The sequence below is a fragment of the Mesorhizobium sp. CO1-1-11 genome (genome assembly GCF_020164995.1).
GTDB lineage: Bacteria > Pseudomonadota > Alphaproteobacteria > Rhizobiales > Rhizobiaceae > Mesorhizobium > Mesorhizobium australicum.
The window spans coordinates 113,988-170,320 of record NZ_JAIUHE010000004.1 but is presented as its reverse complement, the minus strand read 5'-3'; the positions used below and the strand labels follow the sequence as shown (position 1 = coordinate 170,320).

Annotated in this window: 54 protein-coding genes (2 of these 54 cut by a window edge); 26 read left to right on the top strand and 28 right to left on the bottom strand. The window is 64.3% G+C overall.

The window, feature by feature from the left end; all coding sequences use genetic code 11:
- A protein-coding gene (locus LB554_RS06060; RefSeq protein ID WP_224583555.1) for an AAA family ATPase crosses the window boundary here: on the top strand, positions 1–449 show its 3' portion. The gene continues 118 nt to the left of window position 1, outside the view; the window shows 449 of its 567 coding nt (coding positions 119–567); the start codon falls outside the window, past its left edge; it ends in the stop codon at positions 447–449.
- Between the two features lie 89 nt (positions 450–538).
- Positions 539–976, top strand: a complete 438-nt coding sequence (locus LB554_RS06055) for a VOC family protein (RefSeq protein WP_224583554.1) — start codon at positions 539–541, stop codon at positions 974–976.
- Between the two features lie 103 nt (positions 977–1,079).
- Here the strand turns inward: LB554_RS06055 and LB554_RS06050 are convergent, their stop codons facing one another.
- Positions 1,080–2,285, bottom strand: a complete 1,206-nt coding sequence (locus tag LB554_RS06050; RefSeq protein ID WP_140660946.1) for a multidrug effflux MFS transporter — start codon at positions 2,283–2,285, stop codon at positions 1,080–1,082.
- 183 nt (positions 2,286–2,468) lie between these two features.
- On the opposite strand from LB554_RS06050, the gene LB554_RS06045 reads away from it, so the two are divergent.
- The 4 genes from LB554_RS06045 to LB554_RS06030 all read left to right on the top strand — a co-directional run bounded on the left by LB554_RS06045 (position 2,469) and on the right by LB554_RS06030 (position 4,271).
- Positions 2,469–3,158: a TetR/AcrR family transcriptional regulator gene (locus LB554_RS06045; protein WP_224583553.1), complete on the top strand. Its 690-nt coding sequence runs from the start codon at positions 2,469–2,471 to the stop codon at positions 3,156–3,158.
- Between the two features lie 146 nt (positions 3,159–3,304).
- Positions 3,305–3,841: an SspB family protein gene (locus tag LB554_RS06040; protein ID WP_140714644.1), complete on the top strand. Its 537-nt coding sequence runs from the start codon at positions 3,305–3,307 to the stop codon at positions 3,839–3,841.
- Between the two features lie 11 nt (positions 3,842–3,852).
- A complete protein-coding gene (locus LB554_RS06035; RefSeq protein WP_140873396.1) occupies positions 3,853–4,050 on the top strand; it encodes a DUF4169 family protein in 198 nt (65 codons plus the stop codon).
- The gene (locus LB554_RS06030) at positions 4,047–4,271 is read left to right on the top strand and encodes a ribbon-helix-helix domain-containing protein (RefSeq protein WP_140726188.1); all 225 of its coding nucleotides are present in this window, start codon (positions 4,047–4,049) and stop codon (positions 4,269–4,271) included. The genes LB554_RS06035 and LB554_RS06030 overlap by 4 nt, the downstream gene beginning before the upstream one ends.
- A gap of 2 nt (positions 4,272–4,273) precedes the next feature.
- On the opposite strand, the gene LB554_RS06025 is transcribed toward LB554_RS06030, so the two are convergent.
- Positions 4,274–6,070, bottom strand: a complete 1,797-nt coding sequence (locus LB554_RS06025) for a chloride channel protein (RefSeq protein WP_224583551.1) — start codon at positions 6,068–6,070, stop codon at positions 4,274–4,276.
- Between the two features lie 165 nt (positions 6,071–6,235).
- On the opposite strand from LB554_RS06025, the gene LB554_RS06020 reads away from it, so the two are divergent.
- From LB554_RS06020 to LB554_RS06010, 3 genes are all read left to right on the top strand, one after another.
- Entirely contained in the window at positions 6,236–6,658 is a 423-nt protein-coding gene (locus LB554_RS06020) for a MarR family winged helix-turn-helix transcriptional regulator (RefSeq protein ID WP_224583549.1), read from the top strand.
- 123 nt (positions 6,659–6,781) lie between these two features.
- Positions 6,782–7,087: a hypothetical protein gene (locus LB554_RS06015; RefSeq protein ID WP_224583547.1), complete on the top strand. Its 306-nt coding sequence runs from the start codon at positions 6,782–6,784 to the stop codon at positions 7,085–7,087.
- A gap of 33 nt (positions 7,088–7,120) precedes the next feature.
- Positions 7,121–8,038, top strand: coding sequence for a sigma-70 family RNA polymerase sigma factor (locus LB554_RS06010; RefSeq protein WP_224583546.1), 918 nt, complete (start codon positions 7,121–7,123; stop codon positions 8,036–8,038).
- Between the two features lie 9 nt (positions 8,039–8,047).
- Here LB554_RS06010 and LB554_RS06005 read toward each other — a convergent pair whose 3' ends face one another.
- On the bottom strand, positions 8,048–12,094 hold the full coding sequence (locus tag LB554_RS06005; protein WP_224583544.1) for an AsmA family protein: 4,047 nt from the start codon (positions 12,092–12,094) through the stop codon (positions 8,048–8,050).
- 132 nt (positions 12,095–12,226) lie between these two features.
- On the opposite strand from LB554_RS06005, the gene LB554_RS06000 reads away from it, so the two are divergent.
- On the top strand, positions 12,227–13,213 hold the full coding sequence (locus LB554_RS06000) for a Dyp-type peroxidase (RefSeq protein ID WP_224583543.1): 987 nt from the start codon (positions 12,227–12,229) through the stop codon (positions 13,211–13,213).
- Between the two features lie 29 nt (positions 13,214–13,242).
- On the opposite strand, the gene LB554_RS05995 is transcribed toward LB554_RS06000, so the two are convergent.
- Complete coding sequence (locus tag LB554_RS05995; RefSeq protein ID WP_224583541.1) at positions 13,243–13,761, bottom strand: hypothetical protein; 519 nt, start codon at positions 13,759–13,761, stop codon at positions 13,243–13,245.
- 101 nt (positions 13,762–13,862) lie between these two features.
- Positions 13,863–15,278 carry an FAD-binding oxidoreductase gene (locus tag LB554_RS05990; RefSeq protein WP_224583539.1) on the bottom strand — a complete coding sequence of 472 codons (1,416 nt, stop codon included), beginning with the start codon at positions 15,276–15,278 and terminating at the stop codon, positions 13,863–13,865.
- A 163-nt stretch (positions 15,279–15,441) separates the two neighbouring features.
- On the opposite strand from LB554_RS05990, the gene LB554_RS05985 reads away from it, so the two are divergent.
- Positions 15,442–15,921: a thioesterase family protein gene (locus LB554_RS05985; protein ID WP_224583537.1), complete on the top strand. Its 480-nt coding sequence runs from the start codon at positions 15,442–15,444 to the stop codon at positions 15,919–15,921.
- A 237-nt stretch (positions 15,922–16,158) separates the two neighbouring features.
- On the top strand, positions 16,159–16,356 hold the full coding sequence (locus tag LB554_RS05980; protein ID WP_015317249.1) for a hypothetical protein: 198 nt from the start codon (positions 16,159–16,161) through the stop codon (positions 16,354–16,356).
- Positions 16,357–16,988: 632 nt separating this feature from the next.
- On the opposite strand, the gene LB554_RS05975 is transcribed toward LB554_RS05980, so the two are convergent.
- Both LB554_RS05975 and LB554_RS05970 read right to left on the bottom strand, forming a co-directional pair.
- Positions 16,989–17,204: a hypothetical protein gene (locus LB554_RS05975; protein ID WP_224583534.1), complete on the bottom strand. Its 216-nt coding sequence runs from the start codon at positions 17,202–17,204 to the stop codon at positions 16,989–16,991.
- Between the two features lie 299 nt (positions 17,205–17,503).
- Positions 17,504–17,977 (bottom strand): Lrp/AsnC family transcriptional regulator, encoded by a 474-nt coding sequence (locus LB554_RS05970; protein WP_224583532.1) that lies wholly within the window; start codon positions 17,975–17,977, stop codon positions 17,504–17,506.
- A gap of 89 nt (positions 17,978–18,066) precedes the next feature.
- Between LB554_RS05970 and LB554_RS05965 the strand changes: the two genes are divergently transcribed.
- The 3 genes from LB554_RS05965 to LB554_RS05955 all read left to right on the top strand — a co-directional run bounded on the left by LB554_RS05965 (position 18,067) and on the right by LB554_RS05955 (position 20,725).
- A complete protein-coding gene (locus LB554_RS05965) occupies positions 18,067–18,990 on the top strand; it encodes an EamA family transporter (protein ID WP_224583530.1) in 924 nt (307 codons plus the stop codon).
- 185 nt (positions 18,991–19,175) lie between these two features.
- On the top strand, positions 19,176–20,282 hold the full coding sequence (locus LB554_RS05960; RefSeq protein WP_167331122.1) for a sensor histidine kinase: 1,107 nt from the start codon (positions 19,176–19,178) through the stop codon (positions 20,280–20,282).
- Positions 20,279–20,725: a response regulator gene (locus LB554_RS05955; protein ID WP_015317245.1), complete on the top strand. Its 447-nt coding sequence runs from the start codon at positions 20,279–20,281 to the stop codon at positions 20,723–20,725. The genes LB554_RS05960 and LB554_RS05955 overlap by 4 nt, the downstream gene beginning before the upstream one ends.
- A gap of 9 nt (positions 20,726–20,734) precedes the next feature.
- Here the strand turns inward: LB554_RS05955 and LB554_RS05950 are convergent, their stop codons facing one another.
- On the bottom strand, positions 20,735–21,622 hold the full coding sequence (locus LB554_RS05950) for a dienelactone hydrolase family protein (RefSeq protein ID WP_224583529.1): 888 nt from the start codon (positions 21,620–21,622) through the stop codon (positions 20,735–20,737).
- A gap of 252 nt (positions 21,623–21,874) precedes the next feature.
- Between LB554_RS05950 and LB554_RS05945 the strand changes: the two genes are divergently transcribed.
- Together LB554_RS05945 and LB554_RS05940 are read left to right on the top strand one after the other, a co-directional pair.
- Positions 21,875–22,030 carry a hypothetical protein gene (locus LB554_RS05945; protein WP_181171173.1) on the top strand — a complete coding sequence of 52 codons (156 nt, stop codon included), beginning with the start codon at positions 21,875–21,877 and terminating at the stop codon, positions 22,028–22,030.
- A 9-nt stretch (positions 22,031–22,039) separates the two neighbouring features.
- On the top strand, positions 22,040–22,474 hold the full coding sequence (locus LB554_RS05940) for a hypothetical protein (RefSeq protein WP_015317242.1): 435 nt from the start codon (positions 22,040–22,042) through the stop codon (positions 22,472–22,474).
- A 34-nt stretch (positions 22,475–22,508) separates the two neighbouring features.
- On the opposite strand, the gene LB554_RS05935 is transcribed toward LB554_RS05940, so the two are convergent.
- On the bottom strand, positions 22,509–24,824 hold the full coding sequence (locus LB554_RS05935; protein ID WP_318013197.1) for a glucose/quinate/shikimate family membrane-bound PQQ-dependent dehydrogenase: 2,316 nt from the start codon (positions 24,822–24,824) through the stop codon (positions 22,509–22,511).
- A 257-nt stretch (positions 24,825–25,081) separates the two neighbouring features.
- On the opposite strand from LB554_RS05935, the gene LB554_RS05930 reads away from it, so the two are divergent.
- A complete protein-coding gene (locus LB554_RS05930) occupies positions 25,082–27,853 on the top strand; it encodes an ATP-dependent helicase (RefSeq protein ID WP_224583527.1) in 2,772 nt (923 codons plus the stop codon).
- A 31-nt stretch (positions 27,854–27,884) separates the two neighbouring features.
- On the opposite strand, the gene LB554_RS05925 is transcribed toward LB554_RS05930, so the two are convergent.
- From LB554_RS05925 to LB554_RS05915, 3 genes are all read right to left on the bottom strand, one after another.
- Positions 27,885–28,199, bottom strand: a complete 315-nt coding sequence (locus LB554_RS05925; RefSeq protein WP_140661187.1) for a hypothetical protein — start codon at positions 28,197–28,199, stop codon at positions 27,885–27,887.
- A gap of 123 nt (positions 28,200–28,322) precedes the next feature.
- Positions 28,323–29,876, bottom strand: a complete 1,554-nt coding sequence (locus tag LB554_RS05920; protein WP_224583526.1) for a trimethylamine methyltransferase family protein — start codon at positions 29,874–29,876, stop codon at positions 28,323–28,325.
- 13 nt (positions 29,877–29,889) lie between these two features.
- Entirely contained in the window at positions 29,890–30,057 is a 168-nt protein-coding gene (locus LB554_RS05915; protein WP_224583525.1) for a hypothetical protein, read from the bottom strand.
- 332 nt (positions 30,058–30,389) lie between these two features.
- Between LB554_RS05915 and LB554_RS05910 the strand changes: the two genes are divergently transcribed.
- Both LB554_RS05910 and LB554_RS05905 read left to right on the top strand, forming a co-directional pair.
- Positions 30,390–31,859 carry an esterase-like activity of phytase family protein gene (locus LB554_RS05910; RefSeq protein WP_224583524.1) on the top strand — a complete coding sequence of 490 codons (1,470 nt, stop codon included), beginning with the start codon at positions 30,390–30,392 and terminating at the stop codon, positions 31,857–31,859.
- A 353-nt stretch (positions 31,860–32,212) separates the two neighbouring features.
- A complete protein-coding gene (locus LB554_RS05905; protein ID WP_411962611.1) occupies positions 32,213–33,685 on the top strand; it encodes an MATE family efflux transporter in 1,473 nt (490 codons plus the stop codon).
- A gap of 46 nt (positions 33,686–33,731) precedes the next feature.
- On the opposite strand, the gene LB554_RS05900 is transcribed toward LB554_RS05905, so the two are convergent.
- Positions 33,732–34,940 carry an MFS transporter gene (locus tag LB554_RS05900; RefSeq protein WP_224583522.1) on the bottom strand — a complete coding sequence of 403 codons (1,209 nt, stop codon included), beginning with the start codon at positions 34,938–34,940 and terminating at the stop codon, positions 33,732–33,734.
- Positions 34,941–35,153: 213 nt separating this feature from the next.
- The gene (locus LB554_RS05895) at positions 35,154–35,561 is read right to left on the bottom strand and encodes an SH3 domain-containing protein (RefSeq protein WP_224583521.1); all 408 of its coding nucleotides are present in this window, start codon (positions 35,559–35,561) and stop codon (positions 35,154–35,156) included.
- A 238-nt stretch (positions 35,562–35,799) separates the two neighbouring features.
- Between LB554_RS05895 and LB554_RS05890 the strand changes: the two genes are divergently transcribed.
- Positions 35,800–36,375: a TMEM175 family protein gene (locus LB554_RS05890; RefSeq protein ID WP_224583520.1), complete on the top strand. Its 576-nt coding sequence runs from the start codon at positions 35,800–35,802 to the stop codon at positions 36,373–36,375.
- A 57-nt stretch (positions 36,376–36,432) separates the two neighbouring features.
- Here LB554_RS05890 and LB554_RS05885 read toward each other — a convergent pair whose 3' ends face one another.
- A complete protein-coding gene (locus LB554_RS05885) occupies positions 36,433–36,714 on the bottom strand; it encodes a hypothetical protein (RefSeq protein ID WP_224583518.1) in 282 nt (93 codons plus the stop codon).
- Positions 36,715–36,848: 134 nt separating this feature from the next.
- On the opposite strand from LB554_RS05885, the gene LB554_RS05880 reads away from it, so the two are divergent.
- The gene (locus tag LB554_RS05880) at positions 36,849–37,715 is read left to right on the top strand and encodes an SDR family NAD(P)-dependent oxidoreductase (RefSeq protein ID WP_140615657.1); all 867 of its coding nucleotides are present in this window, start codon (positions 36,849–36,851) and stop codon (positions 37,713–37,715) included.
- 75 nt (positions 37,716–37,790) lie between these two features.
- On the opposite strand, the gene LB554_RS05875 is transcribed toward LB554_RS05880, so the two are convergent.
- From LB554_RS05875 to LB554_RS05865, 3 genes are all read right to left on the bottom strand, one after another.
- Positions 37,791–38,234 carry a low affinity iron permease family protein gene (locus tag LB554_RS05875; protein WP_181166289.1) on the bottom strand — a complete coding sequence of 148 codons (444 nt, stop codon included), beginning with the start codon at positions 38,232–38,234 and terminating at the stop codon, positions 37,791–37,793.
- A 258-nt stretch (positions 38,235–38,492) separates the two neighbouring features.
- Positions 38,493–39,134 (bottom strand): DapH/DapD/GlmU-related protein, encoded by a 642-nt coding sequence (locus LB554_RS05870; protein WP_224583516.1) that lies wholly within the window; start codon positions 39,132–39,134, stop codon positions 38,493–38,495.
- 83 nt (positions 39,135–39,217) lie between these two features.
- Positions 39,218–39,712, bottom strand: coding sequence for a CreA family protein (locus tag LB554_RS05865; protein WP_224583515.1), 495 nt, complete (start codon positions 39,710–39,712; stop codon positions 39,218–39,220).
- A 255-nt stretch (positions 39,713–39,967) separates the two neighbouring features.
- On the opposite strand from LB554_RS05865, the gene LB554_RS05860 reads away from it, so the two are divergent.
- The 3 genes from LB554_RS05860 (at position 39,968) to LB554_RS05850 (ending at position 43,488) form a co-directional block, all read left to right on the top strand.
- Entirely contained in the window at positions 39,968–40,546 is a 579-nt protein-coding gene (locus LB554_RS05860; protein ID WP_015317227.1) for an SCO family protein, read from the top strand.
- Positions 40,547–40,557: 11 nt separating this feature from the next.
- The gene (locus tag LB554_RS05855; protein ID WP_224583513.1) at positions 40,558–41,430 is read left to right on the top strand and encodes a 50S ribosomal protein L11 methyltransferase; all 873 of its coding nucleotides are present in this window, start codon (positions 40,558–40,560) and stop codon (positions 41,428–41,430) included.
- Between the two features lie 213 nt (positions 41,431–41,643).
- The gene (locus LB554_RS05850) at positions 41,644–43,488 is read left to right on the top strand and encodes an aminopeptidase P family protein (RefSeq protein ID WP_224583511.1); all 1,845 of its coding nucleotides are present in this window, start codon (positions 41,644–41,646) and stop codon (positions 43,486–43,488) included.
- 135 nt (positions 43,489–43,623) lie between these two features.
- Here LB554_RS05850 and LB554_RS05845 read toward each other — a convergent pair whose 3' ends face one another.
- Together LB554_RS05845 and LB554_RS05840 are read right to left on the bottom strand one after the other, a co-directional pair.
- Complete coding sequence (locus LB554_RS05845; protein WP_023769676.1) at positions 43,624–43,920, bottom strand: AzlD family protein; 297 nt, start codon at positions 43,918–43,920, stop codon at positions 43,624–43,626.
- Positions 43,917–44,645: an AzlC family ABC transporter permease gene (locus LB554_RS05840; RefSeq protein WP_140726132.1), complete on the bottom strand. Its 729-nt coding sequence runs from the start codon at positions 44,643–44,645 to the stop codon at positions 43,917–43,919. Before LB554_RS05840 ends, LB554_RS05845 begins: the two co-directional genes overlap by 4 nt.
- A 161-nt stretch (positions 44,646–44,806) precedes the next feature.
- Between LB554_RS05840 and LB554_RS05835 the strand changes: the two genes are divergently transcribed.
- Positions 44,807–45,565, top strand: coding sequence for an SDR family NAD(P)-dependent oxidoreductase (locus LB554_RS05835; RefSeq protein WP_140615645.1), 759 nt, complete (start codon positions 44,807–44,809; stop codon positions 45,563–45,565).
- 26 nt (positions 45,566–45,591) lie between these two features.
- On the opposite strand, the gene LB554_RS05830 is transcribed toward LB554_RS05835, so the two are convergent.
- From LB554_RS05830 to LB554_RS05795, 8 genes are all read right to left on the bottom strand, one after another.
- Positions 45,592–46,284 carry a DUF2461 domain-containing protein gene (locus tag LB554_RS05830; protein WP_224583509.1) on the bottom strand — a complete coding sequence of 231 codons (693 nt, stop codon included), beginning with the start codon at positions 46,282–46,284 and terminating at the stop codon, positions 45,592–45,594.
- Entirely contained in the window at positions 46,281–48,485 is a 2,205-nt protein-coding gene (gene ligA / locus LB554_RS05825; RefSeq protein ID WP_224583507.1) for an NAD-dependent DNA ligase LigA, read from the bottom strand. The genes LB554_RS05830 and ligA overlap by 4 nt, the downstream gene beginning before the upstream one ends.
- Before the next feature lie 152 nt (positions 48,486–48,637).
- On the bottom strand, positions 48,638–50,311 hold the full coding sequence (gene recN / locus LB554_RS05820; RefSeq protein WP_140714589.1) for a DNA repair protein RecN: 1,674 nt from the start codon (positions 50,309–50,311) through the stop codon (positions 48,638–48,640).
- A 184-nt stretch (positions 50,312–50,495) separates the two neighbouring features.
- Entirely contained in the window at positions 50,496–51,365 is an 870-nt protein-coding gene (locus tag LB554_RS05815; RefSeq protein ID WP_015317218.1) for an outer membrane protein assembly factor BamD, read from the bottom strand.
- A 262-nt stretch (positions 51,366–51,627) separates the two neighbouring features.
- Complete coding sequence (lpxC, locus tag LB554_RS05810) at positions 51,628–52,578, bottom strand: UDP-3-O-acyl-N-acetylglucosamine deacetylase (protein ID WP_015317217.1); 951 nt, start codon at positions 52,576–52,578, stop codon at positions 51,628–51,630.
- 279 nt (positions 52,579–52,857) lie between these two features.
- On the bottom strand, positions 52,858–54,543 hold the full coding sequence (ftsZ, locus tag LB554_RS05805) for a cell division protein FtsZ (RefSeq protein WP_224583504.1): 1,686 nt from the start codon (positions 54,541–54,543) through the stop codon (positions 52,858–52,860).
- 66 nt (positions 54,544–54,609) lie between these two features.
- Complete coding sequence (ftsA, locus tag LB554_RS05800; protein ID WP_015317215.1) at positions 54,610–55,917, bottom strand: cell division protein FtsA; 1,308 nt, start codon at positions 55,915–55,917, stop codon at positions 54,610–54,612.
- Positions 55,914–56,333, bottom strand: partial view of a cell division protein FtsQ/DivIB gene (locus LB554_RS05795; RefSeq protein WP_140822250.1) — the end only. It continues 522 nt past the right edge of the window; only the last 420 of its 942 coding nucleotides appear in the window; the start codon falls outside the window, past its right edge; the stop codon is at positions 55,914–55,916. The genes ftsA and LB554_RS05795 overlap by 4 nt, the downstream gene beginning before the upstream one ends.

The window sequence follows — 56,333 nt, the reverse complement described above, 5'->3', positions numbered from 1 at the left end:
GCATCATCGGCGACCAATCCGCCATTGGTGGAACCGCCCTGCCCTGGAGCGATCGCGCATTGTTCGCCGAACTGATGCTGTCGTGGGAAATGCGCTCGTACCGTGCGGTCCGCGAGCTGGCCGGTCCGGTCTTCTTTGATCGCGGCGTGCCGGACACGATCGGCTATCTCAGGCTCTGCGGCCTGCCGGTGCCGGATCACCTCACCAGTGCCGCCACGGAATTCCGCTATGCGCGTCGCGTCTTCGTCGCCCCGCCATGGCCGGAGATCTTCACCCAGGACGAAGAACGCAAGCAAACCCTCGACGAGGCCGAGCGCACTTGCCAGTCCGTGGCCGGCGTCTATGCCGCACTCGGCTACGAACTGGTGAGCTTGCCGCTGGCCCCAGTCGAAGAGCGTGTACGCTTCCTCCTCGACGCTGCTGGATTGCCGCTGACATCGCGGACATAAAGAGGTCGGACGGGTCCGGCCTTTCCTGTGCGTTGGTGGACCAGGCGATACCTTGTAAACTGAAACCACACCCCATGGAGATCGGAAACATGGCGCTCAAGCGGATGGACAATGTAGGAATCGTCGTCGAAGACCTTGGAGTGACGATCGATTTCTTTCGCGAACTCGGCCTCGAGCTCGAAGGGCGAGCCATGGTCGAAGGAGAATGGGCCGGACGCGTCACCGGACTGGGCGACCAGCATGTCGAGATTGCCATGATGCGCACGCCGGACGGCCACAGCCGGCTGGAGCTCTCCCGCTTCCTCGCGCCGCCTGTCGTCGCGGATCACCGGACCGCCCCGGTCAACGCCCTGGGCTACCTCCGCGTCATGTTCACCGTGGACGACATCGACGACACGCTTGAAAGGCTCCGCACGCGCGGCGCGCAACTCGTAGGCGAAGTGGTCGAGTACAAGGACGTGTATCGGCTCTGCTACATCCGTGGGCCTGAAGGGCTTCTCATCGGCCTCGCCCAGGAACTCAGCTGAGCGTCAGCAGCCAGAGCGCGGTCGTCAACCCGGGGCAAACGCCGGCTTCGACACAAAGAGGCCGGGATCGACCCGGCCTCCCCTGGTTTATTGGAAAAGGTGCTTACTCCGCCGGCGCTTCGACCGCTTCGCGCGAACGGCCAAGCGTGACTTTCGCCAGTGCGAACGAGATCACCGCGCAGAGCGTGATGCCGGCGACCATCGGCAGCGGCGTGCCGTCGAAGAACACACCGGCGACGCCCATGGCGAGCGCGCCGATGGCGAAGTGCAGCGTGCCCATCAGCGCCGACGCCGTGCCGGCGATCTCGCCATGCTCTTCCATGGCCAGCACCGATGTGGTCGGGATGACCAAGCCGAGGAAGCCGTAGCCGACGAACAGCAGGGCCGCCATCACGTCAAGCCGATCGACGCCCGTCACCATGATCGCGAACAGCACAACCATCGTCGTCGCGTAGCCGGTCACCGCCACCCACACCACGCGCTTCAGTCCGAACCGTTCGGAAAGCAGGCCCGTCAACTGCGACATGCCGATGAAGGCAACCGCGTTGATCGAGAAGAAGACGCTGTAGACCGAAGGCGACAGCCCGTAATGGTCGATCAGGATGAAGGACGAACTCGACAGATAGACGAAGAAGCTCGCAATGCCGAAGCCGGCGATCGCCACCAGGCCGAGGAAATTACGGTCGCCCATCAGGAAGCGGTAGCCGGCAAGGGCGGTACCGAAGGAGGACCCGACGCGTTCTTCCGCCGGCCGTGTCTCCTTGAGCGAGGTCGCGAGCAGGATGGTGGCAAGCACCGCCGCGCCGGTCACGGTCCAGAACACGGCGCGCCAGCCGAAATTCTCGATGATCTGGCTGCCGGTCAGCGGCGCCAGGATCGGTGACACCGAAAACACCAGCATCAGCAGCGACATCAGCTTGGCGGCCTCATTGCCGGTGTGCAGGTCGCGCACGATGGCGCGCGGAATGGCCATTCCGGCACTGGCGCCAAGCCCCTGCAGGAAGCGGAAGGCGATCAGCCACTCGATGGTCGGCGCCATTGCCGAGCCGATGCCGCCGGCCATGAACAGCGCCAGGCCGCCATAGAGCGGCAGCTTGCGGCCGACCATGTCGGAGATCGGCCCGACGACGATCTGGCCGAAGCCCATCGACAGGAAGAAGATCAAAAGGCTCATCTGCACGGCGGCGGTGCCAGCATGCAGATCGGTGCCGATCGACGGCAAAGCGGGCAGATACATGTCGATGGCGAACGGGCCGATGGCGGACAACAGGCCGAGCACGACCGCGATGCGGAGGAATTTGGGGCTCATGATATTGGCTTCTTTCGAATCTGGTTGCCGCCGCCGGCGACGTCTGACCCTAGGACGTTCCATCCCGTGGGTTTCCTACTCCTGGAGCAAATTTATTCGTCTCCGGAGCGAAATCCCCTTATATCGTGTCCACAAATTTAGACAGTCTTGTCTAAATCGTCAATCACCTCTATATAGATTTTCATGAGACTGGGCGTTTCTCCTGACACTTTCCCGCCACGCGGCCACGAGGCCAAGCGCCTGTCGATCGTCGACGCCGCTGCCGGCGTGTTCTGCCGCGAAGGCTTCTCCGGCGCCAATATAGACTTGATCGCGGTTGAGGCCGGCGTGTCGCGCCAGACGGTTTACAATCACCATGGCGACAAGGAAAAGCTGTTCATCGCGGTCGTGCGCGACCTGACCGAGCGCTGCAACGCCGGCATTTTCGCCACCATCGCCACCTTTCCCGATCAGCCTGGGGATCTCGAGGCCGACCTGATCGGTTTTGCCGTGCGCCTGAATCAGAACTGCATCTGCAACCGCGACGGAAAATTCCTGCGCAAGCTGATCCAGACCGAGGGCGAGCGCTATCCTGAGCTCTTTGCCGAATGGCGCGAACAGGGACCCGGCAGGACATGGCCGGCGATCGCCGCCCGCTTCGCCCGCCTCGCCTATGGCGGCTATCTCGCGATCGACGATCCCGACGTCGCGGCGCGCCAGTTCCTCGGCCTCGTCAATGCCGAATTGCAGACCACCTTCATGCTTGGCGGCACGCCAGGCGAGGACGAGGTGGCGCAATCGGCGACAAACGGTGTGCGCACCTTCCTGCGCGCTTTCGGCAAGCGCCCTTCCCCGACCAGCCTCAAAAGACACGCTGCGCTGGCTAACGCATAACATTTGGCGTTGCCGCCAAGCCGCCTTGCCGATCAAATCGTTTGCAATAGTCCTCGCTTCGGCGCGGCGGCGGTCTATATCAGGTTTACGCCGCGCCCAAGCTTGATTACAGCTATGCGGACGATTCAACGGAACCCGACCACCTCATGGCCGACGACCATATCCGCTACGACATTCTGGCCCAGGAGGCGTTGCGCGGCGTCATGCGCAAGGTTCTGGCAGAGGTCGCGCGCACCGGCCTCCCCGGCAACCATCATTTCTTCATCACCTTCCTGACCGGCGCGCCGGGCGTGCGCGTCTCATCGCGGCTGCGCGAGCGCTATCCCGAGCAGATGACCATCGTCATCCAGTTCCAGTATTGGGACCTGAAGGTGACCGACACCGGTTTCGAGGTCGGTCTCTCCTTCTCCGACGTGCCGGAGAAACTGGAAATCCCGTTCTCGGCCGTGCGCGGCTTCTACGATCCGTCGGTCAATTTCGAGCTCGAATTCGACGTCAAGACCGATGCGCAGCCCGACGAGGAACCGGCAGCACCGGTGCCCGAGCCGCTGACCATCGTCTCCGAGAAGAAGCCGAAGGCCGAGAAGAAGGCCGCCGCCGAAGCGGAGAAGAAGGCAACCGCCGCGGATGCCGGCACCAAGGGCGCCGAAGTGGTCTCGCTCGACGCCTTCCGCAAGAAATAGGCTCGCTGTCCGTGGCCGACATCGTCAATCTCCGCCAGGCTCGCAAGCAGAGGGCGCGGGACGACAAGGCACAAACGGCCAGCCGCAATCGCGCCTTGCACGGTCGCACCAAGGCCGAAAAGGAACGCGACCGCCTGATCGCCGACAAGAGCGAAAGGTTTGTCGCGGGCCATCATCGCGAAAAGCCCGCCCAGCCTGACGATCGATGAGCGCCGTCGAAAAACGCTCGGTGACCATTCGCGGCCATCGCACCAGCTATTCCCTCGAAAAGCCCTTCTATGACGATCTCGTCGCCATCGCGGCGACCAGGAAGCTGACGCTCGCCGCCCTTGTCGCCGAAATCGACGAGATCCGGCCCCGTGACACCAATCTGTCCTCGGCGCTCAGGCTGCATGTCCTGGAGTGGGCGAAGCGCGCGACGAGCGCCTGAACTTACGCACCCTCGACCGGGTCCGCCTTTTTCCCGCGTCCGAAGCCGAGCAAGGTGGAGCGCTCACGCTCCTCGGCCTGCTTGCGCGAGCGCACGCGCATCAGATCCTTCCAGCCGACATAGCCGACCAACCTTCCATCCTCACGCGCCACGACCGGCAGATGCGAGACATTGGCGGTCAGCAGCTTGTCCGACAGGCCTTCCAGATATTCGTCGGGATGGGCCAGTGTCACCTTGCTTCCCGCCAGCAGCTCGCCGAGCGTCGTCGTCCGGTGCTTGCCGGCACGGCGCCAGCGCAGGATCGCCGGCGGATCGATGAGGCCGAGCACCTGCCTGTTTTCATCGACCACGGGAAAACTCGGATGCCGGGTTTCCGGCGCGGTCAGGAAGGCGGCCGCACCATGCAGCGTCATCGTCGCCGGCACGCTCTCGACCTGCGCCGTCATCACCTCGCGCACCCTGGTCAGCGCGAAGGGGTCGACGCGATATTCGCGAACCAGATGGTGCCCTCGCCTGGCGATCTTCTCGGTCAGTATCGAACGCTTCATCAACAGCACGGTGACCGCGTGCGCCGCGGCACAAGCCGCGATCAGCGGCACCAGCACATGCGTGTTGCCGGTCAGCTCGACGGCGAAGAACGTGGCTGTCAGCGGCGCGCGCATCGTGCCACCCATAGTGGCGGCCATGGCCAGCAGTGCCCAGAAGCCCGGGTCCGCCGCCGGCAGGATGCCGGCAAGCACCGCCCCCATCGCGCCACCCATGATCAACAGCGGCGCCAGCACGCCGCCCGAGGTTCCCGAGCCGAGCGCCACCGACCAGATGATGGCCTTGACCACCAGCAGCAGCAGCGCCGCCGTGGCGATCGTGCGGCCGTCCAGCATGTCGGCGATGTTGTCATAGCCGACGCCGAGCGCCCGTGGGTCGATCAAGCCGCCTATGCCGACCACCAGGCCGCCGAGCATCGGCCACCACATCCAGTGGATCGGCAGCTTCTGGAAGCCGTCCTCGCAGGCATAGACCATCTGCGTCAGCAGCCCGGACAACAGGCCGGCGCAGATGCCGACCAGCACCCAGCCGCCAAGGCCGACGAAGGAAACCGCCATGTTGCCCGCGAACGGAAAGATCGGCCCTGGCATGTGCAGCATGGTGCGCTCCACCTCGGCCACGATGGCCGCCACCGCGACGGGGATGAAGCTGCGTGGCGTCCATTCGAACAGCAACAATTCGACCGCCAGCATGATGGCTGCGATCGGCGTGCCGAACACGGTGGTCATGCCGGCCGCCGCTCCCGCCACCAGCAATGTCTTGCGCTCGTTGTCCGAGACCGGCAGCATCTGCGCGATCAACGAGCCGATGGCGCCGCCGGTCATGATGATCGGACCCTCGGCGCCGAACGGCCCGCCCGAGCCGATCGAGATCGCCGACGACAGCGGCTTCAGGATCGCCACCTTGGCGTCGAGCTTGGAGCGCCCAAGCAGGATCGCCTCGATGGCCTCGGGAATGCCGTGGCCGCGGATCTTCTCGCTGCCGTAGCGCGCCATCAGGCCGATGATCAGCGCGCCGATGACCGGAACGATGACGGCGGCAAGCCCGAGCGGCGTATCCTGCAGCTTCAGCTCGGCAAGCGAGAACTGGCCGAAATAGGCGATGTTGGTGGCGAGCCGGATCAGCTTCAGAAGCGCGATGCCGGCAAACAGCCCGGCGGTCGCCACCACCACCGCTATCGCGGCGACGAGCAGCACTCGGGCATCCGTGGTGAAATCCCGGAGATGATCGGGATTGGAGTTATGGGTCTTCATGGTGGCTTTGCTTCCTGCCGGCGGCCGTGTCTGGGTTCTGCGGCACGGTCGAAGTGGCCAGCCGGTTGTCGGCCGGGTATGTATCGTAACACGATATATCTGTTCAAGCGGCTTTCGCTCGAAATTTCGTTTGAGCTTTCACCGGAAAACGAAGACATCTCCGACATGACGCAGCCCAAGACACCACGCCCCGCCATCAGGCAGTCGGACTACCAGCGGCTGTCCGAGTTCCGCTACCTCATCCGCCGCTTCCTCGAATTCAGCCAGGTGCAGGCCGAGGACGCCGGCCTGACACCGCGCCAGCACCAGGCGCTGCTGGCGATCAAGGGATATCCCGGCGGCGGGCCGGTGACGGTCGGCGACCTGGCGGAACGCTTGCGCATCCGCCACCACAGCGCCGTCGAACTGGTCAACCGCCTCGGCGAGGCAGGACTGGTCGCACGCGACCAGGACAAGGATGACCACCGCCGCGTGCTGCTGCGGCTGACCGAACGCGCCGACGATTGCCTGGCCGAACTGTCGGCCGCGCATCTCGACGAGCTCTCGCGCATCGAACCCATGCTGCGGCGCCTGCTCAGCCAGGACTGACGTCCAGCATCCGTGCGGGCCGATACCGAACTATTTTTTTCACCGAACTATTTTTTCCGGAATCCGAATCCTCTGGGCTGGCCGCGGCGTCTTGGACACGCGACAGCCAAGGGAGCCGATGCGATGAAACGCCATTTGATACGCTACAAGACGAAGCCGGACCGGGCCGACGAGAACGAGCGCCTGGTCAAGGCAGTGTTCGAGGAACTGCGCGGCAAATCGCCGGAAGGCGTTCGCTACATGACCTGGCGCTCCGGCAATGGCACTTTCGTCCATCTCGTCGAGACCGAAACCGACGGGCATGCCGACCTCATCACAGGACTTGCCGCCTTCCAGGTTTTTCAGAGTGGCATCAGGGATCGCTGCATCGACCCTCCGCATCGTGACGTGATGACAGTGGTGGGCCATTATCGGATGCTGGACGAATAGCCTGAATAGAACCATGTCGAGAACGGCCGGTGCATGAACAATCCAGGCGAGATCCCAGAGCCTTTCGACCACTTGTTCGGCGAATTGCGCCCCAAACTGCATCGCTACTGCGCCCGGATGACAGGCTCGGTCGTCGATGGCGAGGACGTCGTGCAGGAGGCGCTGGCCAAGGCGTTCGAGGCCTTGGCCGGCACCGCCTCGGTCGCCAATCCCGAAGGCTGGCTGTTTCGCATCGCGCACAATGCGGCGCTCGACTTTTTGCGCCGCCGCGCCCGTGAGAAGACTTTCTCCGAGGAGGAGCCGGACATGATCGCCGACCCAGCAAATTCCATCGCCGACCGGCAGGCCGCGGCAGCCGGATTGCACAGTTTCATGCGCCTTCCCGTCGCGCAGCGAAGCAGCGTCATCATGATGGATGTGCTGGGCTATTCGCTGCGGGAAATCAGCACCATGCTCGACACCAGCATCCCCGCGATCAAGGCAGCGCTGCATCGTGGCCGTGGCCGGCTGCGTGAGCTCGCCGACGAACAGGACGATCGTCCTGTTCCCAGGCTGAGTGCGTCGGAGCGCCTGTTGCTCGACGCCTATGTCGATCGCTTCAACGCCCGCGACTTCGACGCCGTGCGAGACATGCTGGCCGACGAAGTGCGGCTGGAACTGGTGGCCAGGGCAAGGCTCAACGGCCGCAAGGAGGTGGCCACCTATTTCGGCAATTATTCCCGGGTGCGGGACTGGCATTTCCAGTCCGGTTTCGTCGAGGACCGTCCGGCAATCCTCGTGCGCGATCCCAACGACCCGACGGCAGCGCCGGCATACTTCATCCTGCTGGGTTGGCAGGGCGGCAAGCTTGCCGCCATCCGCGATTTCCGCCACGCCAGATACGTCGCCGACGGCGCCGAAACGTTCGTTCTTGAGACGATTGCCCGGCGGGTGACCAACCGGAAAGCCTAGCCCTGCTGCCTACTGCAGTGACTTCAACAGATTGTCGACCGTGAATGGATTGGCTTTCGGCTTGGCTGGAGGCGGATTGTCGTTGGCGGGCACCTGCTCGGCCTTAGGTGCCTGTTGCGCCGCCTTGCGCTCGGCTTCGAGCCTGGCTTTTTCCTGGGAGGCAATGCGCATCGCCTCCTCCGCCTTCTGGCGCTCCTGCTCGGCCTGCGCCTTGGCCGCCTCGTCCGCTGCCTGCTGTTCCGCCGCCGCCTTGGCCTCGGCATCCGCCTTGGCTTTTGCTTCCGCGTCGGCCTTCGCCTTGGCATCCGCTTCGGCCTTGGCCTGAGCGTCGGCCTCCGCTTTCGCCTTGGCGTCGGCCTCGGCTTTCAGGCGCGCCGCTTCCTCTTGTTGGCGCAGCTCCTCGGCGGCCTTGTCGCGGGCATCCTGAAGGGCCGCGTAATAGCGCACTTCGCGTCGCAGCCGCTGTTTCTCCAGCAGCGCGGCCTGCATCGCCTCGACGCGCTGCTGTTCTTTTTCCAGCGCACGCTGGGTCAGGAATTGCGCCAGCGGCTCGCTGTCGAACTGCCGTTTCACGGCGCCGAACCGCCCCTCGGCGGTGAAATTCACGGCCGGCTCGGAGCCGACCAGCGCTTCGTCGCCAGGCCGATAGGTGATCGCGCCCTTGGTGGAAACCGTGCTGGCGTTGAGGTCCGCCGTGATGTCGGCCGACAAGGTCGCCGCCGGGTTTTCAAGACTGATCGGCGGCGCCCTGAGCGTGCCGCCGGCAATCGTGAAGGCGACCTCGGCATTCCCGGCGGCGAAGCTGCCGTCGGCGGCGATGTCAGGCGCGAAGCCAGCCGTCTTGGCGGCGTCGATATCGCGTCCGATCGCATCCGCCTTGGCCAGGAATGCGCCGAACGCGTCAGGATTGACGCCGGCGATCCGCAAGCCCTTCAGCGTCGCCGTGCCGGATCCCGATAGAGCGGCAATCATCGCGTCGACGGATTTGCCGCTGGTCGACAGCGTCGTCGAGAAATCGCCGCTGCCGCCGATGCCCGCATCCGGCAAGACATCAGCCAGATCGGCACCCGCCAATTTCATCTGACCGGTGAAAAGCCCCGTGCCGTCATTGTTCTTCAGCTCGAACAGGCCGGAGAGCGCCCCGCCGAGGAATTTGGCCTTGAGATCGGTGACCCGAATGCCTTCCGGGTCGAGCTTGAGCGAGAGGGCCGCGTCATAGGCGGTGGCGAGCGGGCCGACGGTCAGCGAAGCCGTGGTCAGGTCGAGATCGGCCGTGAACGGCAGGCTGGACTTCTGGCTGAACGGCGCCGACGGCCACGCGCCGGATTTGTCATTCTTGTCGGCCCTATCATTCTTGTCGGCCCTGTCATTCTTGTCGGCCCTGTCATTCTTGTCGGCCCTGTTATTCTTGTCGGCATTGTCACTCTTGTCGGACCCGTTCTTGTCCACGAGAAAAGCGGAATCGCCAAACAGCGCCACCGCCATCGGATCGAGGTCGAGTTCGTCGAGCGCCAGCGCCCCAGCCAGATGCGGCACGCCGTCCTTGCCGTCGACCCCCTGCTTGACATCGAGGTTGATGTCGCCGGACACAGCCGCCTCGTTGATGGCGCCGCTGAGCCCGGAGAGCACCAGCAGGCCATTGCCGTAATCGGCCTGCGCGGCCAGCGATGTCGACATGCCGGCGCCCATGCCGGGCAGGCCGATGCCGGTCGTCATCAGCCACGGCTCGATGTCGGAGGCGTCGAGGTTGATCTTGCCCTTGGCCGTCGGGCCTTGCGGCGTGTCGGCGACCACCCCCTCGAAGCCGGCCTTGAAGTCATTGCCGGCAAGGCTGAAGCTCGTCGCCAGGCCGCCGGAAAGCGTACCCTTGGCCTGGATGTCGGTGCTTGCTTCACCCAGCATGCCGAGCGGCAGCGCCGGCAGGCCGTAGAGCGCGAGCAAGGCGGTTGCGTCCGGGTTCCTCGCGTTGAAAGTCAGTGTCACTGGCGCGTCGGCAAGCCTGTCCACCGCGCCCTTTCCCGACAGCGACGCCGAAAAGGACGAGCCGCCGGCCTTGCCTTGCCCGCTCACCGCCAGGCCCGTGGTGCCGTCGCCATTGTCGGCGGCACTGGCCACGAGGTCGACGCGCGCGTCCTGGAACAAGTCGGGATAGGCCGCGGCGCGGTCTGCGAGCCCCTTCAGCACGGCATTGTCCGGATAGTGCCGTGCTGCGACATCGATCAGCGGTTTGAGGTCGACTGCCACCACCGAGGCGTCGAGCTTGCCGGTCGGGCTCGCAGGAAAATCCTTGATGCGGCCGGTGGCGCTGATCGAAGAACCGGCCAGTCCGCCGACAGACAGCCGGTCGATTTCGAGCAGCCCGTCGCGCAGCCTGAGCGCGGTATCGACCGTGTCGGCGGTCAAGCCGCCGGCGCTGACAGGGCCGGCCTTGATCTGGAAATCGAGGTCGCTGTCGGCAAAACGGTTGGCACCCTTGTCACTGACGAAGATCGAGGCGAAGGCCGCCAGCCCATCGACATCGAGATCGCCGCCCTCGAGCCGCATCAGCACCGATGGCTTTGCGTCTTCGGGCTGGCTGGAATCGATGCGGCCGGAAAACTTCGCCTTGCCGAGGATCAGTTCGAGATCGCTGAAGGATTGATGATTTTCCGACAGATCGACCTTGGCCTTGAAACCGGCGGCAGGCAGACGGCGGATCGCCTCGTCGACATCCTTCGACAGCCAGGCGGCAAAACCCGAAGGCTGCGCCACGGCCAGCAGCAACGAGCCGGTAAAGCCGAAATGGCCCTGCACGTTGAGCATGACCTTGCCATCGGCTTCCAGCTTGGTGCGGCCGGGCAAGGTCGCGGCCAGCGACTTCACCGACCACCCGTCACCGACCGGCTCGGCCGAAAGATGAACATCGCGCACCGTCGTGTCGCCGGCCACCACCGCCGGCAACTTGACCTCGACCGTGCCGGGAATGGTCGGCTTCGGCAGATCGAGCAGCGCCTGCTCCAGCCCGGCGATGCGCTGATCCAGCGTCAGGCCCGTACCCGCCTGGGCACCCACCGCCTCGTCGAACTGAACCTGCGCGCCATTCGCCTCGATGGCGAAACTCGGTTTCTGGCCGAGATCGACCGAGGCCTTGCCATCCGCCGTGTAGGGATTGTCGAGCGGACCGGTCTCGAAACGGAATTCGTCGACGCCAAGCTTCTGGTGGTCGAGCGAGAACTTGCCGTTCAGCCGGAAGCCCGGATCGGACTTGCCGGTGCTGACCTTCACCGTCTCGCCGTCCGTGCCGCGCAACTCGGCTGAATTCTTGCCCGCGCTATCCTTGTCCGCGCCCGAAATCTTGAACTGGCCGGAATAGACGGCGGCACCGTTGACGATGCCGGCATTGCCGTCGGTCTCGATGACCAGCGGATAGGCGTCGGGATCCGCCCTCACCCGTAACCGCATCTGCCCGGAGGGTTCGGCCTTGCCGGTCGATGCCGCGACCGTGGTCCGCAACCCGTCCAGCCGCAACGTGCCGTCCATGCGCCATGGTCCGGCCAGCGACTTGGCCGAAATGGTCGAGTTGATTTCCGAAAAGATATGGCTGCGGCCGCCGGCGGCATGGCGCAGTTCGATCTGCCCCTCCGTCACCGTCAGTTTCTCGATCGAGACCTGGCCGGGGTCGAAGGGCGAGGACGGGCGCATGGCCCAATCGACGGCTCCGTCGGCGGCGATGTCGATGGTCGCCTTTGGACGCACCAGCCGCATGTCGAAGATCAGCACCTCGCCGCGCAGGAAGGGTGCCAGTTCCGCGTCCATCGAAAACGTCTCGACGGTCATGGCCGGCTGGCCGTCGGGGCCACCGGCGACGGCGACGTTGGAAAAGGTCACCGAGGGAAACGGCAGCAGTCTTGCCGTGGCGTCGCCCTGCACGGTTACCTTGCGGCCGAGGATGGCGCTTGCCTCGCGCTCGAACTCGGCGCGGTAGCCGGTCCAGTCGATAAAATGCGGCACCACCAGCGCCGCAAGCAGCACCAGCACGAACAGGCCACCGAAGATCACGAACAGGCGTGCGAGCATCAGCTCCGAACAGGTTGATTGCAATTCCGCCGCACTCTACCCGCATCCGCGTGTCGATAAAGAGGCAATTCATCCCGTGTTGCGTCATGTCGGACGATCTGAAACAAATCCGGGAAAAGCGGAGATTCTCGGATGTCAGGCAAGAACTGGGATCGCGTGCCGATCGATGCGCAGAGTGTCGATGCCCCGCTATCGCAGTCGGCGATTTTCCTTGTCGGCACCGTCGCCGGCGATCAGCCGGCTTTGGCCAGGGTTTGTTCCGTGCTCGGCGAACTCGACGATCTGGTCAAGACTGTCGGATTCCGCGATCTCGGCGGGCGCCTGTCCTGCATCGCCGGCATCGGCCGCGATCTCTGGGACCGGCTCAGCCCCGGCCGGCGGCCGCTGGAACTGAAGCCGTTCGCGCCGATCAAGGGCGCGGTCCATTCGGCGCCAACGACACCGGGCGACCTGCTCTTTCACATCCGCGCCGAGCGGCCCGACATGTGCTTCGAATTCGAGCGTATCCTGCTCGACAGGCTTGGTCCCGGCGTCAGCGTCGTCGACGAAGTGATCGGCTTTCGCTATTTCGACGCCCGCGACCTGCTCGGCTTCGTCGACGGCACCGCCAACCCGGCCGGCCTCGATTTGCCCGCCTCGGCGCTGGTCGGTGACGAGGATGCCGATTTCGCCGGCGGCAGCTATGTCGTGGTCCAGAAATATCTGCACGACATGCAAGCCTGGGCGCGCATTCCCACGCCCGAGCAGGAGGCGATCATTGGGCGCACCAAGATCGACAACATCGAAATCGACGATGACGACGCGCTGCGCAAATCGCACAAGTCGCTTGCCACCGTGGTCGATGCCGACGGCAACGAACACGACATATTGCGCGACAACATGCCGTTCGGCAGGCCCGGGCAGAACGAATTCGGCACCTACTTCATCGGCTACAGCAGACGTCTTTGGGTCACCGAGAAAATGCTGCAGCGCATGTATGTCGGCGACCCGCCAGGCGCCTACGACCGGCTGCTCGATGTCTCCACGCCGCACACCGGCACGACCTTCTTCGCCCCGACCCGCCCCATGCTGCAGACGCTTGTGCAGGACGCCCGGGAGCAGCTTCCCACTGCAGGATAGAGCGGCGGTTGGCGGGCCTAACCGCTCCCTTAGCGTGCGTCGCGTTTCGCCTGCGCCACCTTGGCCGCCTTGCGCTGGCGGCCGAGTTCGGCCGGCCGAACAAGACTTGGAACCTTCTGGTTGGCCACGGCCCGCATGCCCTTGTGGGCGGTGCGCGAATTGTGCGTGGGACCCTCCGGAGCTTTCTGCTTCAAGGTCAGCGCCTTGCGCGCACTGTCGACCAGCGAAGTGCGGGCCGCCAGTTGGCGCCGCCGTTCGGCCTCGCCGTTCAGCCGCCGCATCGCCATGGCCAGCACCGCGAGCTTAATTTGTGAACCGCCGTCGGCCTTCGAGGGTGCCGTACCTTTCGCCGCGCCCTTGCCGCGTATTTCGCGCCGCCGGCGATGTGCTTCGGTCTGCGCCTTGTCACGCCGTTCCCGCAACAGCTTGACCAGACCGGAAAGGTCGGAGTCGGAAAGTTCCTGCACCGCCGGATGGTGCGATTTCTCCACCAATTCCTTTTCATCGGCGTTCAGCGCGCGTGCTTCTTCCTTGCGTGAAATGGCCATAGAAATTCTCCTCAGCCGGCACGCCTGTCTTTCCAGGTTTGCCAATTGAGGAGCCTCGACCCGAATGGCGGCGCGGTCAAGACGCGCTGTTCGCGATGCCCTTAGCCTGCGTCAGGCAGGATCTTGCCCGGATTCATGATGTTTTGCGGATCGAGCGCCTGCTTGATCGTGCGCATGATGTCGACGCCATGGCCGAGTTCGTGGCGCAGGAACCCGATCTTGCCTTGCCCGATGCCGTGCTCGCCGGTGCAGGTACCCTCCATGGCGATCGCCCGCATGTTGAGCCGTGCCACGAATTTTTCCGACAGCGCGATTTCCTTGGGATCGTTGACATCCATCAGCACCAGCACGTGGAAATTGCCGTCTCCGGCATGGCCGACGATGGGCGCGATAAGTCCCATCTCGGCAATGTCGGCCTCGGTTTCCATGACGCATTCGGCAAAGCGCGAGATCGGTACGCAGACATCGGTCGACAGGCCCTTGGCGCCCGGGCGCAAGGTCAGCGACGCCCAGTAGGCGTCGTGCCTGGCCTTCCACAATTTGGTGCGTTCCTCGGCAACGCTGGTCCACAGGAACGGCCCGCCGCCATTGTCTTCCGCGATCGCCCCGAAGGTCTCGGCCTGTTCGGCAACGCCGGCGTCGCTGCCATGAAACTCGACGAACAGGCACGGGCTCTCGGGATAATCGAGCTTGGAATAGGTCTTCATCGCCCGCATCTGCAGGGCGTTGACCAGTTCGATACGCGCCACCGGAATGCCCATCTGGATCGTCGCGATGACGGCGTTGCAGGCAGCTTCGACGCTCGGGAACGGGCAGACGCCGCCCGAGATCGCCTGCGGAATGCCTTGCAGCTTCAAGGTCAGCGCGGTGATGATGCCGAGCGTGCCCTCGGAGCCGACCAGCAGCCGGGTCAAATCATAACCCGCCGAGCTCTTTTTCGCCCGCTTGCCGGTCGTCACCGTCTCGCCGTCGGCCATGACGGCGGTCAGCGACAGCACGTTCTCGCGCATCGTGCCGTAGCGCACCGCATTGGTGCCGGACGCCCGCGTCGCCGCCATGCCGCCGAGCGAGGCATTCGCGCCCGGATCGATCGGAAAGAACAGGCCGGTGTCGCGCAGGTGCCGGTTCAAATCCTCGCGCGTGACGCCGGGCTCCACCGTGCAGTCGAGATCCTGCGGATTGACCGAAAGAATGCGGTTCATCCGCGACGTATCGACCGAAATGCCTCCACCCGGAGCATTGGTGTGGCCTTCGAGCGACGAGCCGACGCCGAACGCGATCACCGGCACACGGTGTGCGGCACAGGCACGCACGATTTCCTGCACCTCGGCCGTCGTCTCCGGGAATGCGACGCCGTCGGGCGCCTGCGTCGGAATATAGGTGGTCGTATGCGCGTGCTGCGAGCGGATGGCCTGTCCGGTCTGGAAGCGCTCGCCCAGCCGCTGCTTGAGGATGCCAAGCACCGCCGCGATGCCTTCCTCGTTGCGTTTGACCGGATTGAGGTCGCTCAGAGCCATGAATTCCTCCGCGAATGGACCAGCGTCCACGCTTGTTATGCGAGTATGGATGCCTAAAGCAATTTCAGGAAAAGTGTGAAGCGGTTTTCCATCCGAAATTGCGTCAGAATGTAAAGACACTCACCGGCCACGCCCTGTCCAGCACCAGAACAAGGAAGTTTCGATGTCCATTCCCGCCCCCTTCGTCTCCAGGCCCATGGACATCGAAAAGGACTGGATCGACTATAACGGCCATCTCAACATGGCCTATTACAACGTGCTGTTCGACCGCTGCTCGGACGAGGCCTTCGAGGCGATGGGCATGGGGCTGGACTATGTGAAAGAGCGGCGGCTCACCATCTACACCGCCGAAGTCCATGTCTGCTACGTCAGCGAACTGCATCTCGACCACAAGGTCACGGTCTCCTTCCAGCTCATCGACCATGACGAGAAGCGGCTGCGGGCCTATCAGGAAATCCGCCATGTCGACGGCTGGCTCGCCGCCACGTCCGAGACCCTGTCGCTGCATGTCGACATGTCGGGGCCGAAGGTGGCGCCCTTTCCGGCCGATGTACTGGCCAGGATCGAAGCCATGCGCGCCGCCCACTCCGTGCTCCCGATGCCCGAGCGCGCCGGCCGTTCGATCGGCATCAAGCGCAAATAGGGCGAAGCCCAGGCGACCGGGTCTGGCCTCAAAGCCACACCCGCGATCCAAAATCGCCGGGTTCCTCAAATCGGCTGGCACGCGTGCTTGAAGCCACCTCGCACCCGCATTAACCTTACCGAGGATTTAACGGGAACAAGCCATCTGAGCCGTTGAACGACTCAGCGGAGCGGTCGAAAACGTCCGCACAGGGTTGTTTTAGCGGGCGGCGCGGCGAAGCCGGTTCGAGGAACGTGCATGAAAACCGACATCAAGGTCGAGGTGGACAGGCTGGCGGCCGATCCGCGCATATCGGACTACGATTTCTGGCGTTCGCTCAAGAATGTCGACAACGAGATCTTTCACATCGCCAACAACAACGAACCGATCCCGTTCGACATGATCCGCTGGCGCAGCATCCTGAAGCGCGCCCGCCTGAAGCGCGGCCACGCTTGAGATCGTGGTAGGCTAGCGCCTTTGTTTGCCGGTTCAACGTCCACGCCTCGACTGAGCATGCGGAGTTCTATTGAATCCTGAGCACTTTGAGCCGCCGTTTATTACAGAGGAAATGGCCTCTCTCGCTGTTACCTGCAGCAACTGCAGTATCCGCGCGAGACCCGACTTTTGGAAAAGGCATGAGGAACCATTTGAATGGATTCCCAGCATCCACCCCAGTGCAAACGGCGGCGCCTGGCGCCAAGTAGGTGTAGGCGTCTCTTGCGTATGTGGAGCGATCAATAACCTTCCATTGAAAGTCACAGATCTTCAGAACAACCTTTATCTCTTTGGAGACGAGGCATTCAGGGGAGACGAGGCTAGCAGGTTGTTTGTCGGTGTGTACTCTTTGATAGGCTCAACGAGCGGCCCCGTTAGAGATATCGAGAACCAGCTAAAACAGGTAAAACGAGATATAGCCCCCACAAAAGAGCCAGATTCTTGGACAATCCACGTCGCTCAAATGGTGAGTGGCCAACAGAGGTTGAAGCACCCACAATACCGGGATTTCAGTCGGGACGCAGTTGAAATACTATTCGTCAAATGCGCCGATTTAATTTCTCAGCTTGGCCACTGGGGCTGGAACCGATGCATCACAACGATTTATCAAATCGGGAATCACCCAAAGCATGAGCGGAAAAAGATTCGCCGCTTCCTAAATCGGGGACTTTTCTTGGGTTTAGCGGGGGAAGCGATTCACAGCGCCACAGCGCAAAGTCTTTATCCGCATTTGACATTCGACGCACAGTCATCTTCAGCACCCGCACGCGGCGAAGAAGGTTGGGCAAACGCGGCGTTTTACGGCTCACGTCATTATCTTGGGCATCTCTTCATAACCCATAGCAATGATGTGCCTCCTCCAAAATTTGTTCAGCCTGGAAGCCAACCTTTGTTGGAACTAGCCGACGTTCATGCCTTCCATGTCGCTAGAACAATATGGCAACGAGCACATGGGCAAGAGCCTGATCGTGGAATTCGGCAGTTCGGCGAATTCAGATATCTGAGTTTTCGAGGCGACCGAATGCTGACACATATTGGAACTGATCTACCAACTTCATTCACTCGCTAAAAGTTCAAAGGTGCTGTAGTGACTACCGCCAGGTCGCGACTAACGCTTGATCGCCGCCAGCGGCGAGCGCGCGATCACCGGCGACGACTGGATGATCGCCGTGTTGGTCATCGCATAGGGGATGATGCGGTCGATCACCCGTTCGAGTTCGGCGACCGAGCCGACATGCGCCAGCGCGATGAAACAGTCCTCTCCGGTCACCCGGTCGCATTGTGCGATCTCCGGCAACTCACGGATGATCTCGGCCACGACTGACAATTGCCCAGGCACCGGCCGGATGCGCAGCCACGCCGACAGTTTCAGGCCAAGCGCCGCCGGGTTGATCCTGACGCAATAGGCCTCAATCACGCCGTTCTCCTGCAGCCGCTTGATGCGCTCCGCCACGCTCGGCGCAGACAGGCCGACGGAACGGGCCAGCTCCGCGGTGCTGATGCGCGCGTCCTCTTCCAGCAGGCGCAGGATCTTCATGTCGGCCGCGTCGATGTCGGCATTTTCGTTTCGAAGGCGTTTCATGGAAAACTCCTTGCCTCCGGGAAAGGAATGATTGGTCAAGCTGGTCATCATCCATATGAATAGGGAGGATCGGCTACGATACTGATCCCATGGATGACCAGAGGCAAGCCCCGCATACCAGCCCTGCCGCTGCCACCCCGGCCTTTGCCGGCCCCGCGCTCGCCGGGCTCGCGACAAGATTGCCGCCTCATATCTGGTTCGCTGTCAGCGCTGTCTTTCATTATCTCGGCCCGGCCTTCGCCGTGCTGCTTTTTGCGCAAGTCGGCGTGCTCGGCATGGCCTGGCTGCGCGTAGCCACCGCGGCGCTGGTCTTCGCGCCATTGACCCGCGCATGGCGAACCTTCGCCAGCGCCGATCCTCCGACGCGGCTCCTGCTCGTTGCCTTCGGTGCTTGCCTGGCGGTGATGAACTGTTCGTTCTACCTGGCGCTCGACCGCCTGCCGATCTCGCTGGTTGCGGCGATCGAATTCGCCGGCACCATCGGAGTCGCGCTCGCCGGCCTCAGAAGCGCCCGCAATCTGGCCGCTCTTGCCGTCGCTGTCACCGGCACCTTGCTGCTGATCGATGTCAAATGGGGAAGCGACCCGGCCGGGCTGGCCTGGGCGTTCCTCAACGGCGCGCTCTTTGTCGGCTACATCGTGCTTGGCCACCGTGTCGCCCGCGCGGGCGCCGGCGACGGCATCGCCGGCCTGGGTGCGGCCATGGCGGTCGCTTTCGTCGCCGTGCTGCCCGTTGGCTTCGCCGACGCCCTGCCCGCCTTTTTGTCGCCGCCGCTGCTCGTCGCCGCCATCGGCGTCGGCATCTGCTCGTCGGTCATTCCATACGTATGCGACCAGCTCGCCATGGCGCGGTTGCCGCGTGCGAGTTTCGCGCTGATGCTGTCGCTGCTGCCGGTCACCGCAACGCTGATCGGCGTCGTCGTGCTGCGCCAGGTACCCGGTCCGTCCGATTGCCTCGGCATCGCGCTGGTCGTGGCCGGCGTCGCGCTTCACAGGCCGGCCTTGGCTGGCTAGCCGGGAAACCCCTTCCTCGCGGTCGGTTGCGGAAAGCCTCCATCGGTTCCCGCCTGCGACGAACTGCGACAGGCCAGCCGAGATTGAAACCAAATTCTACTTTGAGCCGTTGTCTCCCGCGAAAAATGGCTTGGAGCGACGCTATGGAACGGAAACGGACCAGGGAGCCGGCGGACGCATGGCATATGACCGACGACCTTCATGTCGAGCACGGCAAGGGCGACCCCTTCGCGGCGGCCATCCGCGCCACGCGCATGTCGATGATCATTACCGATCCGCGCCGGCAGGACAATCCGATCGTCTTTGCAAACGACGCCTTCCTGCGCCTGACGGGTTATGAGCGCGACGAGGTTCTCGGCAGGAACTGCCGCTTCCTGCAGGGGCCGGAGAGCGACAAGGAAGCGATCGCTCAGATACGCGCCGCGATCGCCGATGAAACCGACATCAGTGTCGATATCCTGAATTACCGCAAGGACGGGTCGACCTTCTGGAACGCGCTCTACATAAGCCCTGTCTCCAACGACAAAGGCGAAATGCAGTTCTTCTTCGCCTCGCAACTTGATGTTTCGGACCGGAAGCTCTGGGAAAATCGCATCACCGCGGACAAGGAGCGTTTCGAAAAGGCCGTCAAGGAACGCACGGCTGAGCTCGAAGCGGCGCTTGAGGCGCAGACCACGCTGCTGCATGAGGTCGATCATCGGGTGAAGAACAATCTGCAGATGATCTCCTCGCTTATCCTCATGCAGAGCCGCACCGTCTCCGACGCCAACCTCAAGCGCTCGCTTGGCACGATGTTGGAGCGCATAGAGGCGCTCAGCACCGTGCACCGCCGGCTCTATCAGTCCAAGGATGTCAGCAAGTTCGATGTTTCCGACTTCGCCAAGGATCTCATCTCCGACCTGCTGACTGCTTCGGGACGTTCGGAAATCAACCCGACACTCGATCTCGAGCCCGTCGTCGTCCCGGCCGAGAAGGCGACGCCGGTGGCGCTGATGGTCAACGAACTCGTCACCAACGCGCTCAAGCATGCCTTCAAGGAAAGGCCCGACGGCACGAGATCGGGCAGCATCGGCATCAAGATGAGCCAGCCGGACGGCCATTTGAACATCGAGGTCTCGGATGACGGCGTCGGCATGGCGGGCGCCAATGGCGACGCCTCCTTCGGCATGCGGCTGATCAAGTCGCTTGCCCGCCAATTGCGTGCCGACATCGAGTGGCGCGATGCCGGTCCCGGCACTCGCGTTGTCATCTCGATGCCCAATGGACCACAGCACAAAGGGAACCTGTCATGATTGAACCGCTCAAGGTCCTGATCGTCGAGGACGAGGCGCTGCTGGCCATGGAGTTGGAGAGCCTGGTCGAGGACGCCGGGCACAGCGTCGTCGGCTGGGCAACATCGCTCGCCGAAGCAAAGGACATGGTCGATACCACGCAGGCCGATATCGCCTTTGTCGACATCCATCTCACCGACGGCCCGACCGGCATCGACGTCGCCGAATATATTGGCGACAGAAAGAACTCGATGGTCATTTTCATGACCGCCAACCCGAAGCGCATCCCCGACCACTTCGCCGGTGCGATCGGCGTCATCGCCAAGCCCTACACGATGAACGGGCTGACCTCTGCCCTGCGCTATTTGCAGGAAGGCGTGCGGCGCCCGCCGCCGAAATCGGAGCGCCCGGCGGGCTTCACCCTGTCGCCGGCCTTCAAGACGATCTGGGCGCCGGCGGCCTGAAGGCGATGGTCATGCCAGCTTCTGCCTGAGGAAGGCGATCGTCCTGCCCCAGGCGAGGTCGGCCGCCTTCTTGTCGTAGCGCGCCGCCGAGGTGTCGTTGTTGAAGGCATGGTTGGCGCCTTCATAGACATAGACCGTGTATTCGACATGGGCGGCGTCGAGTTCCTTCGTGAACGCATCGATGCCGGCATTGGTGCGCTCGTCGAGGCCGGCATAGTGCAGCAGCAACGCGGCCTTGATCTTCGAGACGTCGGCGGCCTTCGGCTGCATGCCGTAATAGGCGACGCTCGCCGCAAGGTCGGGCGCGTTGACGGCCAGCATGTTGGCCGCGCCGCCGCCCCAGCAGAAGCCGATGGCGCCGACCTTGCCGTTGCCGTCCTTGTCGCCCTTGAGGAAGGCGACCGTCGCCACGCCATTGGCCACGGTCTGCGCCGGGTCGAGCTTCCCGAACATGTCGCGCGCCTTGTCCTCGTCAGTGGGCGTGCCGCCGAGCGGCGACAGGAAATCCGGCGCGAGCGCCACGAATCCTTCCAGCGCCACGCGCCGGGCGACGTCGCGGATATGCGGGTTGAGCCCCCTGTTTTCATGGATGACGACGACCGTGCCGAGCTTGCCGGCCTGGTCCGCAGGCCTGACCAGATAGCCCTTCATCTCGCCGCCGCTGCCGGGATAGGTGATGTCCTCGCCCTTTACGCGGGCATCGTTGTCGGCGACGATCGCCGCCTGGGCCGAGTTCGCCGCCAGCATCGGCGCGATCGCGGCGGCCGCCGCGCCCGATCCGGCAAGCCTGGTCAGCTGCTCCATGAAGCGGCGGCGATCCAGCGTCAGATGCGTGTATTCGTCATAGGCATCGATCATCGCCTGGGTGATGACGGGTTTGGTGGTAACGTCGGCCATGGGCTTCCTCGATCTCGTCGCGACTGCGGTGTCCTTGCCGGTCGCAAGATAGGGGCGAGCCTCTCATCGTCCAGTCACCGGAGCGTGACATCTCGCTGCCTCGCGGCCGTCGGTCGGTCGGCCGAGGATCATCACGTTTTTGTCATCGGTGACAAATCTTGATGGCGCTGCCAGAATAGTGGGGGAAACTGGCTGGCCGGCCGCCCTCGGCGGTCACGGTCCTATAGGTCCGATCTGAAAGGAACAATGCCGATGACCATGCCCTCGCCGATCCTGGCAACCGCCTTCGTGGCAGCAGTGGCGGCCGTTCTGGCGATGCGCGCGGCCGTTGTCGCGGCAAGCCGCAAGTCCATGGTCAGGGTCCGCAGCCGCAAGCGCCAGCCCGCGAACTTGAAAACCCAAAGTTGAGGTGAAGTCATGGACGTTCAGGACATCGTGAACACCGTCTCGCAGAAGGCCGGTCTCGACCAGGCCACGACCGAAAAGGTCGTCGGCACCATTTTCTCGGTGCTCGAGCACGAGGCCGAAGGCACCAGCGCCTCCTCCTTCTTCGCCAAAATTCCGGGCGCCGATGCGCTGGCGCAGAAATATGACGTCATGGCCGCCCCGGCCGGCGGCGGTGGCGGCTTCCTGTCGTCGCTGCAGGGCGCGCTTGGCGGCGTTCTCGGCGAAAAGGCCGGCGCGTTGGTCAACGGCCTCGCGGCGCTCAAGGCCTCCGGCCTCGACTTGGCGCAGATCCAGAAGGCTGGCGAGACGCTTGTCCAGCAGGCCGAGGCGGCCGCAGGCCCCGATCTGACCAACCAAGTGCTTGGCTCGGTGCCGAGCCTAAAGAGCCATCTGGGGCTCGGCTGATCGTCGGCTCGCCGGACCCGGTAACCCCGCCTGCCTACTTCGGCAGCGCGTAGGCCATCACGTAATCGCCCGGCTTGGTGCCCACCGAGCCGTGGCCGCCGGCGACGATGACCACGAACTGGCGTCCGTCCGCGACGGTGTAGGTCATCGGCGTCGATTGCCCTCCGGCCGGCAGCCGCGCCTGCCAGAGCTGCTTGCCTGACGTCAGCTCGTAGGCGCGCAGATAGTCGTCGACCGCGGCACCCAGGAAGGCGACACCGCCGGCGGTGATCATCGGCCCGCCAATGCCGGGCACCCCGACCTTGAACGGCAACGGCAGCGGCGTCATGTCGTAGACGGTGCCGTTGCGGTGCTTGTAGGCAATCGCGCCGGTGCGAAGATCGACGCCCGCGACGTAGCCCCAGGGCGGCGCCTGGCAGGGAATGCCGAGTGGCGACAGGAACGGTCCCATCACCACCGCATAGGGCGCGCCGTCATTGCGGTTCAACCCCTGCTCGCTGCCCTTGGTGTCGCCCGGCGGCGGCACGTCGGCGCGCGGCACCAGCCGCGACGTGAAGGCAAGATAGGTCGGCATCCCGAACATCACTTGCCGCACCGGATCGACCGCCACGCCACCCCAGTTGAACGTGCCGAAATTGCCGGGATAAACCAGCGATCCCTGCAGCGAGGGCGGCGTGTAGCGGCCTTCATAGCGCAATTTGTGAAGCGCGATGCGGCACGCCAGCTGGTCGAACATGGTGATGCCCCACATATCATGCTCGGTCAGCGGCGGCGGGTTGAAGGAAAGGTCGGACGCGGGCTGCGTCGGCGATGTGTGGTCGCCCTCGACGGCGCCGCCGGGCGCCGCCACTTCCTTGACCGCAATCACCGGCTCGCCGGTGCGCCGGTCGAGCACATAAAGGTCCCCTTGCTTGGTCGGCCCGACCAGCGCGGGCACCACGGAGCCGTCGGCCTTGGTGATGTCGACCAGGCTCGGCTGCGCCGGCACGTCCATGTCCCAGAGGTCATGGTGCACGGTCTGGCGTACCCATTTCAGCTGCCCGGTGTTGAGGTCCAGGGCGGTGATCGAGGAGGAGAATTTCTCGACATTGGCACTGCGGCCCATGCCGAGCTGGTCCGGCGTCTGGTTGCCGAGCGGCACGTAGAGCAGGCCGAGCTTCTCGTCGGCGCTCGGCGTCGACCACATGTTGGGCGAGTTGGCGGTGTAGGTCTGGCCGGCCGGCAGCGGCGTCGTCTGGTCCGGATTGCCGGAATCCCAGTTCCACAGCAATTTGCCGCTGCTCGCATCATAGGCGCGGATGACGCCGGACGGCTCCTGCGTCGAATAATTGTCATTGACCGCCCCGCCGACGATGATCTTGCCGCCGGCAATCAGCGGCGCCGAGGTCGAGTAGTAATAGCCCGACTTCGGATACGGCATGCCGGTCAACAGATTGAGCGTGCCGCCCTCGGCGAAGGCCGGGCAAACCTGCCCGTTGGCGGCGTCGAGCGCGATCAGCCGCGCATCCGAGGTCGGCAGGTAGACGCGCGCCGCGCAGGGCTGGCCGGCGGCGCCCGCTGCGTCGGCATAATAGGAGACGCCCCGGCAGGTCTGGTGCTGGCGGTCCTTGTCGAGCTTGATCTTGGGATCGTAGCGCCACTTCTCCTTGCCGGTCGCCGCATCGACGGCGATGGCGAAGTTGTGCGGCGTGCAGATATAGAGCGTGTCGCCCACTTTGAGCGGTGTCACCTGATAGGTGGTCTCGCCGACATCGTCGGGGCCCTTGACGTCGCCGGTGCGATAGGTCCAGGCCGGCTTCAGGTTGGCGACGCTTTCCGGCGTGATCTGGTCGAGCGGCGAATAGCGCTGGCCGAACTGCGTGCGCCCGTAATAGTGCCATTCGCCCGCAGGCACATCGCCGCCGAGATTGGCGTTGGGGATCACCTTGTCGGTGTCGAGCGCGCCGCCGATGTCCTTCGGGTCCGTGGTCATCGAATAGCCGGCCACCGCCAGCGATGCCAGCACGGCAAGGATCAAAGGGGCTCGCCCGTCCGGACCGGCAAGGCCGCGCCGCGCCCACGGCGTCAGCAGCCACAACGCCACCAGCACGATGATGCCGCCGCGCGGGCCGAGCTCCCACCAGTCGAAGCCGGTTTCCCAGACCGCCCAGGCCAGCGTGCCGAGCACGATCGCCGCGTAGAGCCAGAGCGCCGTGGAACGGCGCCGGTAGAGCAGCCAGGCGGCGACCAAGAAGGCGAGACCGACGATGATGTAGTACCAACTGCCGCCCAGCGAAGCCAACCAGATGCCGCCGGCGCCAAGCGCCAGGCCTATGAGGAACAGAATGAGGGAGGTGATGGTGACAGCCAAGATGATACTCCTTCGACTGTTGCGCGCATGGGGCGGGCTAGGGCAACCCGGCATTGCGTGTTGCCCGTGCAACTTTCTCCCGACGGCGGCGCCTGTCAAGCGTAGGTCGCGGACCCGCGGGCAGCAACCTCGTTCCGCCTGGGATTGTTCCACAACGGCGGTTCCCATATCGGTGAAGCCGCCGTATCGGGCACTTTGCCGGAACAAAACGTAGACAGTTCTGGTCTTTCCCTCCCGAATCACTACATTCGGGGGAGATGTCCGGCTTTTCCGAAGACATGCCCTTTTTCGACGAACCCAATGCGCGGCCCACGGCCCCGTCGGGCATTGCCGCGCGCGCCATGGCTGCCCGCGGCGGCCAAAACAATGCGCCCGACTATCTCAGGGGCTTGAATCCCGAGCAGCGGCTGGCCGTGGAGACCACCGAAGGCCCGGTTCTGGTGCTGGCCGGCGCCGGCACGGGCAAGACGCGCGTGCTGACCACCCGCATCGCCCACATCCTTGCCACCGGCAGGGCCTTCCCCTCGCAGATCCTGGCCGTCACCTTCACCAACAAGGCCGCGCGCGAGATGAAGCAGCGCATCGGCATCCTGATCGGCGAAGGCAATGTCGAGGGCATGCCGTGGCTCGGCACTTTCCACTCGATCGGGGTGAAGCTGCTGCGCCGCCACGCCGAGCTTGCCGGCCTGAGGTCCGATTTCACCATCCTCGACACCGACGACGTCGTGCGCTTGATCAAGCAGCTGATCCAGGCCGAGGGCCTGGACGACAAGCGCTGGCCCGCGAAACAGTTCGCCCAGATGATCGACGGCTGGAAGAACAAGGGCCAGGGTCCGGCCGATATCGCCGAAGGCGATGCGCGCAGCTTCGCCAACGGCAAGGGCCGCGAGCTCTACAAGGCCTATCAGGAGCGGCTGCAGACGCTGAACGCCTGCGATTTCGGCGATCTGCTCTGCCACCCGATCCGCATCCTCCGCGCCAATCCCGATGTGCTGAAGGACTATCACCGGCGGTTCAAATACATCCTCGTCGACGAGTACCAGGACACCAACACCGCCCAATACATGTGGCTGCGGCTTCTGGCGCAGAGGCCGAGCGGACCACAACCAGCGCGAAGTGGTTCTCCGGGTGGGCGCGTTCCAAGTTTTTCCGGTGTTTCAGGTAGAACGGAAGCGGCTAGCTATAGACCCGCAACTCCAGAGGACGAATCAACAGTTTCGGCCGAAGGCCGCAAGCCCGACCGGGCGTCCGAGCCGTTGCGAGGCCCCCGCGGAGGGCCCGCGCCGGCAGGCGCGGAACAGCCCGTGAGCGAAAACAAAGTCAATATCTGCTGCGTCGGCGATGACGACCAGTCGATCTATGGCTGGCGCGGTGCCGAGGTCGACAACATCCTGCGCTTCGACAAGGATTTTCCGGGCGCCACCATCATCCGGCTGGAGCGCAACTACCGCTCGACCGCGCACATACTGGGCGCCGCCTCCCATCTCATCGCCTACAATGAGGGCCGTTTCGGCAAAACGCTGTTCACCGACCGCAACGATCCGGAGGACGGCAAGGTCAACGTCCACGCCGCCTGGGATTCGGAGGAGGAAGCCCGCGCCATCGGCGAGACCATCGAGGCCTACCAGCGCCAGAAGCACAATTTGAACGACATGGCGATCCTGGTCCGCGCGTCCTTCCAGATGCGCGCCTTCGAGGACCGCTTCATCACGCTCGGCCTTAACTACCGCGTCATCGGCGGTCCGCGTTTTTACGAGCGCATGGAAATCCGCGACGCGCTGGCCTTCTTCCGCGTCGTCGCCAACAGCACCGACGACCTCGCCTTCGAGCGCATCGTCAATGTGCCCAAGCGCGGCTTGGGCGAAGCGACCATCCGCCAGATCCACGACACCGCGCGCGCCTTGCGCATCCCGATGCTGGAGGCGGCGGGTACACTGGCGGAAAGCGACGAGCTGAAGCCGAAACCGCGCGCCGCGCTGCGCGAGGTCGCGGCCAATTTCGAACGCTGGCAAAAGGCGCTGGAAACCACGCCGCACACCGAACTCGCCGAGACCATTCTCGAGGAGAGCGGCTACACCGACATGTGGAAGAACGACCGCTCGGCGGAAGCCCCCGGGCGGCTTGAGAACCTGAAGGAACTGATCCGTTCGATGGAGGAGTACGAATCGCTGCGCTCCTTCCTCGAACATGTCGCGCTGGTCATGGATGCCGAGCAGAATGCCGGGCTCGATGCCGTCTCCATCATGACGCTGCATTCGGCCAAGGGCCTCGAATTCGAGACCGTCTTCCTGCCCGGCTGGGAAGAAGGCCTCTTTCCCCATCAGCGCGCACTCGACGAAGGCGGCCGCTCGGGGCTCGAGGAAGAGCGGCGTCTCGCCTATGTCGGGCTGACGCGGGCCAAGAAGAACCTGCATATCTGGTTCGTCTCCAACCGCCTCATCCACGGGCTCTGGCAATCGACCATCCCGTCGCGCTTCCTCGAGGAACTGCCGGAAGCCCATGTCGAGGTCGCCGAAGCCGGCAACTCCTATGGCGGCTACGGCAATCCCTATGGCGGCGGCTCGTTCGCATCCGGCCGTGGCGGCGGCCAGGGGGCGGGAAGACAGAGCCCCTATGGCGCCTCGCGCTTCGACAATATCGGCGGCAATTCGGGCGGCGGGGAAAAATCCGGCGCCTTCTCCAACACCTATTCGACGCCGGGCTGGCAGCGCGCGCAGGCCAACCGCACCGAGGCGACCGACCGCAACTGGGGCACGCGCTCGGGCCATCAGGTCGAACGCATCGGCTATGGGGAAACAGACTCCGGCTACGGCGCCGGCCGCACCAGCGTCAAGGGCCGCACCATCGATGGCGAGCTGGTCGCCAAATCCGTCTCCGACACGCCGTCCGCCTTTAGCGTCGGCGACCGCGTCTTCCACCAGAAATTCGGCAACGGCAACATTTCAGCCATCGAGGGCAACAAGCTGACCATCGACTTCGATAAGGCCGGCCAGAAGCGCGTACTGGACGGGTTTGTGCTGCCAGTGTGAGGCTGCCAGCCTCGAAGGCTGACGTCCGGCCTCAATCCACCTTCTTCTCGCCCTTCTCCCCGGCCTTCACGATATCCCCCGTCGTAAACAGGATTTCCTTCAGTTCCACGCGCCAATCCGTCTTCTGGCGCAGCAGGAATTCGAGGTCCATGCCGAAATGCTTGAACTCCTCGCTCTGTGCGTTCTTCATGATCGCCTTGGCCTGCGGGTTCTTCTCGACCGACATGCGCTGTTCGTACCAGCTGATCGCTTCCGCCTCCTCGATCAGCGAGGTGATCATGCGGGCAAAGGTCCGCACTTCCTGCGACAGCTCTTCCGGCGGTTCGTGGTACTGGTCGAAACCCATGTCGTCCTCCCTCAACGGCTCGCGGATGGAGCCAGGCATTGGCCCGCATCCATGAATGCGTGGGACGCGCCGCAGGTTCCGAGATCACGGCCACAATTCGGGATGATGGATCCGCGAACTATCTCACGACACCGGCGCCGCGCCGCCCTCTTCGGTGCGCCGGGCGATGAACGCGTCGAGCACGCCTGACGCGGCGGCCGCCGCGGCCGGCGGCTCGAAATCGGCAAGGGTGCGCTTCCAGATGCCGGTGGCGCGTTCGGTGGCGGTCTTCGAGCCGCTTTGCGTCCAGTTGCCGAAATTCGACCAGTCGGCCACCAGCGGCTCGTAGAAGGCGGTGCGGTAGCGCGCCATGGTGTGGCCGGCCGAGAAGAAGTGGCCGCCCGGCTGCACTTCGGCGATCGCCTCGAAGCCTATTGCGTCGTCGTCACCGGGGGTCGCCGCACAAAGTTCCGCGACCGTCTGCAGCGCCTCGATGTCGGTGACCAGCTTTTCCAGGGAAACGCTCAAGCCCCCTTCCAGCCAGCCGGCCGCGTGGATGCAGACGGTGGCGCCCGACAGCACCGAGCCCCATAGCGCGAACTGCGTCTCGTGCGCGGCCTGCGCGTCCGAAATGTTGGCCGCGCTGCCGCCGCCCGAGCGCCAGGGCAGACCGGTGAAGCGCGCCAGCTGGCCTGCACCCAGTGTCGCCTTCACGTGCTCCGGCGTGCCGAAGGCCGGTGCGCCCGATTTCATGTCGACATTGGAGGAGAAGGAACCATAGACCACCGGCGCGCCCGGCCGCACGATCTGCGCCAGCGTCAGCCCGGCCAGCGCTTCGGCATGCTGCAAGGTCAGCGCGCCGGCCACCGTGATCGGCGCCATCGCACCCGCCAGGCAGAACGGCGTGATGATCAGGACCTGGCCCGCCTTGGCGAAATCGATGATGCCTTGCGCCATCGGAATGTCGAGCTGGCGCGGCGAGTTGGTGTTGATGACGGTGTAGCAATGCGCGCCCGAGCGGAACTCGTCCTCGGACAGCCCGCGCGCCAGCCTGATCATCTCGAAACTGTCATCGACCTGCGGCGTGCCACGCGCGAACACGAACGGAAATTTGTCCGACAGAGTCAGCTGCGCCCGGTTGACGGCATAGTGGCGGAAACGATTGTCGATGTCCTGCGGTTCGATGCACGGCCCCAGCATGTGCAAGACGTCGAAATGCTGCACCAGCTTGATCAACTCCTCGAAGGCGACCAGCGTCCCGGGCCGCCGGCCGCGCTCGAGATCGGTGACATTGGGCGCGCCGGAGCCCGCCAGGAACGTCATCGAGCCCAGTTCGAGCGACAGGTCGCGATCGCGCGCTCCGGCATAAGCGTGGATCGATCGCGGCGCCGAGGCTAAGGCTACCGCCACCATGTCGCGGCCTATACGCACCATGTCGGTGTCGGGGTCGACCAGGGCGCCGGCGCGGGCGAGCACCTCGCGCGCCTCGGGCAGCAGCACCTTGATGCCCAGTTCTTCCAGCACGCGCAGCGCCGTGCCGTGGATCGACGCCACCTGGTCGTCGGAAAAGATCGGCTGCGGCAGGAACGGATTCTTCAGCGACCGGTAATTGGGCTTGCGGCTTGATTCGCTGCCCGCCTCGCCCATGCGTCCCCGCCGGCGTTCGCGCCTTGTATCCCGTGCAGCGTCATCGACCATCAGAAACTCCTCCTCATTGCCGCATCGCCCTGCCCTGGGGACTGTAGGGCGAAGCCGCGATGACCCGCGCCGTCCGTTCGACGCCGACAATGTGCACGCAAAGCGCCATCCCCTCCCCGGCGAAATCGTCGTCCACCAACGCCAGCGCGACGCTCTTGCCGATCGTGGTAGCCAAATCCACCCGAGGCGCCGACAAAGCCACCCCCGATAACCACTGCGCGACAGTGCGGCTTCAACCCTCCCGGTCAGTTCGAAGCCGGCATCATATCCGTACTAGACATAAGTGCCTATTATGCCAGGGACGCTCCATGGGAGGTCACCAATTCCCGCTCTCCTGGTTTTTATCTGCACATGGAGAGACCGGGCGGACCCGTATGGCGCACTGTCACGCAAGCATCATGTTGACGCCTTAGATCGCTTTCGGGGAGGCACGCGCGGCATCATCGATGCGGCACCTCTTTTTCATTTTTCCTTCGGCCGCTCCGGCGTGCTTCGTCACAAAGAGGATTGTCCATGAAACACCTGCACCGAACCGCCTCGCTCGGCGTCGCGCTGGCCTTGTTCACCGCCCTCACCCCGGCGCTTGCCGATGGCGTGGCCTACATCAACAAGGGCCTCGTCGGCGTCGGCCGCATCCCGGCCGACCAGCGCGACAAGTTCGGCGAGACCTTCGGCTCGGGCTCGGGCATGGCGATCGACATTTCGGGCTGGACGCATGATGCCGGCACCTACAAGGGATCGCTCTGGCTACTGCCCGACCGGGGCTACAATGTCGCCGGCACCACCGACTACCGGCCGCGCCTCAACACCATCGCCATCGAGTTCACGCCTGTCGCGCCGGGCGCTGCTCCCGCAGCCGGCCAGGAGCAGACGGGCGTCAAGGCGACGCTTGCCGACACCATGCTTCTCACCGACGACAAGGGCGCCGATGCCACCGGCCTCGATCCGCTGTCGGACGTACGCGCCGCGGCCGGCGACATGCCCATGCTGCCCGTCGCCACCAATGGCAAGCTCGCGCTCGACAATGAAGCCATCGTGCGGCTGCCGGACGGCTCGATGTTCATCTCCGACGAGTACGGCCCCAACATCTACAGATTCTCCGCGCAAGGCCGCCTGATGTCGGCGACCCAGCCGCCTGCGGCTCTCGTGCCGATGCGCAAGGGAGCGCCGAACTTCTCCTCCGACAATCCCGGCCCGGGCGCCGCCGACCCTGATCCGAAGGATCCCGAAACCGGGCGCCAGAACAACCAGGGCCTCGAAGGCATGGCGATGACGCCGGACGGCAAGTTCCTGATCGCCGTGCTGCAGTCGGCGCCCCGGCAGGATGGCGGCGATTCACCCTCGACACGGCAGAACACGCGGGCGCTGGTCTATGATGCCTCCGACCTCGCCCATCTGAAGCTCGCGCATGAATATGTCGTGCCGCTGCCGGTGTTCAAGGATGCCAAGGGCAAGACCAAAATCGCCGCGCAGAGCGAGATCGTGGCGCTTTCGGACACATCCTTCCTGATGCTGGCGCGCGACAGCGGCAACGGCCAGGGCCTGAAGAAGGGTGACGCTTCGCTCTACCGCCAGATCAACATCGTCGACGTCTCCGGCGCGACCGACATCGCGGGCGGCGCCTTCGATGCGGCCGACAAGCCGGTCGCCCCCAAGGGCGTGCTTGATCCCTCGGTGACGCCGGCCAAGCTGACGCCGTTCATCGACATCAACGACGCCACCGCGCTTGGCCACTTCGGCCTGCATAATGGCGGCGCGAAGGACCACAACGAGCTTTCGGAGAAGTGGGAAGCGATGTCGTTGGCCAGCGTCCTCGATCCCAAGCTGCCCGACGACTATTTCCTGTTCGTCGGCAACGATAATGACTTCCTCGCCCAGGACGGCTTCCAGGTCGGCGCCGCCTACAAGGCCGATGACGGCGCCGATGTCGACACCATGTTCCTGGTCTATCAGGTCACGCTGCCGGGTCTCGGCAAGAAGTAAGGATCACTGCTCAAGCGGGCGCGCCTGGCGCGTCCGCCTGTGCAGGTCGTGAAGGCCTACTTCAGGAATTCCGCGTCCTTCGGCACACCGGCATCGATCGGCTCGGCCGTCCTGCTCGACACGGCGATGATCTTGCCGGCGGCCGACAGGTTGGGCCGCACGAAGACCCGAGCGGGAGGTCGATGACGTCCTGGTTCATAAGCGCACGCAGCCGGACGACGCGTTCTTGCCGATCGAATTCCGTTCCGGCGAGCCTGACCGATCGACGGTCACTGCGCCTCGGCGCAGGGTGCATCTCGGTCCGGCCTGCGATATCGTCGCGGGCCAGAGTCACATTTGCCAGGTTGGCTGCCATGGACGAAAAAATGCCCGCACGCCGGCGTACCGGCGACCTGACCAGCGGCCCGATCCCGCGCACGCTGCTGCTCTTCGCCTTGCCGGTGCTCGGCTCCAACGTGCTGCAATCGCTGAACGGCTCGGTCAATGCCGTCTGGGTGGGCCGCTTCCTCGGCGAGTCGGCGCTGACCGCGACGTCCAACGCCAACCTCGTTCTGTTCCTGATCCTCGGCACGGTGTTCGGCATCGGCATGGCGGCCACCATCCTGGTGGCGCAGTCGGTCGGCGCCCGCGACCTGCCCGAGGCGCGCCGCATCGTCGGCACCAGCGCCACCTTCTTCTTCCTCGTTTCAGTGGTGTTCGCGGTCTGCGGCTGGATCTGGGTCGATGCCATCCTGGGCGCGCTCGGCACGCCGGCCGATGCCTTGCCGCTCGCACGCTCCTACCTGCGCATCATCTTCGTCGCCGTGCCGATGATGAACCTTCTGTCCTTCGTCATGACCGTGCTGCGCGGTGCGGGCGATTCACGCACCCCCTTCATCTTCATGGCGCTGGCGGTCGTGCTCGACATCGTGCTCAATCCCCTGCTCATCCGCGGCATCGGCCCGTTTCCTGAACTCGGCATCGCCGGTTCCGCCACCTCGACCCTGATCGGCCAGACCGTGAGCGTCGTCGCCATCCTCGTCGTGCTCTACGCGCGCAAGCATCCGTTGCGGCTGGCCGGCGCCAATCTCGTCCTGCTGCGCCCGGATCCGGCGCTGCTGCGCATCGTCGTCTTCAAGGGCGTGCCGATGGGCCTGCAGATGATCGTCATCTCGGCGGCCGCCCTGACGGTGATGGGCATCGTCAACTCCTATGGTTCGCAGGTCGCCGCCGCCTACGGCATCGCCGCGCAGCTCTGGACCTACATCCAGATGCCAGCGCTCGCCATTGGCGCCGCGGTCTCTTCCATGGCGGCGCAGAATGTCGGCGCCGGCCACTGGGACCGGATCGGCCGCATCGCCGCCTCTGGCGTCGGTTTCAACCTTGTCCTGACCGGCGCCCTCGTCGCGCTGCTATGGGTCTTCGACCGTTCGATCCTGAGCCTGTTCCTGAGCAGCGACAGCGCGGCGATCGATATCGCCGCGCATATCAACACGGCCGCGTCCTGGTCGTTCATCCTGTTCGGCATCACCATCGTGCTGTTCGCCACGGTGCGCGCCACGGGTGCCGTGATGCCGCCGCTGATCATCCTGGTGATCTCGGTGCTCGTCGTGCGCACCGGCTTTGCCTATTACATGCGCGGCGTGATCGGCGAGGAAGCGCTGTGGTGGAGTTTTCCGGCCGGTTCGATCACGTCTCTGATCCTGGCCGCGATCTATTACCGCTTCGGCGGCTGGCGCAGCTTGCACATGATCGAGAACAGGCCGGCTGCCGGCGAGCCGCCCGACACCGGGCTTGGCGTGCCGCGCCAGCGCGCGAACATGGCGCCTGAAACGCCGAACGGCTGATGCCGCCCGCCTTGCCGGCGTGCCTTGCCGGGCTGGCGCGGCGGCCTCAGCGCTTCTGTCTGAGCCCGAAGGCGAGCGCCACCAGCGCGAACGCGATGATCATGGCCGCGAAGGCCAGGCTCGCGGCGACAGCACTGGCATAGGTCGACACGACGCCGATGCCGATGACAGGCAAGGCGTTGCCGACAAAGCAGCAGACGAAGAAACTGGACACGACCTCGGCGCGGCGATCCCGCGGCGCGATCTCGTTCACCACTTGCAGGCCGCCGCGATAGCCGAGCGCTGCCGCCACGCCGCAGCAGGCCGTCGCCGCGATCATCAGCGCCATCGAGGCCAGCATCTGCGCCGCCACCACAAGCACGGCGCTTGGGATCATCAAGGCCAGCGCGGCCAGCATCGCCTTGCTGCTCCCCATCCGCGCCAGCGCCACGATGCTGATCGCCGCGACCATCGCCAGTTCGAAGAACAGCGCACCGGCCACGGCGTGGTTGGCCTCATGCAGTTGCTGCGCCAGGATACTCGGCGCAACCGCCGCATAGAAACCGACCAGCGCCATCGCGCCAAAGCCGGTCACCGCCGGCGCCACGAAGCGCGAACGGATCTGCGCCGGCACGGAAAGCCGCGGCCGCATGGAGACCTTGCCAAGGCCGCCTGGCTTCATCACCGTTTCGCGCGTGCGCCAGACCATGATCGTCACCACCGCGAGCGTCGCCAGATAGACAATGAAGACCAGACGCAATGGCCACGGCTCGTATTGGGCCAGCAGCCCCGAAACAAGCGCCCCGAAACCGAGGCCGAGAAAGTTGGTGCTGGTGGCGATGACGCTGGCGCGCGACCTGCCGGCCTCTGGAAGAAGCTCGGCGATCCACGCGGTTCCCGTCCCGGCGCCCACGCCGATGCCAAGTCCGCTCAGGATCCGCGCAACATCGAGCGACGCGACATTGCCGGCAAACAGGAACACAACCGCGCTGATGACGGCGACGATCATGGCTGCAAGCGCCGCCGGCCGGCGCCCGACGACATCCGAAACGCTGCCGAACACCAGCAGGGCGCCGAGATTGCCGACGACATAGACCGCGTAGATCAGCGTCAAGGTGATTTGCGAAAAGCCGAATTGCTGCTTGTAGACGATATAGAGAGGCGTCAGCACCGTGCTGCCGGCAAACAGCACCGCGATCATCGCCGCGACAGTCGGGATCGCGAGGACGTCGCTGCCGGCTTCGTTCTGAGTTTGCGTCAGATCGCGAAAGGCCATGGCCAACCTCGTCACCAGGTTCAGGGGTCGCGACGTTAACGCCTCCTCACCGCCGACGTTCCGGTCGATGGCCAGGCTCCTGACACCACGCTGGGCGTTGCCCGGCCAGCAAGCCGATGATCGCAAAAAATGGCTCGGGGCCAGCGGCCCGATCCATCACGGCATCCTTGCCGTACTAGGCGCAATCAGTCCTGTTTGCAGAAAAAACCGGGCCTACTTGCAGGAGAAACCAGGTGCGATCTTGCACTTGCCGGGACGCGGCTTGTGCGGAGGGCGGTGGTGGGGAGGACGGTGATGGGGCCGATGATACCAGTGCGGCGGCCGATGCGGCGGGCGCACGATGATAACCGGCGGATGCACGACTTGGGTCCGCGAGAGATAGCCGGAACTGGCCCAGCCGCTGACACCGCCGCCATGGATCCTGCACCAGCCCGGCTGACAGCCGGTCACGTAGACCCTGAGACCGGCCGGCAACGTCCCGACCTTGGCGTATCCCGCGCCAGGTCCGGTACGCACGTTGAGGCTCGTCGTCGTGTGGGCGCCGTAGGCGAAGGCCGCGGCGGACGTCCCGAAGACGGCGGCCAGAATGGTCGCTATCGCAAGCAGAAATCGAAATCTCATCAGTCCCTCCATCGAGCGCCGGCCGTTCGACTGCTTCGGCCGGGACTGCATCGCAAGGGGAGAGGCTGGGCAGGGAAAAGTCAACAAGTTACCAAGGCCAATCACCACGATCACCGATCCGGGTGGAAGTTTCCCCTGATATAGTTGAGGAATTTTGCGTACGCCGTTTATCGGCATGCCAACATCCGCTAACGAGTTACTATCTTTCGGCAATTCGTCGCGGACCGAGGTGGTGATCATGGGCAAGGGCAGGGTCGAGGCATTCACCGACGGCGTGGTGGCGATCATCATCACCATCATGGTGCTGGACTTGAAGGTTCCGGAAGGCGAGGATTTTTCGGCGCTGCTGCCGCAGTGGCCGGTCTTCCTGTGCTACGTGCTTTCGTTCATCAATGTCGGCATCTACTGGAACAATCTGCACAACATGTTCCATACCGTGCAGCGTGTCGACGGCCGCGTGCTGTGGGCGAACCTGCATCTGCTGTTCTGGTTGTCCCTGATGCCGGTGACGACCGCCTTCATGGGCGAGAACCATTTCGCCGCGGCTCCGGTCGCGGTCTATGGTTTTGACCTTGTAATGTGTGCGACCGCCTACAGCATCCTGGTCATTGCGCTGCATCGGCTGCATGGGCCGGACACCGCATTCGCCAAGGCAATCGGCCGCGATCGCAAGGGAAGGATTTCGCTCGCCGTCTACATAGCGGCCGTTGGGCTGACCTTCCTCGACCGGTGGATCGGCGTGGCGCTCTATGTCGCCGTCGCCCTGATCTGGCTGGTGCCGGACACGCGCTTTGCGCGGGTGATCGAAAAATAGCCATCTGCCTGACGCAATCCGGCAGGGCAAACCGCTTCACACGTTTCGTGGAATTGCCTAACCGCGCATCGCCTTCAGCTTTTCCGCCACGGAAGCGGCCAGATCGGCGTAGCGCTCTTCCAGCCGCTCCGCCACCTTGATGATCGAGAAATCATGGCCGAACTTTTCCAGCGCCATGCGCAGTTTCTCGACGAACTCGGCCTGTTGCTCGAGCGCCGAAAACAGAGTCTTCAGCTGGGCTTCGCTGATATCGGGGTTGGCCAGCATCTGCGGCACCTCGCGCCCCATCCGGTCGCCGGTGGCGGTCTGTTCCTTCAGAATTGCAACCCAATCCGTCAATCGGAAATCTCCTTTTTGGCGTCGTAGCATGCGCAGCCCCGACCGGGCCGGTCAACCCGACAAGCCCGACGGAGGCTTGCGCAGGCCCGTTCCGGCGCTAAGTTCGGCGCCATCAAAAAAGGAAACCATCGCCGATGATCGCCGACACCGAGATCCAGACCGCCCTGCCAGCGCTTGCCCCTGGCAACACCGCCGTCATCACCGGCGCCGCCAGCGGCATCGGCCTTGCCGCGGCCAAACGGCTGGCGCTGATGGGCATGAAGATCGTGCTGGCCGACATTGGCGGGCCGCGCCTCGACGATGCCGCGCGGGCCGTCTCCGCGATTGCCGGTGACGACGCCGTGCTTGCCGTCGCATCGGACGTTTCGAAGGCCGATGAGGTCGATCGCCTCGCCGACCGGGCATTCGGCGCCTTCGGCGAGGTCTCGCTGCTGATGAACAATGCCGGTGTCGGCGACAACCCCGGAAAGCCCTGGGAAAACCGCGACGGCTGGAAGCGGCTGCTCGACATCAATTTCTGGGGCGTGGTGCATGGCGTCGAAGCTTTCGCGCCGCGCATGCTGGCGTCGGCCAAGCCGGGCCTGATCGTCAACACCGGCTCCAAGCAAGGCATCACCACACCGCCTGGCAACCTCGCCTACAACGTTTCCAAGGCTGGCGTGAAAACCTTTACCGAGGGCTTGGCGCATGCGCTGCGCAATGAACCCGGCGCCCGCCTGTCGGCGCATCTGCTCATCCCCGGCTTCACCTATACCGGCCTGACCGAGGGCGCGACCGAAAAGCCGGCGGGAGCGTGGACGGGCGAACAGGTGATCGATTTCATGCTGGAATCGCTGGTCGGGGGCGACTTCTATATCCTGTGTCCCGACAATGAGACGGCGCGACCCATGGACGAAAAGCGCATGGCCTGGGCGATCGGCGACATCATCGAAAACCGCCCTGCCCTGTCGCGCTGGCACCCCGGCCACAAGGATGCATTCGCAGCGTTCATGAAGCGATGAGCATGTCCCGAACATGGCCGCTGTGCGGATCACATAACTCGAACACCGGCGGAACACTCGAGATTGACCGCGGGTTCAGCCGCCGGCGCTTCGTGCTACCTCTTTTTTCGGTTTGCGTTTTGCCGCCACGACTTTCTTTGCGGCCATGGTCGCGACTTTGTCGTCATGCCGCTTCGCCGCGACCTCGCATTTGGCGCGGATCTCCTGGACCTCGGCTTCAGTCAGGTGCTCGATGCCGATGAAGGTGTTTTTGGCCTCGCTGACCCGTATCAACTCGTCGAGCTTGGCCTGGATCGCGGCGCCGTCCCGATTCTGGGTGTTTTGGATGAGAAACACCATCAGGAAGGTGATGATCGTGGTTCCGGTGTTGATCACCAACTGCCAGGTGTCGGAAAAATTGAAGAACGGCCCGCTCACCGCCCAGACGATAACGATCAGGCAACACACCGCAAATGTCAGCGGCAGTCCGGTGAGATGGGCAATCTGGTTGGCGAATTTGGTGAAAAGCTTCTCGATCATGTGGTCCCTCAAAACAGCGCCGCGTCATGCGGTCCGCCGGAAGAAACAACCAGCAGCCATTTCGGGTTCCCGCCGGTAAAAAATACGACCCACGCAATCGAATGCACGCAAAGCGCGCATCTGGAACAAAACACACCTTATCGGTTTAAGGTCATTGTAGCCGTGCAGGCAAAGAGCCTGTTCCTTCCGCTTCACAGCGGTTTACCTCCAGCCCCTTCCGCTGCGCCACCCCCGCATGGCGGAAGGGGTTTCATTCCGTCAGACGGCGTCGTTTTCCCAGCGGTCGAGGAAAGCCTCGATCGGCATTGCCTGCATGTCGGGAACCGCCCTGGCGAGTTTCTCGACGGGCCAGTCCCACCAGGCGAGAGCTTCGATGCGTGCCGCTATTTCAGGGGCAAAGCGCTGCTTGAGCGGCTTCGCCGGCACGCCGGCAACGATCGTGTAGGACGGCACGTCCCGCGTCACCACCGCATTGGCGCCGACGACGGCGCCATTGCCAATGGCGATCCCAGGCAAGATGACCGCGCCATGGCCGATCCACACATCATGGCCGATGGTCACGGCCTTCGACCGCCGCCGGTCGCGGAACGCGGCATCGACGCCCAGCCAGCGGAAATACTCGTTCGGCCGGTAGCTGACCTTGTGCTGGGTCAGCCGCTCGATCGGATGCTCCAGCGCATTGATGCGGCTGTTGGCGGCGATCGAGCAAAATTTGCCGATCGTCGTATAGATCGCCTCGGCATGGCGTTCGAAATAGGAGAAATCGCCGACGATGACCTCGCGCAGCACGACGCGTTCGCCGATCGCGGCGTAGCGGCCAAGCTTGCAGCCCTTCATCTCAGCGGTTGGATGAATGCGCGGCTCGGGATCTTTCGCAACGAGATCTTCAGAACGGTCCATGCCGGCGGCTTTACGTCAGAGCGATTGGTCCCGCAAGCGGCGCGAATCGTCAGTCGGAACGGACAGGGTAGAGTTCGACCCGCCTATTTCGGCTTGCCGTTGCTCCACAGCACATTCTGGCCATAGAGCGGCACCGTCGTAACCGACATCTTGGCCGAGCCGTTCTGGACTTGGCGTGAATGCGACAGATAGATCAGGGTCTCGTTGGCCTTGTCGTAGATGCGGTTCACCACCTGCTTCTTCCAGATCAGGCTGATGCCTTGCTTGAAAACCTCCTCGCCGCCTTCGCTCGTATCAATATCCCCGATAGTGATCGGACCGGTCTGACGGCAGGAGATCGAGGAATCACTGGGATCCTCGAACCAGTTGCCCTTGTGCAAGCGGTCGATGACGCTGCGATCGAAATAGGAAACGTGGCAGGTCACGCCCTCCACTTTCGGATCCTTGATCGCCTCGACGATGATGTCGTTGCCGATCCAGTCGACGCCGACCTTGCCGACTTCCTCGGCGGTGGCGCTACCGGCGGCAAGCACGACACACGCGGCCAAGGCACCGCCGATCAGTTTTCGCCCAATCAAGCCTCGTCCTATCAATCCTGGCCCAGTCAATCCCGGCAAAGAATCCTCCTGCGGTTCGAGTTGCCGGGGTCTCAGGTGGGGCCAAGGCTGGCACATTGCAAGCCGGAAGGTCGGATCAAACCGCAGGCATCCGCCACAGCCGGTTGCGTCAACGCGGCATCTTTGCGTGTACCCCGTCGAACCGCTAAGACTGTGGCCGACAACGGGTGCATGGTTTTGGCCGGCGCACCGTGACATTACGGACGGACTTTTTTGATGATGCGTTCTATCCTGGTCGGCATTCTCGTTCTGATGGCGGCCGGCATCGGCTGGCTGACTTTCGACTGGTATCGCGGTCACTATGGCGGCGAACCGTTCGGCGCGCCCTTTACCCTGGTCGACCAGAAAGGCGCACCGATCACCGAAGCCGCTTTCCGGGGCCAGCCCAGCGTCGTCTTCTTCGGCTTCACCCACTGCCCCGAAGTTTGCCCGACCACGCTGTTCGAACTCTCCGGCTGGCTGAAGACGCTCGGCGACGACGGCAAGAACCTGCATGCCTATTTCGTATCGGTCGATCCGGAGCGCGATACGCCGCCGGTGATGAACGCCTATGTCAGCAATTTCTCCGACCGCATCACCGGCATTACCGGCGATCCGGACAAGGTCCATGCCATGGCCAAGGCGTTCGGCATCTATTGGAAGAAGGTCGATACCGGCGACGGCGACTACACCATGGACCACACCGCCTCGGTCCTGCTGCTCAACGCCAAGGGCGACTTCGCGGGCACGATCGCCTATGGCGAGAATGCCAGCACCGCCGTGGAGAAGCTGAAGCGCCTCGCCGCGAAGGGCTGACAAGAATTCACATGACCCAGACGCGGCTCCATTTCACCACCGGAAAGATCGAGGCCGAGCGCATCTTCGCGGCGCTCGAAACGGCCTTCGAGGATGAGGGCCTGCCGATCGCCGTGCTGGAGGTCGATGAAGAGGCCGACATCCACGAGGTCTCGCTCTACGCCGATGGCGACGTCGAAGCGGTCGAGGCGCGGCTGAAGGATGTTCTCGCCGGCCTCGCTTTGTCGAGACCGGTCCAGCGCGAAGCGCTGCCCGACATCGACTGGGTGGCACGGTCCCTGGAAGGGTTGAAGCCGGTGCGCGCCGGCCGTTTCTTCGTCCACGGCGCGCATGACAGCAGGAAGCGCCACAGCGGCGAACTCGCCATCGAGATCGAGGCGGGCCTTGCCTTCGGCACCGGCCATCATGGCACCACCGCGGGCTGCCTCGAAATGCTGGAGAAAGTCGTGCGGCGCGAGCACCCGCGCAACGCGCTCGACCTCGGTACCGGCAGTGCGGTGCTGGCGATCGCCGTCGCCAAGCTGGCACATATTCCGGTGCTGGCCACCGACATCGATCCGGTCGCGGTCAAGGTCGCCGCCGCCAATGCGCGTCTGAATCACGTCAAAGGCCTGATCGAGACGGTGACCGCGCCTGGCTTTCACCACCCGATCTTTGCCAGGCGCGCGCCCTTCGACCTCATCGTCGCCAACATATTGGCGCGGCCGCTGATGCGGCTGGCACCGCAAATGGCAGGGCATGTCACGCTTGGCGGCTCGATCGTGCTGTCAGGCATTCTCGACCGCCAGCGCGCCGCTGTGATCTCGGCCTATGTCGGCCAGAATTTCCGCCATGTCAGTACGTTGCACCGCGAAGGCTGGGTGACGATCCATCTCAAGCATTGAGGCCGGCAAGGCGGTTGCCGGCCCTCAACGGTCCCGGTTGCTGGACTTCGATGCGTGTCGGCAAGAGAATGCCGCCGCCCCTTCATCCATGGCTGGACCAGCCTCATTTGGTTGTCACCCGGCGGACGCTGTAGCAGTTTGCACCAGCCGGAAATCGATTCCGCTTTCCAGGCCCATAGGTTACGGTCGCGCGGATCCCAAGGAGGCCCCATCATGTTCCAGAGCTTCGATTCCACGGGCGACCCGGCAGTCGGCAAACCGCGCGTGGCGCTGCTGCGCCAGTGGCTGGGCGCCAATGGCCTCGATGGCTTCATCGTTCCGCGCGCTGACGAGCACCAGGGCGAATACGTCGCCGACCGGTCGGCACGGCTGAAATGGCTGACCGGCTTCAGCGGCTCGGCCGGCGTCGCCATCGTGCTGCGCGACCGTGCCTTCGTCTTTGTCGACGGGCGCTACACGCTGCAGGTGCGCAATGAGGTCGATCTCGGCATCTTTTCGATCGAAAGCCTGGTCGACAATCCGCCCGCCGTCTGGCTCAAGGACAACATCGGCAAGGGGGCGCGGCTGGGCTTCGATCCCTGGCTGCACACCATCGGCGAGGTCAAGGCGCTGCAGGCCTCCGCCGACAAGACCGGCGCGGTGCTGGTGCCGCTCGACAGGAACCCGATCGACATCATCTGGAAGGATCAGCCCGCCGCACCCGTGACCCCGATCGAGCTTCATCCGATCGGCTTTGCCGGCGAACTCGCCAAGGACAAGCTGGCGCGGCTGGCGACGGCGATCGGCAAGGACGGCGCCACCCATGCGGTGCTGACCGACCCATCATCCATCGCCTGGGCCTTCAACATCCGTGGCGGTGACGTGCCGCACACGCCGCTGGCGCTCGGCTTCGCCATACTCGCCGCCGACGGGTCGCACCAGCTTTTCATCGATCGGCGCAAGTTCTCGCGCCAGGTGGCGGCCTACCTCACCCAGCTCGCCGATCCGCATGAGCCCGGCGAGTTCGAAGCGGCGATCGCCGCACTTGCGAAAAGCGGCGCGAAAATCGCGCTCGATCCGGTGCTGGCCGCCGACCGGCTGCGCATGCTGGTCGAGGACAATGGCGGCACGGTGATTGCCGCGCCCGACCCTGCCCGCATTCCGCGCGCCACCAAGAACCAGGCCGAGATCAACGGCTCGCGCGCCGCGCATCGCCGCGACGGCGCGGCGGTGGCCAAGCTGTTGTGCTGGCTGGAGCGCCAGAAACCCGGCTCACTCGACGAAATCGCGGTTGTCACCAGGCTCGAAGAAACCCGCCGGCAGACCGGCGAGGAAACGCAGATGCCGCTGCGCGACGTCTCTTTCGACACCATTTCGGGCGCCGGCCCGAACGGCGCCATCATGCATTACCGCGTCTCGCGCGCCACCAGCCGCAAGCTCCAGGCCGGTGAGCTGTTCCTGCTCGATTCCGGCGCGCAATACCAGGACGGCACGACAGACATCACCCGCACCGTGCCGATCGGCCAGCCGACCGAAGAGATGCGCGAGCGCTTCACGCTGGTGCTCAAAGGCATGATCGGCATTTCCACGCTGCGCTTCCCCGCCGGCACGCGCGGCTCGGAGATCGACGCCGTCGCCCGCATGGCGCTGTGGAGGCATGGCTGCGACTTCGCCCATGGCACCGGCCACGGTGTCGGCTCATACCTGGCCGTCCATGAGGGTCCGCAGCGCATCGCCCGCACCGGCACCGAAAAGCTGCTCGAAGGCATGATGCTGTCGAACGAGCCCGGCTACTACAAGGAAGGCGCCTACGGCATCCGCATCGAGAACCTCATCCTGGTGACGCCGGCCGAACAGATCGAGGGCGGCGACATCGCCATGCACGGTTTCGAGACGCTGACGCTGGCCCCGATCGACGTCAGGCTGGTGCGATCGGATCTGCTGACGCGAGACGAATTGCACTGGCTCGACTCTTACCACGCCCGCGTGCTGGCCGAGATCGGTCCGATGCTCGACGGCGAAACGCTGGCCTGGCTCGAAAAGGCAACGGCACCGCTGCCGCACGATGCGAAGATTTGATTTTCTGAAGCGCTGAAGGGCTCGAGGTTCAGGCCAGACCGGTTCGAAAACGGTTGATACGGAGAACCGGATTGGAGCACCGAAGCGCAGCTATCAGCCGTCTGCGGGCCGGAATCACCTGGATATCGATACGCCCTACCCGACGAACTGCCGCGCTACGATCAACACCGCCGCGCCCGCCAGAAACATCGCCATCAGCCCGCCACGCAGCGCCACCAGCGCGGAGACGACCAGCGCTGCCCACTCCGCCGGGCCTGCGCCGAGCGCCGCCGGCGCCACCAGCGTCGTCAGCACCGCCGCAGGCACGGCGTTGAGCCCGGCCTCGACCCGCGGATGGATGTGATCGAAACGCGAGATGACCAGATGCCCGCCAATACGGGTGAGATAGGTGGCGATGGCGCCGGCGATGATGATCCAGAAGGTCGTGCTCATGGCCTTGTCTCCACACCGCTGTGATGCGGCGGCAGGACGACGGCGAGCAACACACCGGCGATGGCGCCGATCGAAACGTGCCAGGGCGAACCCACTGTCTTGTAGGCGATGATCGAGGCGCAGGCACTGGCGACGACCACCGGCAGCCACAGCGGCCGCTTGCGGAAGCCCATCACGAGGCCAAGGAAATAGATCGGCAGCAGGAAATCGATGCCCAGGGCATGGGGATCGGGAATGAGCTTTCCAAACAGCGCGCCGAGCGCGCTTTCGATGGTCCAGAATACATAGACCGGCAGCCCAAGTCCCAGATACCAGGCAAAGCCGACGGTCTGGCCCGACTGGGCCCTGGCCTCGGCGACGGCGAATTGCGGATCGGTGAGGATGAAGAAACCGAGCGCCTGCTGCACCCCGGACCAGTGCGCGATGCGCCGGCCAATGCCGGCGGAATAGAGCACGTGGCGGAAATTGACGGCGAAGATCGACAGCACGATCAGCCACGGCGCGACATGCTGGCCGAACAGTTCTATGCCGACCATCTGGCTGGCGCCGCCGAAGATCAGCGCGCTCATCAGGAAGGCTTCGAAAACGGAAAAGCCGTTGTCGACGGCGATCGCGCCGAACAGCAGCCCGAACGGCGCCGCCGCCACCACGACCGGCATGGAGAGCCGTACGCCTTGCCAGAAATCGCTTTTCGCGCCGTTCTCGGAAATTGCTTGCGCCGACATGTCTCTCCCCGATCAGAGGGCTGATGTAGGAAGCACTGCCCGGCTTGTCACACGAATTCGCTTGAGCCAAACGATCAGCGGAAATGATCCCTGTTAGGATTTACGCGATATCCTATTGTCGCCCGGCAGGCATTTGGCAGAAATACACGAGGGGGATTCTAATGATTGCTTATGATTTCACCGGCAGGCACGCAGTCGTCACCGGGGCCGGTGGCGGCATGGGCGAGGCGATCACGCTGGCGCTGCTCGATGCCGGCGCGTCGGTCACCGCCATCGACGTCAAGCCACGCCCGACAGCGCTCGCCGCCTATGACGACCGGCTGACCTTCGCCCAGGGCGACCTCACCGACGCCGGCTTTGTTGAACGGACCATCGGCGCTGCGGGCCGCGAACGCGGCGGTATCGACTATCTCGCCAATGTCGCAGGCGTGCTCTGGTTCGGCCGCGACAAGTCGGCTCTCGAGATGGACCTCGACGTCTGGGACCAGGTCTTCAACATCAACCTGAAATCCTTCGTGCACACGGCGCGCGCGGTTGTTCCGCAAATGCGCGCCGGCGGGCGTGGCGGCGCCATGGTGCATTTCTCGACCATCCAGTGGTATCGCGGCGATCCGAAGCCACAGGATGCCTACCAGGCGTCGAAGGCCGGCGTCTGCGCGCTGTCGAAGTCGCTGGCCATGCAGCTTGCCGGCGAGCGCATCCGCTCCAACGCCATCTGCCCGGGCATGGCGCTGACGCCGCTGCAGGCGCGCTGGGACACCGAGGAGAAGCGCGCCGCCGTTGCCGACTACACACCGCTCGGCCGCATCGGCACGCCGCAGGACATGGCCAACGCCGCGCTCTTCCTGCTTTCGGACGCGGCAAGCTACATCACCGGAATAGAGCTGGCCGTCGATGGGGGTCTCCTGATGCGGATGTAGCCCGCCCTGTCCAACGGATCGGAAAACTAACCGGTCACCTTGCCCTGGATCGCCCTGCCCCAGTCGAGCAGCGGCTTGGCGCGTAATGTAAACTCGACAAGCTCGTCGACCAGCGCCGGCGCGTGAATTTCGGTCGGATCGATGACACGCTGGACGACGAAATGCCGGTTGCGCACGGCCTCCGCGAGATCGGCGTCCGCGATCTGCTCAAAACCGCGCGGCGCCCGCTTCATGCGGCCTTCGGTTTCGAATTCAAGGCCGTTTTTCTTCAACGTTGAAAGCAGCTTGCGGAATTCGCCGGGCCGATCGGTGATCGCCCTGCGCATCGCCAGCAAGAGCGGCGGCTCAGGGTTCCACCAGGCCACGTCGGCAAAGCAGCGCTCGAGCCCGATATGCACATAGAAGACGCCCAGGCCTGTCTTGCTGCCGTCTGGTGACAGAATGGCCGAAACATGCCTGTTATAGGGACGTTTGTCCTTGGCAAAGCGGACGTCGCGATTGATGCGGAACAGCGATTTCTTGCGGTCGCCGCACAGACCAAGCCCCGCCGTTGCGAGCCGCTCCGTAAGGACCTCGACCAGATCGCCGATCGGCCCATGCAGATCGCTGTCGAAAAGCGCGCGGTTCTCCGCAAACCATTCGCGGCTCTGGTGGAAATCCAGCGCCTTGAAGAACGGAATGGCTTTCGGACCAAACCCTTTGAACGTCCCGTCCGTCACGACTTGCCGACCCGCTGCAGCCAGGTGTCCTCGTCTATGACCTCGACGCCGAGTTCGCTGGCAAGCTTGAGCTTGGAGCCAGCACCCGGTCCCGCCACCAAAAGATCGGTCTTGGCCGAAACCGAACCGGCCACCTTGGCGCCGAGACGTTCGGCCATCGCCTTGGCTTCGGAACGGGTCATCTTTTCCAGCGAACCGGTAAAGACAATCGTCTTGCCGGCGACTTCGCTGTCGGCCGAGACGGTGACGATATAGGGCTTCGGCTTGACCTGTTGCAGCAACTTCTCGAGCACCTCGTCATTGCGCTCATTGCCGAAGAAATCGCGCAGCGCATCGATCACCGTATCGCCAATGCCGTTGATCGACGGGAAGGCCGAATGCGGATCCTCCGCCGCCGCCGTCTCCTTGCCGACGCGGATAAGCTCCTCGACGGTCGAGAATGTTCGCGCAAGCACGGCGGCCGTTGTCTCGCCTATATGGCGGATGCCGAGCGCGAAGATGAAGCGGTCGAGCTCCGGCTCGCGGCGCGAATCGATGGCCGCGAACAATTTGTCGAGGCCTTCGTAATTGCGGTCCTCGACGCTGCGCACATTCTTGCGGGTCTTGCCGGATGCGGCCTCGCGTTGCCTGGCCTGCTCCTCGCGCCGCTCGGCCAGCGCCTTGGTCACGGCGGGGCGGCGCTCCCTGAGCGTGAAGATGTCGGCGGCTGTCTTGATCAAACCCGCATTGAAAAACAGGTCGATGTTCTCCGCGCCCAGGCCTTCGATATCCAGGGCGCCGCGCGACACGAAGTGGCGCAGCCCCTCCACGGCCTGCGCAGGGCAGATCAGTTCGCCCGTGCAGCGGCGGCGCGAATCCTCCTTGCCGGTCTTCTCGTTGATCTCGCGCGTCGCCGGCGAGCCGCAGATCGGGCAAGAGTGCGGGAATTCGTACGGCACGGCATCGGGCGGACGCTTGTCGATGACGACGCTGACGATCTGCGGGATGACATCGCCTGCCCGCTGGATCACCACCGTGTCGCCGATGCGCACGTCGATGCCGTCGCGGATCGGCTGGCCGGTACTGTCCAGGCCCTTGATATAATCTTCATTGTGCAGCGTGACGTTCTCCACCACCACGCCGCCGACCGTCACCGGCGCAAGCCGCGCGACCGGCGCCAGCGTGCCGGTTCGGCCGACCTGGATGTCGATCCTCTGCACGGTCGTCATCGCCTGTTCGGCCGGGAATTTGTGCGCGACGGCCCAGCGCGGCTCACCGGTGACGAAACCCCAGCGGCGCTGCAGCTCCAGCTGGTCGACCTTGTAGACGACCCCGTCTATGTCATAGCCGAGCGACGAGCGTTGCTCCTCGATCAGGTGATAATGCGCGACCAGTTCCTCGACCGATTTCGCCCGCACCATCAGCGGGCTGATCTTGAAGCCCCAATCGGCGAATCTCTGCACCGCTTCATACTGCGTTGGTGCCGGATCCGCCGTCGTGTAACCCCACGCGTAGGCAAAGAATTTGAGGTTGCGGCTGGCGGTGACGGATGGATCCTTCTGGCGCAGCGACCCGGCCGCCGTGTTGCGCGGATTGACGTAATCCTGGCCCCCCACAGCCGCCGAGCGCGCCTTGAGCGCCTCGAATTCGGCATAGGTCATATAGACCTCGCCGCGGATCTCGATGGTCTCGGGCCAGCCTGAACCCTTCAGCTTGGCGGGAATGTCGGCGATGGTCCTGAGGTTGGCGGTGATGTCCTCGCCGACAGCGCCGTCGCCGCGCGTCGCGCCTTGCACGAACACGCCCTTTTCGTAACGCAGCGAAGCCGACAGCCCGTCGATCTTCGGTTCGGCGGTGAAGGCAATGTCGAGGTCCTTGTCGCGGTCGAAGAAGCGCCGGCCGCGCTCGATGAAATCGGTGACGTCGGCGTCGGTATAGGCCTTGGCGAGGCTGAGCATCGGCACGGCATGGCGCACCTTGGTGAAGCCTTCCGCCGGGGCGGCACCCACCCTGAGCGAGGGCGAATCCTCACGCACCAGCCCGGGAAAGCGCTCCTCGATGGCAAGATTGCGCCGCCGCAGCGCGTCATACTCGGCGTCCGTGATCGTGGGCGCGTCCTCGGCATGGTAGCGCCGGTCATGACCGGCGATCTCCTCGGCAAGGCGCTGGAGTTCGGCTTCAGCCTCGCTTTCGCTGAGCGAATCGACAGGTTTTTCGGCCATGCTTTTTGTCCCTGAACGGTGGCGCGCCACAATAGAGCATGATCTTGAAAGGTGGGAACCGGTTTTCGGAAAAGATCATTCCTGAACAGCAGGATGGAGCCATATCCTGACTCGCCCCATGACGCCTGATCGTCTCATGACGCCGGATCGTCTCATGCCGCGTTTGTATTCTCGCGCAGCAGCCGCTCGGCGGCGGCGCGCGCCTCGTCGGTGATCGTGGCGCCAGCCAGCATGCGGGCGATCTCCTCCTGCCGCGCAGTCCTGTCCATCTCGGCAATTCCGGTCGCGACACGGTCGGTGCTGCCCGATTTGGAGATCAGGAAATGTGTTGCCGCGCGCGCTGCCACTTGCGGCGCATGGGTGACGGAAAGCACCTGGACGCGCTTCGACAGCCGCGCCAGCCGCTGGCCGATGGCGTCGGCGACAGCGCCGCCCACCCCGGTGTCGATTTCGTCGAAAACCAATGTCGGCGCCGAGCCACGGTCGGCCAGCGCCACCTTTAACGCAAGGAGAAAGCGCGAAAGCTCGCCGCCGGAGGCAACCTTCATCATCGGCCCGGGCCGCGTGCCAGGATTGGTGCGCACCCAGAACTCGATCTGGTCGATGCCCTCTTCCATGCGCGCCTCGGCCTCGCTCTTCATCTCGACGATAAAGGCCGCGCGTTCGAGCTTCAGCGCCGGCAGTTCGGCCATCACCGCCTTGGTCAGACCGACCGCCGCGGCATGGCGAAGCGAGGACAGCTGTGCGGCGGCGATGTCATAGGCTTCGCGCGCGGCGGCCGCCTGCTTTTCCAAGCCGTGCAGGCGTTCTTCGCCGGCGTCGAGATCGGCGAGATCGGCAACCATCGTGTCGCGCAGCTGCGCCAGGTCGTCGACGGCGACGCTGTGCTTGCGTGACGCCGCGCGCAGCGAAAACAGTCGTTCCTCGGCTTTCTCCAGCCGCTGCGGATCATACTCCGTGGCACGAAGCGCGGCCTCGACGCCCGACTGCGCCGCGTCGAGAGACAGCATGGCTTCGTCCAGCGACTTCACCACGTCCTCGAGCAGGCCGGGCGCCTCCGTCGCCTTGCGCTGCAGCCGTCTCAGCAGGCTGGCCAGTTGCGGCAAGGGCGAGGACGGGCCCGACAGCACATCCTGCGCGTCGTGAATTTCGGAAGCGATCTTCTCGGCGCGCATCATGTGGGCACGCAGCTCGGCAAGTTCGGTTTCCTCGCCCGGCTGCGGATCGAGCTTGGTCAGTTCGGCAACCGCGGCGCGCAGATAGTCGGCTTCGCGCGCGGCGGCTTCCACCTTGGCGCGATGGCGCGTCAGTTCCTGCTGGGCGGCGCGCCAGTGCCGCCATGCCTCGCCGGTCGAGCGGACGGCGCCGAGATGGCCGCCGAAAGCATCGAGCACATCGCGATGCGCGCCGGGATCGACCAAGGCGCGCTCGTCATGCTGGCCGTGAATCTCGACCAGGGCGCGGCCGACATCGCGCATCAGCGTCACGGAGGACGGCTGGTCGTTGACGAACACACGGGTCCGGCCATCCGCCGTCTGCACACGCCGCAGGATGACGTCGCCATCGTCCTCGATGGCGTTTTCGGCGAGCAGCGCGCGCACCGGATGGTTGCGCGGAACATCGAACACGGCAATGACCTGGCCCTGGGACGCGCCGTGGCGCACCAGCGAGGCATCGCCGCGCGCGCCGAGCGCCAGCGACAGGGCATCGAGCAGGATGGACTTGCCGGCGCCGGTTTCGCCGGTCAGCACGGAAAGGCCCGGCTGGAAGTCGATGTCCAGCTTTTCGATCAGGACGATATCGCGGATCGACAGTCTGGAAAGCATGAGAAACCGGACCTATTGCATGCCGCCCAAAAGTGGACCCGGTTTCGGGATAACGACAGGCACGAAAAACAAAAGGATAAAGCGGCACCCGACAGTTGGAGTCGCAGCGCCGCACTATCTTTTTGTTTGAGCTTCGGATCAATCCGAAAAAGCGCGCTGCGCGCTTCGCTCGGAGGCTCCGCGGTCAGGCGCCGGTGATCAGCTTCCCGGCCTTGGATATCCACGACCCGGCATTTTCACGCGGCGCCAACCCGTTGCTCTGCAGCAGCTTGTAGGAATCCTTGTACCACGAACTGTCGGGATAGTTGGTACCGAGCACCGCGGCCGCCGTCTGGGCCTCCGAGGTCAAGCCCAACGCGTAATAGCTTTCGGTAAGGCGCGCGAGCGCTTCCTCGACATGGCGGGTGTTGGAATAGTTTTCGACCACGGTGCGGAAGCGTTTGACGGCGGCGATGTACTCGCGGCGTTCCAGATAATAGCGGCCGATCTGCATTTCCTTGCCCGCGAGCTGGTCGTTGGCGAAGCGGATCTTTTCCTTGGCATCGTCGACATATTCCGACGTCGGCCAGCGCGTCACCAGGTCCTGCATCGTCTGCAGGGTCTGGCGTGCTTCCTTCTGGTCCTGCGTCACATCCTTGATCTGGCGATAGTAGCTCAGACCAATGATATACTGGGCATAGGCCGCGTCATCCGTGGACGGATAGAGCGCCAGGTACCGCTTCGCAGACTGGATCGCATCGTCGTAGCTGCCCTTTCGATAGTCGGCGAACGCGCCCATCACCATCGATTTGCGGGCCCATTCCGAATAGGGGTGCTGGCGGTCGACCGCGTCGAATTTCTTGCTTGCCTCGTCCAGGCGGCCGGCGTTCAGATTGGCCAGGCCCTGATTGTAGAGAACGTCGGCCGGTTCGGTCTGATCGACATAGGTCGACAGGTCGATGTCTTTTTCCGACGACATGCAAGCCGCCAGAAAGAGCGATGGAACAACCACCGAAAGCGCCAGGAAAACAGACCGCTGCGGCGCTTTCGATTGACCGACTCGCTTGAAGAACATGATTGGATTGCGCCCTTTCGGCGTTATTTTAATGCTCGTTGCATGCAGTTGTCCCAAAACTGGTCCCCACCTTTGAGCGACATGCACTAATCGACGGCAGCAGCCATAAACCATAACCGCCTTGCCCGGCAACGCTATGTCCAGCCAATCGCACATTTTTGTGGCGGCGGACCGTGGCGTGAAAATCTACGCAATTTCGCCGATGGATGATGCATTCATGCAACACCCATACCGCCATGGAATCCGAAAAAGATTAAGAAAATCAGATCATCCAGGGCGCATAGAGAGGCGCATTGACGGCGTTCATCTCGGCGGCGCGACCACGCTCGCGGCGTGTCGTCTCGACGATCTCGAAGGCGGTGCGGTCCGACAGCAGGCGCCGCAGTGCGGCGGCGTTCAGCCGATGGCCGCCGCGATAGGAGCGGAAACAACCGATGAAGCGCGCGCCGGCCAGCGCCAGGTCGCCCATGGCGTCGAGCGTCTTGTGGCGCACGAACTCATTGGGATAGCGCAGGCCGCCCATATTGATGACGCGGTTGTCGTCACCGATCACCAGGGAATTTTCCAGCGAGGATCCCAGAGCATAGCCGGCGGCCCACAGCCGCTCGACGTCCTTCATGAAGCCGAAGGTGCGGGCCCGCGCGATGTCGCGGCGGAAAATATCGGCGTTGATGTCCGATGCGAAGAGCTGACGGCCGATCGCCGGGCTTTCGAAATCGATCTCGACCTCGAAACGGGTGCCGTCATAGGGCCTGAACTCCGCCCAGGAGGCGCCGTTCTCGATGCGGACCGGCTTGACCACCCTGATATAGCGCCGCTTGACGGCCAGCGTCTCGATGCCGGCCTGGTCGATGGCTTCGACGAACGCCATGGCGCTGCCGTCGAGGATTGGAACCTCGTACCCGTCGATCTCGATGATGACATTGTCGATGCCGAGCCCGAACAGGGCGGCCATGATGTGCTCGACCGTGGCGATGTGCTCGCCCGAGGGATCGCCAAGCATGGTGCACAGGTCGGTGGCGCCGATTTCGGAAAACAGGGCGCGGAACTCACGGCCCTGCCCGTCTCCATTGAGGAGCGCGAATACGATGCCGGTATCGGCATCCGCGGGCAGGAAACTGATGGAAACTTCTTTGCCGCTGTGAACGCCGGTGCCTGTAAGCGACGCGCGCGTCTTCACTGTCGTCTGGTGGTCGTGCAAGACAATCCCCATGAGCCCGTAATGCCTAGGTCCGCTTCTCCAGCCCGAGGGCGCGGCTCTTGTTAAATCGGCAGGCAGGGCGACTTCCCCCGAATCCCGGCAAACCGACTATGGTAGGCAGCGAAGATAGTGTCCCGGCAGGGAGAGTCCAAATCACGGTTTCTTACTCTTTGTAACCGCGAACTGGAACATGTACGACGTCATAACCCGTTGATTATGCGGCATTTTAAACGTTAACAGGCAAGCAATTTCTTGCCTGCCTGTTAACAATTGTTACAGTCCGTTAACCGCTCAGTTGGCCTGGCGGCGCAGGAACGCCGGAATCTCCAGCTGATCGTCGTCCTGAGTCGCCCTGGTCTGCGGCGTCAGGCGGCCCTGATCGTCCAACTGGCCGCGCCGCGGCGCGTAAAGCTGGGCGTCCTGGCTGGCGAGGCGGCGCACTTCCGGTGCCGCCTGGCGCAGCTTGGGCTCGCGCGGCTGCGCCGGCTGCAGCCGTGCGGGCTCCTCCTCGCGGCGGGTCAGGCCATTGGTCAGGCGCTTCAGGAGGCCCATCGGGCCGCTGTTCTCGTGGTCGGCCGGGCGGCTCTTGGCGTCGACCTCGGCCTTGACGACCGGCGGAAAGTCCTCGACGCGCGGCATGCGCTGCGGCGCCATCGCCACCGGCTGCTGGACTTCACGCAGCATTTCGCGTGGCTGCGGAGCCGGCTGCATCATCTGCTGGACCACCGGCTGCACCATAGGCTGCGATTGTGCGGGCGGCGCCTGGAAGATCTTGCTCTGCGGGCGGAAATCGTCCGCATGGGCGACAGGAGCCGGACGAGCCTGTGCCATGGCCGCGGCATTGGCTTCGGCCAACTGGATGGCCTCGGCAACCGGATCGGCGGCGCGTGGTTCATACACCGTCTGCTGGACCGGCGCCGGGCGGCTTTCCACAGGGGCGACGGCCGGCCGGGCAGCCTGCTTCGGCGGTGCGGTCCGGATCGAGATCGGCGCGGCGGCGATTTCGGCCGCCGACTTGTCGATGCCGGTGGCTACCACCGAGACGCGGATGACGCCTTCGAGTTCCTCGTCGAACGTGGCGCCCAGGATGATGTTGGCGTCCTGGTCGACTTCCTCGCGGATGCGGGTCGCCGCTTCGTCGACTTCGAACAGGGTCAGGTCGCGGCCGCCGGTGATCGAGATCAGCAAGCCCTTGGCGCCCTTCATCGAGGTCTCGTCGAGCAGCGGGTTGGCGATCGCGGCTTCCGCCGCCGCCATCGCGCGGCCCTCGCCGGAAGCCTCGCCGGTGCCCATCATCGCCTTGCCCATCTCGCGCATCACCGAACGCACGTCGGCGAAGTCGAGGTTGATCAGGCCTTCCTTGACCATCAGGTCGGTGATGCAGGCTACACCGGAGTAGAGCACCTGGTCGGCCATCGCGAAGGCGTCGGCGAAGGTGGTCTTGTCATTGGCCAGCCGGAACAGGTTCTGGTTGGGGATGACGATCAAGGTGTCGACGCATTTCTGCAGCTCCTCGATGCCGAAGTCGGCCGTCTTCATGCGGCGCTGGCCTTCGAAGTGGAACGGCTTGGTGACGACGCCGACAGTGAGAATGCCCTTCTCGCGCGCTGCGCGGGCAACAACCGGAGCAGCACCCGTACCGGTGCCGCCGCCCATGCCGGCGGTGACGAAGCACATATGGGTGTTGGTGAGATGGTCGAGAATCTCGTCGATGCACTCTTCCGCCGCCGCGCGGCCGACTTCCGGCTGCGATCCGGCACCGAGCCCCTCGGTGACATGCGCGCCAAGCTGGATCAGCCGAGAGGCCTTCGACATGGTCAGCGCCTGCGCGTCGGTGTTGGCCACGACGAACTCGACACCGCGCAGTCCGGCGGTGATCATGTTGTTCACGGCATTGCCGCCGCCGCCGCCTACACCGAACACGGTGATGCGCGGCTTAAGCTCGGTGATGTCCGGCTTCTGCAGATTGATAGTCATTGTCTCCGTCCTTTGCCTTTCACGCCGCTTCGCCGCCGCGGCCGCCTATGGGGCTGTCCCCGTCAATTAGAAACTGTCTCTCAACCACTGACTCATGCGATGCAGTTTTCCACCCGTTCCGGTCATTCTGAGACCGGAAATGCCTTTCGCCGGATGGCTCTCGAAGCTCGCCATCTGCGGATAGATCAGAAGCCCGACCGCGGCCGAGAAAGCCGGGCCTTTCGCCGCTTCGGGCAGGCCCGCCACGCCGAGCGGGCGACCGATGCGTACATTGCGCCCCAGGATGCGGCGCGCCGCTTCCGGCAGGCCGGCCAGCTGGCTGGCGCCGCCGGTGAGCACGACGCGCTTGCCGACCGCATTGCCGTAACCGGACTTGTTCAACCGGTCACGCAGGAGTTCGAGCGTCTCGTCGATGCGGGCGCGCACGATGCGCGTCATCACCGAACGCGGGATCTGCAGCGGCACGTCGCCATCGTCGCCGATCGGCTGGATCGAGACCAGGTCGCGGTCGTCGGCGCTGCCCGGCAGCGCCGAGCCGTGCATCACCTTCAGCCGTTCGGCGGCGTCGAGCGAGGTCGAAAGTCCCTTGGCCATGTCGAGCGTCACATGGTTACCGCCGATGGCGATGGCGTCGCCATGGACGAACTTGCCTTCCGAAAACACCGAGATCGTCGTCGTGCCGCCGCCCATGTCGATGCAGGCGGCTCCGAGTTCCAGCTCGTCGTCGACCAGTGCCGCCAGCCCGCTGGCATAGGGCGTCGCCACCATGCGCTCGACCGACAAATGCGAGCGGTTGATGGAGAGCTCCAGATTGCGCATCGGCGCCGCATCGCCCGTCAGCACATGCATGTCGACGCCAAGCGTGTCGCCCACCATGCCGCGCGGATCGCGCACACCACGCTCGGCATCGAGCGAGAAGCCGACGGGCAGCGAATGGACCACCTCGCGCTCGGCCTTCAGCGCCTGCTTGGCACCGGCGCCGAGCACGCGCTTGATGTCGGCTTCGTCGGCCTCGTGGCCGCCAAGATTGATGGTCGCCGAGAAGCTTTCGCTCTTCAGCCGGCCGGCGGTCATGTTGACGATCAGCGAATCGACCGTCAGCCCGGCCATGCGTTCGGCGGCATCGACGGAGAGGCGAATGGCATGCTCGGCCCGGTCGAGATCGACGATGACGCCGGACTTCACGCCTTGCGATTTCTGGTGGCCGATGCCGATGACCTGGATGCGGTGCGAGCGGCCGCGCAGGAGCTTGCCGTCATCGTTCGGCTTCAGCTTGGCCACCATGCAGCAGACCTTGTTCGAGCCGACATCCAGCACCGTCAGGGTGCCCGACCGGCGCGACGAGGCATCGCCAGAACCGCCAAGCCAGCTCATATCTTCGTCTCCGGCTTGCGCTTGAGGGTTTTCGGCTTCTCGTTGAGCGCGGCTTCGCGCTGCGTCGCCGCCTGCGGCGTCAGCTCCACGACCAGCCGGTCTGTCAGGCGCATGTCGACGGCGGCGATGTCGCGCGACAACAGTCCCTTGTCATGGTCCATCTTGACGAGTTCGGCGAGCGCCTGGTCCTCGTCATCCTCGGGCAACTTGATGGTGATGCCGTTGTCCAGCTTCAGGTCCCAGCGCCGTTCGCCAACGCGGACATAGCCTTTGATGCGGCCGGCGAGGTCGGGATAGTGTTCGATCCTGGCCAGGAAATCGGGCGCCTTGGCGGGCGCGCCGGTGCCGATCAACAGCGGCAGGAGCACCTGCTTGCCGCCCGAGAACGGCGCGATGACGGCGCCATCCTTCTCGAT

Bases quoted from the DNA above. Each gene is read 5' to 3' on its own strand.
- LB554_RS06055 (WP_224583554.1), top strand. From the start codon at position 539: ATGGCGCTCAAGCGGATGGACAATGTAGGAATCGTCGTCGAAGACCTT.
- LB554_RS06050 (WP_140660946.1), bottom strand. From the start codon at position 2,285: ATGAGCCCCAAATTCCTCCGCATCGCGGTCGTGCTCGGCCTGTTGTCC.
- LB554_RS06045 (WP_224583553.1), top strand. From the start codon at position 2,469: ATGAGACTGGGCGTTTCTCCTGACACTTTCCCGCCACGCGGCCACGAG.
- LB554_RS06040 (WP_140714644.1), top strand. From the start codon at position 3,305: ATGGCCGACGACCATATCCGCTACGACATTCTGGCCCAGGAGGCGTTG.
- LB554_RS06030 (WP_140726188.1), top strand. From the start codon at position 4,047: ATGAGCGCCGTCGAAAAACGCTCGGTGACCATTCGCGGCCATCGCACC.
- LB554_RS06025 (WP_224583551.1), bottom strand. From the start codon at position 6,070: ATGAAGACCCATAACTCCAATCCCGATCATCTCCGGGATTTCACCACG.
- LB554_RS06020 (WP_224583549.1), top strand. From the start codon at position 6,236: ATGACGCAGCCCAAGACACCACGCCCCGCCATCAGGCAGTCGGACTAC.
- LB554_RS06015 (WP_224583547.1), top strand. From the start codon at position 6,782: ATGAAACGCCATTTGATACGCTACAAGACGAAGCCGGACCGGGCCGAC.
- LB554_RS06010 (WP_224583546.1), top strand. From the start codon at position 7,121: ATGAACAATCCAGGCGAGATCCCAGAGCCTTTCGACCACTTGTTCGGC.
- LB554_RS06005 (WP_224583544.1), bottom strand. From the start codon at position 12,094: ATGCTCGCACGCCTGTTCGTGATCTTCGGTGGCCTGTTCGTGCTGGTG.
- LB554_RS06000 (WP_224583543.1), top strand. From the start codon at position 12,227: ATGTCAGGCAAGAACTGGGATCGCGTGCCGATCGATGCGCAGAGTGTC.
- LB554_RS05995 (WP_224583541.1), bottom strand. From the start codon at position 13,761: ATGGCCATTTCACGCAAGGAAGAAGCACGCGCGCTGAACGCCGATGAA.
- LB554_RS05990 (WP_224583539.1), bottom strand. From the start codon at position 15,278: ATGGCTCTGAGCGACCTCAATCCGGTCAAACGCAACGAGGAAGGCATC.
- LB554_RS05985 (WP_224583537.1), top strand. From the start codon at position 15,442: ATGTCCATTCCCGCCCCCTTCGTCTCCAGGCCCATGGACATCGAAAAG.
- LB554_RS05980 (WP_015317249.1), top strand. From the start codon at position 16,159: ATGAAAACCGACATCAAGGTCGAGGTGGACAGGCTGGCGGCCGATCCG.
- LB554_RS05970 (WP_224583532.1), bottom strand. From the start codon at position 17,977: ATGAAACGCCTTCGAAACGAAAATGCCGACATCGACGCGGCCGACATG.
- LB554_RS05965 (WP_224583530.1), top strand. From the start codon at position 18,067: ATGGATGACCAGAGGCAAGCCCCGCATACCAGCCCTGCCGCTGCCACC.
- LB554_RS05960 (WP_167331122.1), top strand. From the start codon at position 19,176: ATGACCGACGACCTTCATGTCGAGCACGGCAAGGGCGACCCCTTCGCG.
- LB554_RS05955 (WP_015317245.1), top strand. From the start codon at position 20,279: ATGATTGAACCGCTCAAGGTCCTGATCGTCGAGGACGAGGCGCTGCTG.
- LB554_RS05950 (WP_224583529.1), bottom strand. From the start codon at position 21,622: ATGGCCGACGTTACCACCAAACCCGTCATCACCCAGGCGATGATCGAT.
- LB554_RS05945 (WP_181171173.1), top strand. From the start codon at position 21,875: ATGACCATGCCCTCGCCGATCCTGGCAACCGCCTTCGTGGCAGCAGTG.
- LB554_RS05940 (WP_015317242.1), top strand. From the start codon at position 22,040: ATGGACGTTCAGGACATCGTGAACACCGTCTCGCAGAAGGCCGGTCTC.
- LB554_RS05930 (WP_224583527.1), top strand. From the start codon at position 25,082: ATGTCCGGCTTTTCCGAAGACATGCCCTTTTTCGACGAACCCAATGCG.
- LB554_RS05925 (WP_140661187.1), bottom strand. From the start codon at position 28,199: ATGGGTTTCGACCAGTACCACGAACCGCCGGAAGAGCTGTCGCAGGAA.
- LB554_RS05920 (WP_224583526.1), bottom strand. From the start codon at position 29,876: ATGGTCGATGACGCTGCACGGGATACAAGGCGCGAACGCCGGCGGGGA.
- LB554_RS05910 (WP_224583524.1), top strand. From the start codon at position 30,390: ATGAAACACCTGCACCGAACCGCCTCGCTCGGCGTCGCGCTGGCCTTG.
- LB554_RS05905 (WP_411962611.1), top strand. From the start codon at position 32,213: ATGGACGAAAAAATGCCCGCACGCCGGCGTACCGGCGACCTGACCAGC.
- LB554_RS05900 (WP_224583522.1), bottom strand. From the start codon at position 34,940: ATGGCCTTTCGCGATCTGACGCAAACTCAGAACGAAGCCGGCAGCGAC.
- LB554_RS05895 (WP_224583521.1), bottom strand. From the start codon at position 35,561: ATGAGATTTCGATTTCTGCTTGCGATAGCGACCATTCTGGCCGCCGTC.
- LB554_RS05890 (WP_224583520.1), top strand. From the start codon at position 35,800: ATGGGCAAGGGCAGGGTCGAGGCATTCACCGACGGCGTGGTGGCGATC.
- LB554_RS05880 (WP_140615657.1), top strand. From the start codon at position 36,849: ATGATCGCCGACACCGAGATCCAGACCGCCCTGCCAGCGCTTGCCCCT.
- LB554_RS05875 (WP_181166289.1), bottom strand. From the start codon at position 38,234: ATGATCGAGAAGCTTTTCACCAAATTCGCCAACCAGATTGCCCATCTC.
- LB554_RS05870 (WP_224583516.1), bottom strand. From the start codon at position 39,134: ATGGACCGTTCTGAAGATCTCGTTGCGAAAGATCCCGAGCCGCGCATT.
- LB554_RS05860 (WP_015317227.1), top strand. From the start codon at position 39,968: ATGATGCGTTCTATCCTGGTCGGCATTCTCGTTCTGATGGCGGCCGGC.
- LB554_RS05855 (WP_224583513.1), top strand. From the start codon at position 40,558: ATGACCCAGACGCGGCTCCATTTCACCACCGGAAAGATCGAGGCCGAG.
- LB554_RS05850 (WP_224583511.1), top strand. From the start codon at position 41,644: ATGTTCCAGAGCTTCGATTCCACGGGCGACCCGGCAGTCGGCAAACCG.
- LB554_RS05845 (WP_023769676.1), bottom strand. From the start codon at position 43,920: ATGAGCACGACCTTCTGGATCATCATCGCCGGCGCCATCGCCACCTAT.
- LB554_RS05840 (WP_140726132.1), bottom strand. From the start codon at position 44,645: ATGTCGGCGCAAGCAATTTCCGAGAACGGCGCGAAAAGCGATTTCTGG.
- LB554_RS05835 (WP_140615645.1), top strand. From the start codon at position 44,807: ATGATTGCTTATGATTTCACCGGCAGGCACGCAGTCGTCACCGGGGCC.
- ligA (WP_224583507.1), bottom strand. From the start codon at position 48,485: ATGGCCGAAAAACCTGTCGATTCGCTCAGCGAAAGCGAGGCTGAAGCC.
- recN (WP_140714589.1), bottom strand. From the start codon at position 50,311: ATGCTTTCCAGACTGTCGATCCGCGATATCGTCCTGATCGAAAAGCTG.
- LB554_RS05815 (WP_015317218.1), bottom strand. From the start codon at position 51,365: ATGTTCTTCAAGCGAGTCGGTCAATCGAAAGCGCCGCAGCGGTCTGTT.
- lpxC (WP_015317217.1), bottom strand. From the start codon at position 52,578: ATGGGGATTGTCTTGCACGACCACCAGACGACAGTGAAGACGCGCGCG.
- ftsZ (WP_224583504.1), bottom strand. From the start codon at position 54,543: ATGACTATCAATCTGCAGAAGCCGGACATCACCGAGCTTAAGCCGCGC.
- ftsA (WP_015317215.1), bottom strand. From the start codon at position 55,917: ATGAGCTGGCTTGGCGGTTCTGGCGATGCCTCGTCGCGCCGGTCGGGC.